54 protein-coding genes, 2 tRNA genes and 1 riboswitch (1 of these 57 only partly in view) are annotated in these 55,545 nt (G+C 60.7%); of the genes, 30 read left to right on the forward strand and 26 right to left on the reverse strand.

The window, feature by feature from the left end; translation table 11 throughout:
• The 3 genes in view from def to truA are tightly spaced (at most 56 nt apart) and all read left to right on the forward strand, a layout consistent with a single transcriptional unit that may run on beyond the window.
• Positions 1 to 158 carry the final stretch of a peptide deformylase gene (gene def / locus NCHU2750_RS00275; RefSeq protein WP_119942771.1) on the forward strand. Its footprint begins 358 nt before the window's first position, so 158 of the gene's 516 nt are visible here — the last part of the coding sequence; the start codon falls outside the window, past its left edge; it ends in the stop codon at positions 156 to 158.
• Between the two features lie 56 nt (positions 159 to 214).
• Positions 215 to 1,192 carry a methionyl-tRNA formyltransferase gene (gene fmt / locus NCHU2750_RS00280; RefSeq protein ID WP_119938617.1) on the forward strand — a complete coding sequence of 326 codons (978 nt, stop codon included), beginning with the start codon at positions 215 to 217 and terminating at the stop codon, positions 1,190 to 1,192.
• The gene (gene truA, locus NCHU2750_RS00285) at positions 1,192 to 1,968 is read left to right on the forward strand and encodes a tRNA pseudouridine(38-40) synthase TruA (protein ID WP_119938618.1); all 777 of its coding nucleotides are present in this window, start codon (positions 1,192 to 1,194) and stop codon (positions 1,966 to 1,968) included. The genes fmt and truA overlap by 1 nt, the downstream gene beginning before the upstream one ends.
• Here truA and NCHU2750_RS00290 read toward each other — a convergent pair.
• From NCHU2750_RS00290 to dapD, 3 genes are read right to left on the reverse strand one after another with little or no spacing between them, the layout of a single operon-like run.
• The gene (locus tag NCHU2750_RS00290) at positions 1,944 to 2,540 is read right to left on the reverse strand and encodes a hypothetical protein (RefSeq protein ID WP_119938619.1); all 597 of its coding nucleotides are present in this window, start codon (positions 2,538 to 2,540) and stop codon (positions 1,944 to 1,946) included. The two genes, truA and NCHU2750_RS00290, sit on opposite strands and share 25 nt — an antisense overlap.
• Positions 2,524 to 3,720, reverse strand: coding sequence for a succinyl-diaminopimelate desuccinylase (gene dapE, locus NCHU2750_RS00295; protein WP_119938620.1), 1,197 nt, complete (start codon positions 3,718 to 3,720; stop codon positions 2,524 to 2,526). Before dapE ends, NCHU2750_RS00290 begins: the two co-directional genes overlap by 17 nt.
• A 15-nt stretch (positions 3,721 to 3,735) precedes the next feature.
• Complete coding sequence (gene dapD, locus NCHU2750_RS00300; protein WP_119938621.1) at positions 3,736 to 4,596, reverse strand: 2,3,4,5-tetrahydropyridine-2,6-dicarboxylate N-succinyltransferase; 861 nt, start codon at positions 4,594 to 4,596, stop codon at positions 3,736 to 3,738.
• Between the two features lie 139 nt (positions 4,597 to 4,735).
• Here dapD and NCHU2750_RS00305 point away from each other — a divergent pair, with 139 nt between their 5' ends.
• Positions 4,736 to 5,596 carry an LOG family protein gene (locus NCHU2750_RS00305; protein ID WP_119938622.1) on the forward strand — a complete coding sequence of 287 codons (861 nt, stop codon included), beginning with the start codon at positions 4,736 to 4,738 and terminating at the stop codon, positions 5,594 to 5,596.
• A 91-nt stretch (positions 5,597 to 5,687) separates the two neighbouring features.
• Here the strand turns inward: NCHU2750_RS00305 and NCHU2750_RS00310 are convergent, their stop codons facing one another.
• Positions 5,688 to 6,323, reverse strand: coding sequence for a hypothetical protein (locus NCHU2750_RS00310; protein ID WP_119938623.1), 636 nt, complete (start codon positions 6,321 to 6,323; stop codon positions 5,688 to 5,690).
• A gap of 133 nt (positions 6,324 to 6,456) precedes the next feature.
• On the reverse strand, positions 6,457 to 7,170 hold the full coding sequence (locus NCHU2750_RS00315; protein WP_119938624.1) for a pyrimidine 5'-nucleotidase: 714 nt from the start codon (positions 7,168 to 7,170) through the stop codon (positions 6,457 to 6,459).
• A gap of 107 nt (positions 7,171 to 7,277) precedes the next feature.
• On the opposite strand from NCHU2750_RS00315, the gene NCHU2750_RS00320 reads away from it, so the two are divergent.
• Positions 7,278 to 8,180, forward strand: coding sequence for an EamA family transporter (locus NCHU2750_RS00320; RefSeq protein WP_119938625.1), 903 nt, complete (start codon positions 7,278 to 7,280; stop codon positions 8,178 to 8,180).
• A gap of 59 nt (positions 8,181 to 8,239) precedes the next feature.
• On the opposite strand, the gene argB is transcribed toward NCHU2750_RS00320, so the two are convergent.
• On the reverse strand, positions 8,240 to 9,127 hold the full coding sequence (argB, locus tag NCHU2750_RS00325; RefSeq protein ID WP_119938626.1) for an acetylglutamate kinase: 888 nt from the start codon (positions 9,125 to 9,127) through the stop codon (positions 8,240 to 8,242).
• A gap of 133 nt (positions 9,128 to 9,260) precedes the next feature.
• Between argB and NCHU2750_RS00330 the strand changes: the two genes are divergently transcribed.
• From NCHU2750_RS00330 to NCHU2750_RS00340, 3 genes are all read left to right on the forward strand, one after another.
• Entirely contained in the window at positions 9,261 to 9,803 is a 543-nt protein-coding gene (locus tag NCHU2750_RS00330; protein ID WP_119938627.1) for a sigma-70 family RNA polymerase sigma factor, read from the forward strand.
• Positions 9,800 to 10,531, forward strand: a complete 732-nt coding sequence (locus tag NCHU2750_RS00335; protein WP_119938628.1) for an anti-sigma factor — start codon at positions 9,800 to 9,802, stop codon at positions 10,529 to 10,531. The genes NCHU2750_RS00330 and NCHU2750_RS00335 overlap by 4 nt, the downstream gene beginning before the upstream one ends.
• 182 nt (positions 10,532 to 10,713) lie before the next feature.
• Entirely contained in the window at positions 10,714 to 11,271 is a 558-nt protein-coding gene (locus tag NCHU2750_RS00340) for a fasciclin domain-containing protein (protein WP_119938629.1), read from the forward strand.
• Between the two features lie 96 nt (positions 11,272 to 11,367).
• On the opposite strand, the gene yihA is transcribed toward NCHU2750_RS00340, so the two are convergent.
• The 4 genes from yihA to rpmH all read right to left on the reverse strand — a co-directional run bounded on the left by yihA (position 11,368) and on the right by rpmH (position 14,521).
• The gene (yihA, locus tag NCHU2750_RS00345) at positions 11,368 to 12,027 is read right to left on the reverse strand and encodes a ribosome biogenesis GTP-binding protein YihA/YsxC (protein ID WP_119938630.1); all 660 of its coding nucleotides are present in this window, start codon (positions 12,025 to 12,027) and stop codon (positions 11,368 to 11,370) included.
• Between the two features lie 149 nt (positions 12,028 to 12,176).
• Positions 12,177 to 13,970: a membrane protein insertase YidC gene (yidC, locus tag NCHU2750_RS00350; RefSeq protein ID WP_119938631.1), complete on the reverse strand. Its 1,794-nt coding sequence runs from the start codon at positions 13,968 to 13,970 to the stop codon at positions 12,177 to 12,179.
• Positions 13,970 to 14,362 carry a ribonuclease P protein component gene (gene rnpA, locus NCHU2750_RS00355; protein WP_119938632.1) on the reverse strand — a complete coding sequence of 131 codons (393 nt, stop codon included), beginning with the start codon at positions 14,360 to 14,362 and terminating at the stop codon, positions 13,970 to 13,972. Before rnpA ends, yidC begins: the two co-directional genes overlap by 1 nt.
• Before the next feature lie 24 nt (positions 14,363 to 14,386).
• Complete coding sequence (gene rpmH, locus NCHU2750_RS00360; protein ID WP_117195397.1) at positions 14,387 to 14,521, reverse strand: 50S ribosomal protein L34; 135 nt, start codon at positions 14,519 to 14,521, stop codon at positions 14,387 to 14,389.
• A gap of 476 nt (positions 14,522 to 14,997) precedes the next feature.
• Here rpmH and NCHU2750_RS00365 point away from each other — a divergent pair, with 476 nt between their 5' ends.
• The 4 genes from NCHU2750_RS00365 to NCHU2750_RS00380 all read left to right on the forward strand — a co-directional run bounded on the left by NCHU2750_RS00365 (position 14,998) and on the right by NCHU2750_RS00380 (position 20,439).
• A complete protein-coding gene (locus tag NCHU2750_RS00365) occupies positions 14,998 to 17,034 on the forward strand; it encodes a methyl-accepting chemotaxis protein (RefSeq protein WP_119938633.1) in 2,037 nt (678 codons plus the stop codon).
• Between the two features lie 413 nt (positions 17,035 to 17,447).
• On the forward strand, positions 17,448 to 18,947 hold the full coding sequence (locus tag NCHU2750_RS00370; protein ID WP_119938634.1) for a sensor histidine kinase: 1,500 nt from the start codon (positions 17,448 to 17,450) through the stop codon (positions 18,945 to 18,947).
• Between the two features lie 132 nt (positions 18,948 to 19,079).
• Positions 19,080 to 19,156 (forward strand) — tRNA-Arg (locus NCHU2750_RS00375).
• A 245-nt stretch (positions 19,157 to 19,401) separates the two neighbouring features.
• Complete coding sequence (locus NCHU2750_RS00380; protein ID WP_119938635.1) at positions 19,402 to 20,439, forward strand: 4-hydroxyproline epimerase; 1,038 nt, start codon at positions 19,402 to 19,404, stop codon at positions 20,437 to 20,439.
• 36 nt (positions 20,440 to 20,475) lie between these two features.
• On the opposite strand, the gene NCHU2750_RS00385 is transcribed toward NCHU2750_RS00380, so the two are convergent.
• Positions 20,476 to 21,399: a tetratricopeptide repeat protein gene (locus tag NCHU2750_RS00385; RefSeq protein ID WP_119938636.1), complete on the reverse strand. Its 924-nt coding sequence runs from the start codon at positions 21,397 to 21,399 to the stop codon at positions 20,476 to 20,478.
• A gap of 253 nt (positions 21,400 to 21,652) precedes the next feature.
• Here NCHU2750_RS00385 and pyrC point away from each other — a divergent pair, with 253 nt between their 5' ends.
• From pyrC to NCHU2750_RS00405, 4 genes are all read left to right on the forward strand, one after another.
• Positions 21,653 to 22,693 (forward strand): dihydroorotase, encoded by a 1,041-nt coding sequence (gene pyrC / locus NCHU2750_RS00390; protein WP_119938637.1) that lies wholly within the window; start codon positions 21,653 to 21,655, stop codon positions 22,691 to 22,693.
• A gap of 125 nt (positions 22,694 to 22,818) precedes the next feature.
• A complete protein-coding gene (locus tag NCHU2750_RS00395) occupies positions 22,819 to 24,006 on the forward strand; it encodes a GGDEF domain-containing protein (RefSeq protein ID WP_119938638.1) in 1,188 nt (395 codons plus the stop codon).
• A 161-nt stretch (positions 24,007 to 24,167) separates the two neighbouring features.
• Complete coding sequence (locus tag NCHU2750_RS00400) at positions 24,168 to 24,863, forward strand: orotate phosphoribosyltransferase (protein ID WP_119938639.1); 696 nt, start codon at positions 24,168 to 24,170, stop codon at positions 24,861 to 24,863.
• A gap of 57 nt (positions 24,864 to 24,920) precedes the next feature.
• Positions 24,921 to 25,847 (forward strand): carbohydrate kinase family protein, encoded by a 927-nt coding sequence (locus NCHU2750_RS00405; protein WP_119938640.1) that lies wholly within the window; start codon positions 24,921 to 24,923, stop codon positions 25,845 to 25,847.
• Between the two features lie 79 nt (positions 25,848 to 25,926).
• Here NCHU2750_RS00405 and pgi read toward each other — a convergent pair whose 3' ends face one another.
• The 3 genes from pgi to NCHU2750_RS00420 form a co-directional block, all read right to left on the reverse strand.
• A complete protein-coding gene (gene pgi / locus NCHU2750_RS00410; RefSeq protein ID WP_119938641.1) occupies positions 25,927 to 27,552 on the reverse strand; it encodes a glucose-6-phosphate isomerase in 1,626 nt (541 codons plus the stop codon).
• Positions 27,553 to 27,659: 107 nt separating this feature from the next.
• Positions 27,660 to 28,907, reverse strand: a complete 1,248-nt coding sequence (locus tag NCHU2750_RS00415; RefSeq protein ID WP_119938642.1) for an alpha/beta hydrolase — start codon at positions 28,905 to 28,907, stop codon at positions 27,660 to 27,662.
• 139 nt (positions 28,908 to 29,046) lie between these two features.
• Positions 29,047 to 30,750 carry a long-chain-fatty-acid--CoA ligase gene (locus NCHU2750_RS00420; RefSeq protein WP_119942773.1) on the reverse strand — a complete coding sequence of 568 codons (1,704 nt, stop codon included), beginning with the start codon at positions 30,748 to 30,750 and terminating at the stop codon, positions 29,047 to 29,049.
• A 226-nt stretch (positions 30,751 to 30,976) separates the two neighbouring features.
• Between NCHU2750_RS00420 and NCHU2750_RS00425 the strand changes: the two genes are divergently transcribed.
• Together NCHU2750_RS00425 and NCHU2750_RS00430 are read left to right on the forward strand one after the other, a co-directional pair.
• Positions 30,977 to 31,369 carry a PRC-barrel domain-containing protein gene (locus NCHU2750_RS00425; RefSeq protein ID WP_119938643.1) on the forward strand — a complete coding sequence of 131 codons (393 nt, stop codon included), beginning with the start codon at positions 30,977 to 30,979 and terminating at the stop codon, positions 31,367 to 31,369.
• A gap of 111 nt (positions 31,370 to 31,480) precedes the next feature.
• Positions 31,481 to 32,590: a hypothetical protein gene (locus NCHU2750_RS00430; protein ID WP_119938644.1), complete on the forward strand. Its 1,110-nt coding sequence runs from the start codon at positions 31,481 to 31,483 to the stop codon at positions 32,588 to 32,590.
• Positions 32,591 to 32,596: 6 nt separating this feature from the next.
• On the opposite strand, the gene nadE is transcribed toward NCHU2750_RS00430, so the two are convergent.
• The 4 genes from nadE to NCHU2750_RS00450 all read right to left on the reverse strand — a co-directional run bounded on the left by nadE (position 32,597) and on the right by NCHU2750_RS00450 (position 36,578).
• Positions 32,597 to 33,595: an NAD(+) synthase gene (nadE, locus tag NCHU2750_RS00435; RefSeq protein ID WP_119938645.1), complete on the reverse strand. Its 999-nt coding sequence runs from the start codon at positions 33,593 to 33,595 to the stop codon at positions 32,597 to 32,599.
• Positions 33,592 to 35,160 (reverse strand): class I adenylate-forming enzyme family protein, encoded by a 1,569-nt coding sequence (locus NCHU2750_RS00440; protein ID WP_119938646.1) that lies wholly within the window; start codon positions 35,158 to 35,160, stop codon positions 33,592 to 33,594. The genes nadE and NCHU2750_RS00440 overlap by 4 nt, the downstream gene beginning before the upstream one ends.
• Positions 35,161 to 35,179: 19 nt before the next feature.
• Positions 35,180 to 35,437, reverse strand: a complete 258-nt coding sequence (locus NCHU2750_RS00445; protein WP_119938647.1) for an acyl carrier protein — start codon at positions 35,435 to 35,437, stop codon at positions 35,180 to 35,182.
• A gap of 187 nt (positions 35,438 to 35,624) precedes the next feature.
• A complete protein-coding gene (locus NCHU2750_RS00450; RefSeq protein ID WP_119938648.1) occupies positions 35,625 to 36,578 on the reverse strand; it encodes a D-2-hydroxyacid dehydrogenase in 954 nt (317 codons plus the stop codon).
• A 138-nt stretch (positions 36,579 to 36,716) separates the two neighbouring features.
• On the opposite strand from NCHU2750_RS00450, the gene NCHU2750_RS00455 reads away from it, so the two are divergent.
• On the forward strand, positions 36,717 to 37,829 hold the full coding sequence (locus NCHU2750_RS00455) for an NAD(P)/FAD-dependent oxidoreductase (protein WP_119938649.1): 1,113 nt from the start codon (positions 36,717 to 36,719) through the stop codon (positions 37,827 to 37,829).
• A gap of 128 nt (positions 37,830 to 37,957) precedes the next feature.
• Here NCHU2750_RS00455 and NCHU2750_RS00460 read toward each other — a convergent pair.
• A tRNA-Thr gene (locus NCHU2750_RS00460) sits at positions 37,958 to 38,033 on the reverse strand.
• Between the two features lie 115 nt (positions 38,034 to 38,148).
• Positions 38,149 to 39,105: an NAD(P)H-dependent flavin oxidoreductase gene (locus NCHU2750_RS00465; RefSeq protein WP_119938650.1), complete on the reverse strand. Its 957-nt coding sequence runs from the start codon at positions 39,103 to 39,105 to the stop codon at positions 38,149 to 38,151.
• Between the two features lie 289 nt (positions 39,106 to 39,394).
• Between NCHU2750_RS00465 and NCHU2750_RS00470 the strand changes: the two genes are divergently transcribed.
• Positions 39,395 to 40,657: a hypothetical protein gene (locus NCHU2750_RS00470; protein ID WP_162939430.1), complete on the forward strand. Its 1,263-nt coding sequence runs from the start codon at positions 39,395 to 39,397 to the stop codon at positions 40,655 to 40,657.
• Between the two features lie 93 nt (positions 40,658 to 40,750).
• Here the strand turns inward: NCHU2750_RS00470 and ppk2 are convergent, their stop codons facing one another.
• A complete protein-coding gene (ppk2, locus tag NCHU2750_RS00475) occupies positions 40,751 to 41,629 on the reverse strand; it encodes a polyphosphate kinase 2 (protein ID WP_119938652.1) in 879 nt (292 codons plus the stop codon).
• A 192-nt stretch (positions 41,630 to 41,821) separates the two neighbouring features.
• Between ppk2 and phoR the strand changes: the two genes are divergently transcribed.
• The 7 genes from phoR to phoB all read left to right on the forward strand — a co-directional run bounded on the left by phoR (position 41,822) and on the right by phoB (position 48,637).
• Entirely contained in the window at positions 41,822 to 43,081 is a 1,260-nt protein-coding gene (gene phoR, locus NCHU2750_RS00480; RefSeq protein WP_119938653.1) for a phosphate regulon sensor histidine kinase PhoR, read from the forward strand.
• A 329-nt stretch (positions 43,082 to 43,410) separates the two neighbouring features.
• Positions 43,411 to 44,421: a phosphate ABC transporter substrate-binding protein PstS gene (gene pstS, locus NCHU2750_RS00485; protein ID WP_162939697.1), complete on the forward strand. Its 1,011-nt coding sequence runs from the start codon at positions 43,411 to 43,413 to the stop codon at positions 44,419 to 44,421.
• Between the two features lie 72 nt (positions 44,422 to 44,493).
• On the forward strand, positions 44,494 to 45,471 hold the full coding sequence (pstC, locus tag NCHU2750_RS00490) for a phosphate ABC transporter permease subunit PstC (protein WP_119942775.1): 978 nt from the start codon (positions 44,494 to 44,496) through the stop codon (positions 45,469 to 45,471).
• 4 nt (positions 45,472 to 45,475) lie between these two features.
• A complete protein-coding gene (gene pstA / locus NCHU2750_RS00495) occupies positions 45,476 to 46,315 on the forward strand; it encodes a phosphate ABC transporter permease PstA (RefSeq protein ID WP_119938655.1) in 840 nt (279 codons plus the stop codon).
• A gap of 8 nt (positions 46,316 to 46,323) precedes the next feature.
• A complete protein-coding gene (gene pstB, locus NCHU2750_RS00500) occupies positions 46,324 to 47,118 on the forward strand; it encodes a phosphate ABC transporter ATP-binding protein PstB (protein WP_502703810.1) in 795 nt (264 codons plus the stop codon).
• Between the two features lie 78 nt (positions 47,119 to 47,196).
• Positions 47,197 to 47,910 (forward strand): phosphate signaling complex protein PhoU, encoded by a 714-nt coding sequence (gene phoU, locus NCHU2750_RS00505; protein ID WP_119938657.1) that lies wholly within the window; start codon positions 47,197 to 47,199, stop codon positions 47,908 to 47,910.
• Positions 47,911 to 47,953: 43 nt separating this feature from the next.
• Complete coding sequence (gene phoB, locus NCHU2750_RS00510) at positions 47,954 to 48,637, forward strand: phosphate regulon transcriptional regulator PhoB (protein ID WP_119938658.1); 684 nt, start codon at positions 47,954 to 47,956, stop codon at positions 48,635 to 48,637.
• 81 nt (positions 48,638 to 48,718) lie between these two features.
• Here the strand turns inward: phoB and NCHU2750_RS00515 are convergent, their stop codons facing one another.
• From NCHU2750_RS00515 to NCHU2750_RS30270, 3 genes are all read right to left on the reverse strand, one after another.
• Entirely contained in the window at positions 48,719 to 49,153 is a 435-nt protein-coding gene (locus NCHU2750_RS00515) for a PACE efflux transporter (RefSeq protein ID WP_119942777.1), read from the reverse strand.
• 207 nt (positions 49,154 to 49,360) lie between these two features.
• Positions 49,361 to 49,894, reverse strand: a complete 534-nt coding sequence (locus NCHU2750_RS00520) for a GcrA family cell cycle regulator (RefSeq protein ID WP_119938659.1) — start codon at positions 49,892 to 49,894, stop codon at positions 49,361 to 49,363.
• 233 nt (positions 49,895 to 50,127) lie between these two features.
• Entirely contained in the window at positions 50,128 to 50,271 is a 144-nt protein-coding gene (locus NCHU2750_RS30270) for a hypothetical protein (protein WP_162939431.1), read from the reverse strand.
• Positions 50,272 to 50,300: 29 nt separating this feature from the next.
• Between NCHU2750_RS30270 and NCHU2750_RS00525 the strand changes: the two genes are divergently transcribed.
• The 3 genes from NCHU2750_RS00525 to NCHU2750_RS00535 all read left to right on the forward strand — a co-directional run bounded on the left by NCHU2750_RS00525 (position 50,301) and on the right by NCHU2750_RS00535 (position 53,642).
• The gene (locus NCHU2750_RS00525) at positions 50,301 to 51,497 is read left to right on the forward strand and encodes an aspartate aminotransferase family protein (RefSeq protein WP_119938660.1); all 1,197 of its coding nucleotides are present in this window, start codon (positions 50,301 to 50,303) and stop codon (positions 51,495 to 51,497) included.
• Between the two features lie 51 nt (positions 51,498 to 51,548).
• Positions 51,549 to 52,466 carry an ornithine carbamoyltransferase gene (argF, locus tag NCHU2750_RS00530; RefSeq protein WP_119938661.1) on the forward strand — a complete coding sequence of 306 codons (918 nt, stop codon included), beginning with the start codon at positions 51,549 to 51,551 and terminating at the stop codon, positions 52,464 to 52,466.
• A gap of 189 nt (positions 52,467 to 52,655) precedes the next feature.
• A complete protein-coding gene (locus NCHU2750_RS00535) occupies positions 52,656 to 53,642 on the forward strand; it encodes an Hsp33 family molecular chaperone (protein ID WP_119938662.1) in 987 nt (328 codons plus the stop codon).
• A 16-nt stretch (positions 53,643 to 53,658) separates the two neighbouring features.
• On the opposite strand, the gene apaG is transcribed toward NCHU2750_RS00535, so the two are convergent.
• Entirely contained in the window at positions 53,659 to 54,051 is a 393-nt protein-coding gene (gene apaG / locus NCHU2750_RS00540; RefSeq protein ID WP_119938663.1) for a Co2+/Mg2+ efflux facilitator ApaG/CorD, read from the reverse strand.
• 166 nt (positions 54,052 to 54,217) lie between these two features.
• Positions 54,218 to 55,396 carry an O-succinylhomoserine sulfhydrylase gene (locus tag NCHU2750_RS00545; protein ID WP_119938664.1) on the reverse strand — a complete coding sequence of 393 codons (1,179 nt, stop codon included), beginning with the start codon at positions 55,394 to 55,396 and terminating at the stop codon, positions 54,218 to 54,220.
• Positions 55,397 to 55,443: 47 nt separating this feature from the next.
• A riboswitch (SAM riboswitch) is annotated at positions 55,444 to 55,521 on the reverse strand.
• Positions 55,522 to 55,545 lie beyond the last annotated feature (24 nt).

The following is a 55,545-nucleotide window of genomic DNA, read 5'->3' on the forward strand; positions in this document are numbered from 1 at the left end:
AGGAACATATTGCGGAGGCCGATGGCCTTCTCGCCACCTGCCTGCAGCACGAGATCGACCACCTGAACGGCGTCCTCTTCATCGACCATATCTCGCGTCTGAAGCGGGAGATGGTGATCAAGAAGTTCACCAAGGCCGCCAAGGGCAAGGCTATCTGAGGCCTGCTGCGGCTCAAGAAACGAAAGGCGCGTCTTTGAGAGGCGCGAAAGGCACCATGTCTCTTCGCATCATCTTCATGGGCACGCCGGATTTCTCCGTGCCGACGCTGCAGGGCCTGAAAGAGGCCGGTCATGAGATCGTCGCGGTCTATAGCCAGCCGCCGCGTCCGGCCGGCCGCCGCGGGCTCGATCTCACCAAGTCGCCGGTGCATCAGGCAGCGGAAGTTCTCGGCATTCCGGTCCTCACGCCGTTGAACTTCAAGGCGGAAGAGGATCGCGAGGCTTTTCGTGCGTTCAAGGCCGATGTTGCGGTCGTCGTGGCCTATGGTCTGCTCTTGCCGGTGGCGATCCTCGAGGGCACGCGGCTTGGCTGCTATAACGGCCACGCCTCGCTTCTGCCGCGCTGGCGCGGCGCGGCTCCCATCCAGCGGGCAATCATGGCGGGCGACCAAAAGACCGGCATGATCGTGATGAAGATGGAAAAGGGTCTCGATACCGGCCCGATGGCACTCACCAGCGAAGTCAAGATCGGCGCTCAGATGACAGCCGGCGAACTGCACGACAAGCTCATGATGGTTGGCGCCCGCGCCATGGTCGAGGCGATGGCCAGGCTCGAGGCCAGCGACCTGCCGCTGACGCCGCAGCCGGAGGAGGGCGTGCTCTACGCTGCCAAGATCGACAAGGCGGAGACGCGTATCGATTTCTCAAAGACCGCTTCCGAGGTTCACAATCACATTCGCGGCCTCTCGCCCTTCCCCGGCGCCTGGTTCGAGGCCGAAATCAACGGCAAGCCGGAGCGCATCAAGGTGCTGAATTCGGAAGTGAGCGAGGGTGAGGGCAGGCCCGGCGAAGTTATCGAGCATGCGGTCATCGCGGTTCTTTCGGGGCGCCTGCTTGTCGCGTGCTCAGAGGGCGCCGTGAGCTTGACCAGATTGCAGAAGGCTGGTGGAAAGCCGATGGATGCAGACGTCTTCCTGCGTGGTACGCCGATCGCTGCCGGCGCGATCCTGGTGGCTCCCGTGGGTACCGCCTGATGCCGCGCTTTCGCATGATCGTCGAATATGACGGCACCTCCTATGTCGGCTGGCAGATGCAGGAAAACGGCCACTCGGTCCAGGCCGCCCTGCAGAACGGCATCCTGTCGCTGACCGGCGAGACGGTCTCCATCCGCGGGGCTGGCCGGACGGATTCGGGCGTGCACGCCTTCGGTCAGGTCATCCATGCGGACCTGTCGCGGGCCTGGGCGCCCTTCAAGCTGCGCAACGCCCTGAACGCCCATCTGATGATGGCAGGCGAAAAGGTGTCTGTCATCGACGTGGCCGAGGTGGACGAGAGCTTCGATGCGCGCTTTTCGGCGGTCAAGCGGCATTATCTCTACCGCATCATCAATCGCCCGTCGCCGCTGGCGGTAGAGGCGGGCAGGGCGTGGTGGGTGCCCAAGGATCTCGACCACGAGGCCATGCATGCCGCCGCCCAGATGCTGGTCGGGCATCACGACTTCACCACCTTCCGCTCGGCCCATTGCCAGGCGGCAAGCCCGGTCCGCACGCTCGACCGGCTGGATGTGACCCGCAACGGCAACCTGATCGAAATCCGCGCCAGCGCCCAGAGCTTTCTGCACAATCAGATCCGTTCATTCGCCGGCACGCTGAAGCTTGCCGGCGATGGCAAAATGACGCCGGAGGACGTGCGCCGGGCGCTCGAAGCCCGCGATCGCAAGGAATGCGGACCCGTGGCACCGCCCGAGGGCCTGTACTTCCTGAAGGTCGATTATCCCGGCGATGCTCAAAAGGGCGAAACGCCGAGATAGGATTGCAGCAGGTCGGAAATGATCAGGCTCGGCACCAGCAGCACCACCAGCATGGCGGCGATCACCAGCGGCTGCGGACCGCAGATCTGCCGCACGACCCGTGAAATGGCGAAGATCGTGGTGGCGAGAAGCGCAAGCTGCAGGACGGCGATCAGCCCCGCCACGCGCGGTGCGATGAACAGCATCAGCGTCAGCGCCGCATAGGCGTAGGAGACCGGTACCGAGAGCCAGTTGGTGGCGGCGACGATCGGCGGGAACTTCCGCTCCGTCCTTAGGAACAGGCAAAGCGCGCCCAGAAGCACGAGCGGCAGGACCCAGTTCAGTGCCTCGATCATGAACAGGCGCAGGAAGAAGGGAAGGCCCGCCGTGGCACCCTGTGGCCCGGCCTGCAGGAAAGCGTATCTCACCCCGTTCCAGTAGATGAACATCGCCGGCAGACACCAGACGAAGGCCCAGAAGGACCGCATCATGCCGCGATCGGTCAGGTCGAGATGCTTCAGGCCATGCCTGTCGCCTTTGAAGACCATCCAGAGGCCGGTGATATAGTGTCTGACTTCAGGAAAGGATGGCATCGCCGAACCAGCGGGAGAGGAATGTTCCGTAAATCTGGGTCAGCGTTTCGAGATCGGCAAGTGCCACGCGTTCATCGACCATATGCATGGTCTGGCCGACAAGCCCGAACTCGACCACCGGGCAATAGTCCTTGATGAATCGCGCATCCGAGGTTCCGCCGGTGGTGGAAAGCTGCGGCTGGCGCCCGGTCACCGCCTCGACGGCCGCCGAAAGCGATCCGATCAGCGCGTTGTTGCGGGTCAGGAATACATGGCTCGGGCGTTCGGCCCAGATGATCTCGTAGCGGATCGGATCGCGGCCCGGGCGAAGCACGGCGTCACCCGCCGCGGCATCGAGCCTGCGAATGATCTCGGCCTTCACCGTATCGGCGGTCCAGGTGTCGTTGAAGCGGATGTTGAAGGCGAATGTCGCCTTGGCCGGCACGACATTGGTTGCCGGGTTGCCCACATCGACCGTCGTCACTTCAAGGTTGGAAGCCGGAAATTCCGGTGTACCGCCGTCGAAGGGCGGATCCATCAGCGCCGAGGCGAGCGGCAGAAGCCCGCGTACGGCGTTGTCGGCGAGATGCGGATAGGCGGCATGGCCCTGCACGCCGAATACCGTCACCCGCCCGGAAACCGAACCGCGGCGGCCGATCTTGATCATGTCGCCGAGAACGTCCGGATTGGTCGGTTCGCCGACGAGACAGGCGTCCCAGCGCTCGCCCCTTTCGGCCGCCCATTTCAACAGCTTTTCCGTGCCGTTGATGGCCGGGCCTTCCTCGTCGCCGGTGATCAGGAAAGAGATCGAGCCATCGGGTGCGCCATGCTTTTCGATATGGCGGGCGACGGCTGCCACGAAACAGGCAATGCCGCCCTTCATGTCGACGGCACCGCGTCCGAACATCTCTCCGCCGTCAATTTCGGCGGAAAATGGCGGGTGGCTCCAGGAGGCCTCGTCGCCGACCGGCACCACGTCCGTATGGCCGGCAAACATCAGGTGCGGCCCGTCGGTGCCGAGCCGCGCATAAAGGTTTTCGATGTCCGGCATGCCGGGTTCTTTTGCCACCATCCGCTCGACCGTAAAGCCGAGCGGCGTGAGCATGGCCTCAAGGGCCGTGAGCGCGCCACCTTCCGCCGGAGTGACGGAAGGGCAACGGATCAGCGTTTGCAGGTTTGCAATCGGATCGACAGCAGACATCGGAGCAGGCCTCGCTCAGTCGCGCAGCAGTTCGTTGATACCCGTCTTCGAACGGGTCTTCTCATCGACCGTCTTGACGATCACGGCGCAATAGAGGTTCGGGGCAGCCAGGCCGTTCGGCATGGTCGCATTGCCGGACGGCATCGAGCCGGCAACGACGACGGAATAGGGCGGTACTTCGCCGTAGCTGACTTCGCCGGTGGCGCGATTGACGATCTTGGTCGACTTGCCGATGTAGACACCCATGCCGAGAACCGAGCCCTCGCGGATGATGCAGCCTTCGACGACTTCCGAACGGGCGCCGATGAAGCAATTGTCCTCGATGATCGTCGGGCCGGCCTGCATCGGCTCCAGCACGCCGCCGATGCCGACGCCGCCGGACAGATGCACATGCTTCCCGATTTGGGCGCAGGAGCCGACCGTTGCCCAGGTGTCGACCATCGTGCCTTCATCGACATAGGCGCCGAGATTGACGAAGGACGGCATCAGCACGACGTTCTTGGCAATATAGGCCGAGCGGCGCACGACGGTGTTCGGCACGGCGCGGAAACCGGCCGAGCGGAACTGGTTGTCGCCCCAGCCCTCGAACTTGGACGGAACCTTGTCCCACCAGGTGGAATTGCCCGGACCGCCCTTGACGACTTCCATGTCGTTGAGGCGGAAGGACAGGAGAACGGCCTTCTTGAGCCACTGGTTGACGGTCCAGGCACCGTCTTCGCCGCGAACCGCCACGCGCGCCTTGCCGCTATCGAGCAGGTTCAGCGATTCCTCCACGGCGTCCCGCACTTCGCCTTTGGTCGAGACATTGATGCTGTCGCGGTTGTCGAAAGCGGTCTCGATGGTCTTTTCGAGGGCGGCGAAGTCAAAGCTGCTCATGGAAGATCCTTAAACGTCACGCGGTATCGTGATGGCTGGAAAGGTGGTCATTTGGTCCCATTTGCTCTAAGCGACCGCCACTCAAGCGTCAATGCGAATTGGCGCCGACCCTGGTCGTGCGCGGGAAGGAACGAGTTTTATGGCAAAAGTGAAGTCGACGGATCAGGTTGCAGACAAGGATGTCTGGGACCCGCTGAAGGATAGCAGGGCAGACAAGCACGCGGCGGCAGCCCAGCCGAGGACGCCGCAGACGGAGTCCCCCTCCTATCGCCTTGCCTTTACCGATGAGGATTTCCTCTGCAGCAAGGAATTGCGGCCGCTCCGGCTGCAGCTCGAACTCCTGAAGGCTGAGATGGTTCTAGCCGAGAAAGGCATCGCCTCGACCGTCGTGCTGTTCGGTGGTGCCCGTATTCCGGCTCCCGGCCAGAAGCCCTGGGCCGCCCGCAACGAGATCCAGCACAACAACCTCCAGGCGGCCTCTGTTTATTACGAGGAAGCGCGTAAATTTGCCGCGCTGTGCTCTGCCCATTCGGCCAAATTCGACTATAAGGAATTCGTCGTCGTCACCGGCGGCGGTCCGGGCGTGATGGAAGCGGGAAACCGTGGAGCGTCTGAAGCAGGTGCGCCGACGATCGGCCTCAACATCATGCTGCCGCATGAACAGGCACCAAACCCCTATGTCACGCCGGAACTGGCGTTCAACTTCCACTATTTCGCCATCCGCAAGATGCATTTCATGATGCGGGCAAGGGCGGTTGCGGTATTTCCGGGCGGGTTCGGCACGCTGGACGAGATGTTCGAGGCGCTGACGCTGATCCAGACCGGACGTATGAAGCGCATACCGCTCATCCTGTTTGCCGAGAAATTCTGGCGCAGCATCATCAATTTCGAAGCACTGGCGGAATTCGGCACGATCGCGCCCGAAGACATCGAACTCATAAACTTCGTCGAGACTGCGGACCAGGCCTGGAAAGTGGTCCGCGACTTCTACGCAAAATAGGCCCTGCAAATGATAAGAGCCCGCCCCTCGATGGAGAGGCGGGCCCTTGTACGACGGTTGCCGGCTAGTTCCGTAATTGGGGGGCAAGGAACTAGAGGGGGCGGTCCGGCAGGTCGTCGATGGAAATTACGCCGTCCTTGTTGGTGTCCATCATCGCAAACAGCTTGTCGCCGGCTGCGGTGGCTTCGGCCTTGGTGATCTTGTTGTCGTGGTTTTCGTCGATCATGCGGAACAAGCGGTCGCCACCCATGCCCGGACCACGATGCTGCCAGCGGGCGTGACGGAAATCGCCGTGCGGACCGCCCTTGCCATCAGGACCCTTGTGGTCGGCGCGCGGGCCGTCCGGATGATCCTTGTCGTCGGCCTTTTCAGGACGCGGATGGGCCTTCCGGAACGCTTCCATCTGGGCGATCTTGTAGTCGAGCAACTCGCCGCGGGTAATGGCGCCGTCCTTGTTCGCATCGATTGCCGTGAAGAGAGTATCTTCGTAGGCGGTCATTTCCTCCTTGGAGATCTTACCGTCCTTGTTGGTGTCGGCATTCTTGAGGAGGCGGATGAAGAGCATGTCCTTCATCATGCCATGGCCCATCGGGTGGCCCATGGGCCGCATGTGGTGAGGTCCAGCATGGCCGTGAGCGGGCCGTTCCGGTGCGGCGAAGGCCGGGATCGCGGCTCCTGCGACCAGCACGGCTCCGAGGGTCGCCAAAACGATCTTCTTTGCGGTCATCGATGGGTTCCTTTCCCTTTATTCCGATGACCTCAAGTTAGGGCCGCCAAGCCCTGGCGACCACTTAAACTGTCGTAATGTGCATGAACTCTTTGTAATGCACGGTAGTAATTGGCGCAGCGATTTCCCGCCGTCAGCCGGCCGGCAGGCCCTTGAGGAAACCTGCGAGATCGTCGGTCACATAGTCGATGTGATCGTCTTCCTCGGACAGCACTTCCCAGCGCTCCATCAGCACTTCGTCGAGATTGCGGGGAACGAGCAGCACGGTGCGCATCCCAAGCGCCTTGGGAACTGTCAGATTGCGCGGCAGGTCTTCGAACATCGCCGCCTTCGTCGTGTCGACCCGGTGAAGGCTGGCGAACTTGTCATAGGTTGCACCGGCTGGCTTCGGCACATAGCCGGCCGCGACGATGTCGAAAATGTCGTCGAAATTGTCGAGAATGCCGAGCGCGCGGGCGGCGGCTTCCGCATGCGGCACGCTGCCATTGGTGAAGATGAACTTGCGGCCGGGCAGGGCATTGATCGCCGCCCCAAGCTCGGGGTTCGGCATCAGCGCCGAATAGTCGATCGCATGCGCCCGTTCGAGGAAACCGTCTGGGTCGATGCCGTAATGCAGCATCAGTCCCTGAAGCGTGGTGCCATGCTCATGGTAATAGCGCTTCTGCAATGCGCGCGCCTCGTCCCGCTCCAGCTGCAGCAATTCCTGCACATAGGCAGTCATGTTGACATCTATCTGGGCGAAGAGATTAACGTGGTGGGGATAGAGCGTGTTGTCGAGATCGAAGACCCAGTCACGGATATGGGCGAAATCGGCAGCGTCGGGAGCGGTCTTGGGTTTGTTTTCCATGTTTCGCTTATGCACTGATGCGCTCTTAAAGAAAACGCCAAAAGGCGACCGGTTTTGCCCTTCGGCGACCTTGGCGATCTGTCTGCCGGCATGATACCGGCGAAAGCATGGAACTCTGGATCCCCATCACCATTGCCGCCGCCTTCTTGCAGAACCTGCGGTCGGCATTGCAGAAGCATCTTCAGGGCAAGCTCGGCACGCGCGGTGCGAGCTTCGTCCGCTTCGGCTACGGTTTTCCCGTGGCGATCCTCTATGTCGTCCTGCTCCATCTGATCGCCGGATATTCCTTTCCGCATCTCAATCTGGATTTCGCCATATGGGCGATCGTCGGAGGTCTGGCGCAGATCTTCGCCACCATCATGCTGGTGCATCTCTTCTCGCTCAGAAACTTCGCAGTCGGCACTGCCTATTCGAAGACCGAGCCGGTCCAGGCCGCCATCTTCGGCTTTATCCTTCTCGGCGAGAAACTCACCGCGGGCGCCGTCGGCGCGATCATCGTCGGGGTCATCGGCGTGATGATCATCTCGATGGCGCGCATGCCGCTCTCGTGGAAAAACATGCTGGCCGCACTGGCAAGCAGGACGGCGCTGATCGGCATCGCATCGGGCGCCGTCTTCGGCATTTCCGCCGTCGCCTATCGCAGCGCCTCGCTGGCACTCGACGGGCCGAATTCGATCATGCAGGCGGCAATGACGCTTGCCTGCGTCACCACCTTCCAGACGCTTTTCATGCTCGTCTGGATGCTGTGGAAGGACAAGGGCGAGATCGTCACGGTCATCAGGACCTGGCGTTCCTCGTCTCTGGTCGGTCTTGCCAGTGTCTGCGGCTCCGCCTGCTGGTTTACCGCCATGACCCTGCAGCAGGTGGCCTATGTTCGCGCGCTCGGCCAGATCGAGCTCGTCTTCACCTTCACGGCTTCCTATTTTCTCTTCCACGAACGGGTCAACCGTATGGAAATCCTCGGTTGCCTGTTCATCGTCGCCGGCATTGTCGGCCTGCTCTTCCGCTGACATCAAAAAAAGGCGCCTCGCGGCGCCTTATTTCGGTTCGGGAATATCTGGCGAGCGGCTCAGGGCACGATCAGCGTGCCGGCACCGCGCTCGGTAAAGATTTCGAGCAGCACCGAATGGGCCGTCTTGCCGTTCAGGATGACGACGCCCTGTACGCCGGCGCGGATCGCATCGATGCAGGTCTCGACCTTCGGGATCATGCCGCCGGAAATCGTGCCGTCCTTGATCAGAGCCTGAGCCTCGGCAACGGTCAGTTCCTTGATCAGGTTCTTGTTCTTGTCGAGTACGCCCGGAACGTCGGTGAGGAACAGCAGGCGGGTCGCATGCAGCGCACCGGCGATGGCACCGGCAAACGTGTCGGCATTGATGTTGTAGGTGGCGCCGTCACGACCCGGTGCGACCGGCGCGATGACCGGGATCATTTCCGACTTGGCGAGAAGATCGAGCAGCGTGCGGTCGACTTCGACCACTTCGCCGACAAAACCGAGATCGAGCACGCGCTCTATGTTGCTGTCCGGATCGACGACGGTCTTCTTTGCCTTTTCGGCGAAGACCATGTTGCCGTCCTTGCCGCAAAGGCCGATCGCCCATTCGCCGGTCTGGTTGATCAGCGCAACGATTTCCTTGTTGATCGAACCGGCAAGCACCATCTCGACGATCTCGACGGTCTTGGCATCGGTGACACGAAGGCCGCCTTCGAACTTCGATTCGATGCCCATCTTGTTGAGCATCGCGCCGATCTGCGGGCCGCCGCCATGCACGACGATCGGGTTGACGCCGGACTGCTTCAGAAGCGCGATATCGGCGGCAAAGGCCTTGCCGAGCTCGGTGTCACCCATCGCGTGGCCACCGTATTTGACCACGATCGTCTTGTTCTCATAGCGCTGCATATAGGGCAGAGCCTGGGCGAGGAGCTTGGCCTGGAGTTCGCTGTCGGACGTCGTCATGAAAATCCCTCACATCAAAGGTGGGGCGCTTTTAGCGCATCTTTTTGACAGATGAAACAATCTGGTGGCAAGTTTCGATCGTAGCAGGTGAAGAGTGGGCGCCTGCGGCCCGCCATCGGCTCGGGAGGTTGATTTGGCATCGGAAAATGACATCGCCGCCCTCGTCGGTCGCGTGGCATTGCGCGACAGGGCAGCTTTTGCCGAACTTTATTCGCATGTCGCACCGAAACTTTTTTCCGTCTGCCTTCGTATCCTCAAGGATCGTGGCGAGGCCGAAGATGCGCTGCAGGAAGTCTTCGTCAAAATCTGGCAGAGAGCCGGGCGTTTTGCCGCGGCAGGCCATAGTGTGATGGCATGGCTCGTGACGATCGCGAGAAACCATTCTATTGATGTGTTGAGGGCTCGTCGCCCGGCGGGCGAGAGCCCGGATGACGATTGGCAGATCGCCGATCCGGCTCCGGGCCCCGAACAGGCGGCGATGACGAAATGGGAAGGCAAGCGCATTGACAGGTGCATGGCGGAGTTGGATCCTGATCGTGCCGGAGCGGTGCGCAGCGCCTATGTTGAAGGTCTGACCTATCAGGAACTGGCCGACCTTCACGGCGTGCCGATCAATACGATGCGTACATGGCTGCGCCGCAGCCTGATGAAACTGAGAGAGTGTCTCGATCGATGAGCAAGCCGGAACAAAGCGAAGGAGATCGCTCACGCGACCAGCTTCTGGCCGGAGAGTATGTTTTAGGCGTCCTGCCGCACGCCGAAAGACGCAATGTCGAAGCGCGCATGCGGGAGGATCGGCAGTTTGCCGCCATGGTCGCCAACTGGCAGGAAAATCTCTCTTCCTTCGATGGCGACTACGGCGAAGAAATGCCGCCGTCCAAGGCGTTTTCCCGCATCGAGGCGCGATTGTTTTCTGCCAAGGCGGCTCGGCAGCCGGTGCGCCTGCCGGGCAGAATGTGGAACTCTCTTGCCCTGTGGCGCGGCCTGACACTTGCATCCCTGGCACTGCTGGCGGTCTACGCGTCGTTCCAGTCAGGCTGGATTGGCGAATTGCCGTCCTCGCAGACACTGGTGGCACAGTTGAGCGGTGACGCAGCCAACCCGGTCGGCATGATGGCGCGCTACGACAGCGGCAATGGCCAGCTCCAATTGTTGCCGGTGGCCGCGCGGGCCGCCGATGCGCATTCGCTGCAGCTCTGGCTGGTGCCGGACAATGGTGGTGCGCCGGTATCGCTCGGCGTCCTGCCTCAGACGGGTGAAAGCTCTGTCCGTATCCCCGTCGGCTTGCGCCCGCGCCTGAAGAATGGCGTCACCTTGGCCGTCAGTGTCGAGCCTGTCGGTGGGTCTCCGACCGGGCAACCCACGGGGCCGGTGGTCGCCTCCGGCAAGGCGCAGGGTATCTGACTTAGAAATAAGGTATCGGAATCAGCGGCTTGAAAATTTCAGGCCGCTTTTTTCATGGCCTCTGAAACTCTTTTCGCCGGCCTTTCGTCTCTTGCTGTGTCTCCGCTGAAGTCGGGACGGCAAGCCTTGGAAGGCGCGCATCCGCGCCGGGGCGACAGATCCTTCGGGAGGAAGAGGAAGTCATGTTCAGGTCCACATTCCGCACATTCGCGATTGCAACCGCAATCTCCGCACTCGCTGTCGGCGCCGAGGCTGCCAACCCCAAGGTCGGCGGCGCTGCAATGTACGAGAACAAGAATATCGTCGAGAACGCGATGAACTCCAAGGACCACACCACGCTGGTCGCCGCCGTCAAGGCCGCCGGCCTGGTCGGGACGCTCGAAGGCAAGGGGCCGTTCACCGTTTTCGCCCCGACCAACGAAGCCTTCGCAGCCCTGCCGAAAGGCACGGTCGACAACCTGCTGAAACCGGAAAACAAGGCGCAACTGGTCAAGGTCCTGACCTGCCATGTCGTCGCGGCCGACGCCATGTCGAAGACGATCGAGAAGATGATCAAGGACGACAAGGGTACGCATGACGTCAAGACCGTCGGCGGCTGCATCCTGAAGGCCAAGGAAAGCATGGGCAAGATCACCCTGACCGACGAAACCGGTGGCGTCGCACATGTGACGATCGCCGACGTCAAGCAGTCGAACGGCGTCATTCATGTCATCGACAAGGTTCTTCTTCCCAAGATGTAAGCGCCGTTCGCCCGAACCTGCAGCTTGCATCGCGATCCGGCCGTTCTTCCTGAGGGCGGCCGGATTTCTGTTCTCCCGATAAGCGCAGGGATTGCCCTAGATCTTCGGTGTCACCGCTTCGACGATTGCCTCGCGCAGCTCGTCCACGCCCTTGCCCTTTTCCGATGAGGTGGAAAGCACTTCCGGGTAGGCGGCGGGGCGTTTGCGGATCTTTTCCAGCGTCTCGGCAATCAGCTTGGGAACCGCCGGTTCCTTGATCTTGTCGGTCTTGGTCAGCACGATCTGGTAGGAGACGGCCGACTTGTCGAGCAGATCCAGTACTTCGTCATCGTTCTTCTTCAGGCCGTGGCGGCTGTCGATCAGCACATAGACGCGCTTCAGCGTGGCGCGACCGCGCAGATAGTCGAAGACGAGCTTCGTCCAGGCATCGACATGTTCCTTCGGCGCCTGCGCATAGCCATAGCCCGGCATGTCGACCAGCGCCATCGGCGGCAGGTCACCGGCTTCACCGGAATAGCCGTCCGGCACGAAATAGTTGAGTTCCTGCGTGCGGCCCGGCGTGTTGGATGTCCGCGCCAGTCCCTTCTGGCCGACCAGCGCATTGATCAGCGATGATTTGCCGACATTCGAGCGGCCGGCAAAGGCCACCTCGAACGGGCCTTCCGGCGGCAGGAATTTCATCGACGGCACGCCGCGGATGAAGATCCAGGGACGGCCGAAAAGCGGGCGCTCGCCGTTTGTCGTGTCGTCTGCCATCGGTTGTCTCGTCCTTCTTGTGGTGAGCGGCTGGATTCCGGGTTTTGGCCGGCAATGTCAAGGCTTCTGCCTAGATCGGGCTGCAATCAAGGAATGCTTTGTCTCGCAACCAAAAGAAAACCCCGGACGATGCCGGGGTTTTCGAGGCTTTATTTCGTTGGCGCCGGCTTTCGCTTGAACAGCGTCTTCAGATTGTCGAACAGCTCGATCTTGGCGCCATGGCGCTTCATGATCACCGCCTGCTGGGTCACCGACAGAGTGTTGTTCCAGGCCCAATAGATCACGAGACCCGAGGGGAACGAGGCCAGCATATAGGTGAAGACGAGCGGCATCCAGGTGAACAGCATTGCCTGGGTCGGATCCGGCGGCGTCGGGTTCATGCGCATCTGCAGGAACATCGTGATGCCCATCACGATCGGCCATACGCCGATCATCAGGAAATGCGGTACGTCATACGGCAGTGCGCCGAAGAGGTTGAACAGCGAGGTCGGGTCCGGCGCCGAGAGGTCCTGGATCCAGCCGAAGAACGGCGCGTGGCGCATCTCGATCGTGGTGTAGATCACCTTGTAGAGCGAGAAGAAGATCGGGATCTGCAACACGACCGGCCAGCAACCGGCGATCGGGTTGATCTTCTCTTCCTTGTAGAGTGCCATCGTTGCCTGCTGTAGCGCCATGCGGTCGTCGCCGTGCTTGGCCTTCAGCTCTTCCATTTTCGGCTGCATGCGCTTCATGTTGGCCATCGAAGCATACTGCTTGCTGGCCAGCGGGAAGAACAGCAGCTTCACCACCACGGTCGTCAGTAGGATGGCGACGCCGAAGTTTCCGACATGACGGAAGAAGAAGTCCATCAGCATGAACATCGGCTTGGTGATGAAGTAGAACCAGCCCCAGTCGATGACGAGATCGAAATGCGGAACGCCCTGATCGCGATACTGATCGATCAGCGGCACTTCCTTGGCGCCGGCGAAGACCATGTTCTTCAGTTCGGTCGTCTGGCCTGGCTGAATGGTGACGGCATCACCCTTGTAGTCGGCCTGGTAGCGCGGCTGGCCATCGGTAAAGTGCGTGAAGCGGCTGTCGTAAGCCATCGACTGAGGCGGGATGATCGTCGCGGCCCAGTACTTGTCGGTAATCCCGAGCCAGCCACCCGTCGCCTTCGCGTTCGTGACGGCTTCCTTCTCGACATTGGCGTAGGTGTGCTCGCTCAGGCTGCCGTCGGCGCCGATATAGCCGAGGAAGCCCTCATGGATGACCCACACGGACGGCGTCGAAGGCTTGTTGTTGCGCGTCACGCGACCATAGGCGGACAGCGTAACCGGTGCGCTGCCCGGATTCTGGATCTTGTCGTCGACGGTCAGCATGTAATGCTCATCGACCGAAATCGTGCGGGTAAAGACCACGCCATTGTCGTTGGTATAGCTGAGCGTGACCGGAGTGGTGGCGGTCAGCTTGTCGCCGCTGGCGACCGTCCACTTGGTGGTCGGGCCGGGGGTGGCACCGCTGTTGTCGCTGCCGACATAGCCCAGTTCGCTGTAATATCCTTCCGCCGTATCGGCGGGCGAAAACAGCGTGATGATCGGGCTCGAGTTGTCGACGGTCTCATGATAGTCGCGAAGCTTCAGGTCGTCGAAGCGTGCGCCTGTGAGGTTGATCGAACCGGAAATCGCCGGCGTGTCGATCTGCACGCGCTCGGATTTCGCCAGTGCCTGTTCTCTGGTGGCCGTAGCCTGGGCAGGGCCGGCATTGGGAAGGTTGCCCGTCGTCGCTGTTGCACTCCCGGCAGTCGTGGTCTTGGCGGCGTTCTGCGCAGCCTGCTGTGCCTGCTGAGCTTCTTCGGCCTTCCGCTGGGCTTCCATGCGCGGATTCATATAGAGGAACTGCCAGGCAATGACGATCACCACCGAAAGTGCGATCGCGATGAAGTAATTTCTCTTGTTTTCCATCATGCTTTCCTGGACGGGACCCCTGCGGCCGGCTTTGGTTTCTGCCTGCCTTCTACGCGCGCGACAAGCTGTTCTGTCAGTTCTGAAAAGGGAATGCTCAGAACATCTCTGCGCGCGACAATCACATAGTCGTGTCCGCTTTGCATTGCAAACCCGGCGCCGGTGCGCACGGCCTCACGGAGGCGACGGCGCATTCTGTTGCGCTCGACGGCATTGCCATGCTTCTTGGTAACGGTGAAGCCGACACGTGGCGGCTCGCCGGATTGTTTCCGGTCGAGAACTTCGAGGAGAAAGGTTCTGCCGCGCCGGGCCTCGCCCCCGCGAACAGCAAGAAACTGCGGCCGGCTTTTCAGCCGCCCGACAGTGCTTTTCGTATCATCAGACGTCGTCACTGCCCGGTCCGGGCAAGTCGGCCGTTAGGCCGACAGACGAGCGCGGCCGCGTGCGCGACGGGCAGAAAGAACCTTACGGCCACCCTTGGTAGCCATGCGGGCACGAAAACCGTGACGACGCTTGCGAACAAGCTTGGACGGTTGGTAGGTACGCTTCATTTATTTAATACCGCGGTGTGCGGCCCTTCTTGGGTATTGCTTCTCAAGGAAGCAAAAGCGTTTCGGAAAATGCGCAATGGGCGGAATTGCCGTGGCAGCCCGCCGTTTGAGCGCGCGGGCATATAGGTCAGGTTGGGACTGAAAGTCAATTGCCACCGGCGGAAAGCCGCAGAGGCCTCGAGACAAGGGTCATAATATAAGGAAAATAAAATTCAATTATTAATAATTAAGTTATTTGAATGATCCGCTATGGTTGCGAATTTCTGGTCGAATTTTGCAAATGTCATCTCCACGGAGCCTCAGGACGAAAACTTCTTCCTGAGATTGTATTCCGCCGCGTATTGATTTTCCTCTTGGTGGCTGTTTTCGCGGTTTTGGTTGCACTCAGGGCTTATTAACAACTCGATGCTATTTCTGGCCCATCAGGAGTAGCGGGAAGGCCCCGATATTCTCTGCGGCTTATTGGAGGGGTAGTCGTGAGAGTTGCAGCAAAGATCAATCTTCTTGTCGGGCTGATGAGCCTGGTCGCGTGTATTATTGCCGGCCTGTCCATCTTTGCCGTGACTGAATATCACAACAAGCAGCAGGCCTATGCCGATATTGCCGACCGGGTCTACAAGGGCGAGCGCCTCAATCGCCTGGTGACGGCTGTTGTCATGGATGCGCGCGGTATTTATGCCGCGGACACGATCGAAGCGACCAAGCCCTATGGTGACAATGTCATCAAGAGCCTCGGGAACATGGAAAAGCTGATTGCCGATTGGGCGGCGGTCGTTCCCCCGGCGCAAAAGTCGGAGTTCGACAAGCTGGTTGCGGGGTTCAAGGATTTCAAGGCCATCCGCAGCGAGACGGTGCGCATTGGTGCGCAACAGGGACCGGAAGCCGCAAATACCCAAGGGAATAATAGCGTCAATCGGGCCAACCGCACGGCCTATCAGGCGGACATCGACAAGGTGGTGGCATCCGATCTCGCTGATCTCGCTACACTAAGTGCGCAAATGAGTGCCTTCGGTAACCTGATCTTCTATTCCGTGTTGATCGTTGCGATTGTCGGTGTTGGCGGTGGCCTCGCTTTCGGTCTTTATCTCGGCCGCCAGGTCAGTCAGCCGATTTTGCGCCTCACCTCCGCCATGGGGCGCCTGGCCGAAGGCGATTATGACGCAGCCGTGCCCTTCTCCGGCCGCAAGGATGAGATCGGCGACATGGCCGCTGCGGTCGAGGTGTTCAAGACCAATGGCCTTGAAGTCGCCCGCATGACAAGCGCCGAAGCGGGCATGAAGGCCAAGAATGATGATCTTCAGGCGCGCATGGCAAGTGTTGTCTCCGCCGCGGCTGAAGGCGACTTTACGCGGCGCATCGACAAGCAGTGGGGCGTCGAAAGCCTCGACCGTGTCGGCCGGAATATCGACCAGTTGATCGCAAGCGTGGACGCGGGTGTATCCGAGACCCGCCGTGTCGTTCGAAGCCTGTCGGACGGCGATCTGACGGACAGCATGCGGGGCGAGTTCAAGGGCGCATTCGCGGAACTGCAGCATAACGTCAACGCCACGATGGAGACGCTGCAATCCACCATCGGCAAGGTGCTCGATGCATCAGGCGCCATGAACAACGGATCGGCAGAGATCAGCAGTGCCTCCAACGATCTTTCACGGCGCACCGAGCAGCAGGCTGCAGCGCTCGAACAGACCTCTGCGGCGCTCGATGAGATAACCTCTGTCGTCAAGACGTCGACCGAGCGCGCCAACGAGGCTACCATCATGGTCGGCGAAGCCAAGGAAAGTGCCGCACAGTCCGGCGCGGTGGTCCGCAACGCGGTTGCCGCCATGGGGCGGATCGAGCAGGCCTCGGGCGAGATCGCCCAGATCACCAATGTCATCGACGAGATTGCCTTCCAGACCAATCTCCTGGCGCTGAATGCAGGCGTCGAGGCAGCACGCGCCGGTGAGGCCGGCAAGGGCTTTGCCGTCGTCGCCCAGGAAGTCCGCGAGCTTGCCCAGCGCTCGGCAAGCGCCGCAAAAGATATCAAGGCTTTGATCGCCAAATCGGGAGAAGAGGTTGCCGGCGGCGTGAAGCTTGTGCAGCAGACGGGCGAGGCTCTGTCGGAGATAGAAGTTCGCGTCGCCCGCATCAACGATCACATCCAGTCGATCGCCGTTGCATCGCGCGAACAGTCGACCGGTCTTGCCGAGGTCAATACGGCGGTAAACCAGATGGATCAGGTCACCCAGCAGAATGCTGCCATGGTCGAGGAAAGCTCGGCTGCGACCAGCAAGCTCTCTTCCGAGGCGGATGCCCTCTATCGGCTGGTGTCGCAGTTCAAGATTGCGGCGGGCTCGAATGCCGCACCGAGGATGGGTACGCCGGCGCGTCCTGCTCTTGCTCAGGCCGTCGCCGGCCATACGCCCCGTAAATCACCCGTCAGGGCAATGACCGGTGCACTGTCTCGAGCTTTTGGAGGAGGGGCTGCGGTTGCCACGACGGCCAGCGTTGCAACCGATTGGGAAGAATTCTGAGCGAAAAAACAAACATTACCGAAATTTAAGGCGGGGGTCATCGTGTCCCCGCTTTTGTATTTTCCGATGCCGTCGGATCGTTGCCTCAGGTATGAGTGAGACATGGAGAACGGATGAAATATTGACCGGGCCCTTCGGGCGATCCGTCATATTTGTCTTGCGTTTTCATAATCTTGTGCGCCGCAGCAATCCAGCGGTCTAGCGTCTCGAATGCGCTGGATGGTATGGCCGGCGAGTCCTCGTCTGACGCTGGAGGCACAAGCACCCGCTATCCGGTCCAGCGTGTTTCGTCACCTGGCACGCACCAACGGAACCGTGAGCGACGCCCCCGGGGCTGTTCAAATTTTGGTGACGCGGTAAAATGGTCGCATCTGCAGGCAGTCGAGACACCTTGCCTGGAATTGGAGATCCATATGGACAGCGGGGTTCACACCTCGGACCGTAAGGAAGCATCGCCGGAAGGCGCCGGGCCAGGCCCGATGCCGACTGTTTTGCGTGGTCTTTCTGGGCGGTTGCTGTGGCTGACGATCATTTTCGTAATGCTCGCCGAAATTCTGATCTTCATGCCGTCCATGGCCGGCATGCGGATGAACTGGCTGCGTGATCGCCTTGATACCGCTGCGGCGGCCGGCATCGTGATCGACGGTCTGCAGCCGGCAGAACTTCCCCGTGCGGTGCAGAACGATACTCTCCTTGCCACCGGCACCAAGGTCCTGGCGTTGCGTAAGGATGGCACGTCGCGCCTCTTGGCCGCAACGGAAGTGCCGCCGGAGATCGATGCGCAATACGATCTCGCCCACACATCCTTCCTAGGCTCGATGCGCGACGCACTCGATACGCTGGCCTTCGGCGGCGACCGCGTCATGCGCGTCTTCGGCCCGATCGGCGACAGCGACATGATCATTGAACTGGTCATGACCGACAAGGCGTTGCGCACCGACATGCTGAAATACGCCAAGAAGATGTTCTTCATCTCACTGCTGATTTCGCTGATCACGTCGGTGCTGATCTTCCTTGCGATCAACCGGATGATGATTTCTCCGATCCGGCGGCTGACCCACAGCATGCAGCTCTTCTCCGAGCAGCCCGAGGATCCGTACCGCGTCTTTGCCGGTGATCGATCGCGTGGCGAACTCGCGGTGGCAGGACGCCACCTGACAGCCATGCAGGTGCAGCTTCAGCGAACCCTCCGACAGCAGAAGAACCTGGCCGACCTCGGTCTCGCCGTATCGAAGATCAACCACGACATGCGCAACATTCTGGCATCGGCCCAGCTGATGTCGGACCGCCTGACGGATGTCGAGGATCCCATGGTCAGAAGCTTCGCGCCGAAGCTCCTGCGTACCATCGACCGGGCTGTGGGCTATACCAACGAGGTCCTCGCCTATGGGCAGGCTTCCGAGGGGGCGCCGCGCCGCCGCCGGGTCAACCTGTCCGACCTCTGCCAGGAGGTCCGTGACATGCTGGCGATAGATCCCGATTCGCGCATCGAGTTTGTCGAGCAGATCTCTTCCGATCTGGAGATAGATTGTGACAGCGAACAGATATTCCGCGTCATTCACAACATCTCGCGTAACGCCGTCCAGGCGCTGTTGACGCATGACATGGCTGATCCGAAGGCGCAACGCCGCGTGACGATCTCGGCGCATCGCCTGGGAAGTGTCGTAGGTATCACGATCGACGACACCGGACCCGGCATGCCGCGCAAGGCGAGGGAGAACCTCTTCTCGGCATTTCGCGGTTCTGCCCGCTCGGGCGGTACCGGCCTTGGCCTGGTCATCGCCCGCGAACTGGTGCTTGCCCATGGCGGCACGATCGCGCTGGTCGAAAAGCCCGGTCCGGGCACGCAGTTCCGCATCGAAATTCCAGACCGGCCGGTATCGCTTGATGACTATCGCGCCCGCGCGCTATGAATTTACTTTAATAAACAAAGGCTTGTTAAATTCGTGACGGCAAAATGACATTATTCTCCGCAAAACCGCTTGCAATCTTCTGCGGCAGCCTTTAGAGGATCGCCACGCCAGCGGAACACACCGCTGACAGACGCACCCGTAGCTCAGCTGGATAGAGCACCAGACTACGAATCTGGGGGTCAGGAGTTCGAATCTCTTCGGGTGCGCCATTCTTTCTTCCTTCTCATTCCGGATGAAATTAGATTGGCGCCGTAGGCCCAGTCTGAATTTTCCCCGCTGATTTCGCGGCGTGAAGCCTGAATGGCGAATCGAACGCATATCCTTCTGTTGAACTGAAACATGTTGCTCCGCCGACGGCCAGGGGATACGCATTGCGCTATCCGTAACCGCATGGTCAGACACGTCGGTCGATTGCTTCAGGCGGCCGCGAGAGGATCTTTTGGAGTAAGCATTAATGAGATGGAAGCGTACGATCCAGTTGCTGGATGTTCACGCGGAGGGTGAGATTGGCCGTGTCGCTATCGGCGGTGTCCCCAAGATTCCCGGCAACACTGTCGCCGACCAGCTGGCCTGGCTGAATTCCGATCCGAAGGGCCAGGAACTGCGCCGCTTTCTCTGCCTTGAGCCGCGGGGCACGCCGATCGGCTCTGTCAACCTACTTCTTCCTCCCAAGCACCCCGATGCCGATGCGGCCTTTGTCATTCTCCAGCCGGATCAGGCGCATGCGAGTTCGGGATCGAACTCCATCTGCGCAACCACCGCTCTTCTTGAGGCGGGTATCGTCGAGATGAAGGAGCCGGAGACGATCGTCACGCTGGAAACAGCGGCCGGCCTCGTCCGCGCCGTTGCCACCTGCCGCGACGGGCGTTGCGAGAAGGTCAAGCTCACCATGGTGCCGTCTTTCGTCCATGAACTGGACGTGAAGCTGCAGACGCCCGAATGGGGCGAGATCACCCTCGACATCGCCTATGGCGGTATCTTCTACGGGCTTGTCGATGTTTCCCAGATCGGGCTGACCATTGAAAAGAAGAATGCAGCGGCACTCGTGCAGGCCGGCATGATCCTCAAGGATCTGGTCAATCGCCAGATCCCGGTCGTTCATCCGGAAATCCCGGCAATCTCCGGCGTTGCCTATATCATGTTCCGCGATACGGAGGCTGACGGCACCGTGCGCACCTGCACGACCATGTGGCCGGGCAGGGCAGATCGCTCTCCCTGCGGTACCGGAAATTCCTCCAACTTGGCCACGCTCCATGCGCGAGGCAAGGTAAAGGTCGGCGACACCTTCCTGTCGCGCTCAATCATCGGGACACAGTTTGAAGTCGGTTTGGCTGGAGAGACTGTCGTCGCCGGCAAGCCCGCGATCATCCCGACGATTGCCGGCCGCGGTTTCACCTTCGGGCTTCACCAGGTGGCGCTCGACCCGTTCGATCCGCTGGCCGACGGCTTTGCCATGACCGATGTCTGGGGTCCTTCGGCGGGCGACATCTGAGAACGGCTTTGCCATAAATCGCGACAGCGGGACCTATTAGATCTCGCTGTCGGCCTTGGCCGGTGTTTCGACATCACCCTGCTTCAGAACCAGCGAGCTCACACCTTCCACGTCCTCCTGCGAGGGTGCCGGAACGATGCCGAGTTCCTGGAGCTGTATGTACTTGCTGGCGCCGAACATGTCGCCCTTTTCTGCCGCCTGGCGATAGAGGTCGGCAGCCTTTTGCATGTTCGCCGTAATGCCCTCGCCGGTCTCGTACATGATGGCAAGGTTGATCATTGCATCGACATTGCCGCGTTGGGCTGCCAGATCGTACCATGCGATGGCCGTCTGGTCGTCGGCGGGCACAAGCTTGCCCTCATCATAGATCGAGCCGATGTTGAACGCGGCCGTGTCGTCGCCTGCGGCCGCAGCCTTCTCGAACCAGTCGAGCGCCGTCTTCACATTGGCCGTTGTTCCGAGGCCATCGCGATAAGCGACGCCGAGATTGTAGGCTGCCAATACGTTGCCGTTGTCGGCTGCCTTCTGATAGTAGCTGATCTCCGCCTTGTCGTCGCCGAGGCGCCCCATCAGCATGCCGTAATTGACCATCGCTGCCGCATAACCGTCCTTCGCCGCGACGTTATAGGCGTTCATCGCCTTGTCGGGCTCGTCGGCGCGGTTGAACGCGCGGCCGAGCTGATAGGCAAAGCGGGGGTTCCCGGTGGCATCGAAAGCCGTGCGGCAGGATTCAACGGCTTCACTACCGATATCGGCGATATTGACCGGCGCGAATGCTCCGTTGCGCTGCTGGTCGTAGGGGCTGCCGGCCAGACGATCGCAATCATTCTGCTGCGCGGATGCCAGGATGAGGGTGTTGCGCTCAGCGGCGTCGGGTGAAACGGTCAGCGCCATAAGCGCGACTGCGGCGCCGGTGGTAATCGCAAAACCCTTGTTGACTTTCAGGGCCCGGGATTTCATTCTTTGCTCCGACTTCGAATCAAATTCTGATTGCTTAACGAACGCGGCACAGCGTCGCTTGTTCCGTCATCTCATCGATGAAGTGCCTTTCGGCGCATCTGCAACCAGCACGATCTCGTGAACGATAATCCGGCCCGGTTCTCCTTGATTGGACGTTCCGATCCCGTCCCGTGACTGAAACGGGGACTGACCGAGATTGTCTTCCCTCCCGCTTTGATGCTAAGCGAGGAAAAAATCTCAACGGAACAGCCTGATGAAAACGCTCACTATTCGCCGCCCGGACGATTGGCACCTGCATCTGCGTGATGGTGAGGTCCTCAAGGGCGTCATCGCCGATACGAGCGCTCATTTCGCCCGCGCGATCATCATGCCGAACCTTGTGCCGCCGGTCGTCACCACATCTGACGCTGCAGCATACCGTGAGCGCATCATGGCAGCCCTGCCAAGCGGGCATAGGTTCGAACCGCTGATGACGCTCTATCTGACGGAGCATACGAACCCCGATGATGTCGAGGCGGGCAAGAAGAGCGGCCTGATCCACGCCGTGAAGCTTTATCCCGCCGGCGCCACCACCAATTCCCATGGTGGCGTGCGTAACCTGGAAAAGGTCATGCCGGTTCTGGAACGCATGGCGAAGATCGGCCTTCCCCTTTGCGTTCACGGAGAAGTCACAACGCCCGAAGTCGATATTTTCGACCGCGAGGCCGTCTTCATCGAAACCGTTCTGGAACCGCTGCGCAAGCGCCTGCCCGAACTGAAGGTAACGATGGAGCATGTCACCACATCCGATGGCGTTAACTACATCAAGTCGTCCAAGGCCAATCTTGCCGGCTCCATCACCACCCATCATCTGATCATCAACCGCAACGACATTCTCGTCGGCGGCATCAAGCCTCATTATTACTGCCTGCCGGTGGCCAAACGCGAAAGCCATCGCCTTGCCCTGCGCGCGGCCGCCACTTCCGGCGATAGCCGCTTCTTCCTTGGAACCGATTCCGCCCCGCATCTCGATCCGCTAAAGGAATGCGCCTGTGGCTGCGCCGGGATCTACACCTCGGTCAATACGATGAGCTGCCTCGCGCATGTGTTCGAGGATGAGGGCGCGTTGAACAAGCTGGAAGCCTTCGCGTCATTGAATGGCCCCGCATGGTACGGCCTCGCGGCCAACGAGCAGACCATGACGCTGACGAAACAGGAAACTCAGGTCAGCTTCCCGAGCAAGCGGGATACGGCTGCGGGCCTGATCACGGTCTTTGATCCGGGCTTTCCGCTATTCTGGAATGTTACGGGTTAAAATTTGAAGTTGCCTGAAAAGGCCCTGCAATTATTCTGATTGTACGTGCGGCGGTAACTCTTTGGAGAGAATCCGGCTTTAGCTTCCGCTCGGATATTGAATAAATCTTCGAAGAGAAATTCAGCATGATGCTCGATTATCAGTCTCTTCTGCTTGCGCTCGGTGTATCGGCCGCATGTCTGATGATTACGTTGCTCGGCACATGGTTTTCTCGCCGCACGGATTCCTTTCTTCTGACACTTGTTGTTTCCCTGTGCCTGGTCGTGTCGGGTATAGTCGCCTATAGTTCCTATACGGAGAGCTCCGGCATCGTCCCAGCCGCTCTTGCCTACGGCCTTCTGATGTGCGGTTTCTCGACGATCTATGCCGCGGCGGTGCAGTTCCGCACTGCCGCGCGCCCCTGGCGTCTGGCCGCAAACGTTTCCTTGGTCAGCATGGCGTTGGGCTTGCCATTGTTCCTGACGGGACTGGATGGGCTTGGCATCATCATGATGAATGTCCTGACCGCACTTCTCTTGATCGGTACCGGCCTTCAATACTGGGCCGCGCGGCGGGAGGCTCCCGGACCTCTTGGCGGCATGGTCATCCTCTACATCGTCAGCGGAATTTCCTTTGCGCTATGTGCCGCCGTCCTGATTTACGATGGCAGCCTCAGTATCGGTCATGCGCCGCAGAACTGGGCTGAAAATCTGAACGTAGGCATCTGCATTGCCGGCATGACGGGTATCGGTGCCCTGTCGCTCGCTCTTCACCAATGGCGTATGGCAGCTCTTCATCGCCATGAGGCAATGACCGATTCACTGACCGGCCTGCTGAACCGCCGCGCCCTGTTCGATCGCTATGGCGGCCGCAGCTTCAATGTCTCGACCGCCGTGATCGTCTTCGATCTTGATCGATTCAAGGCGATCAACGATCGCTACGGGCACTCTGCCGGCGACGAAGTCCTGCGGATTTTTGCACAGGATCTGCTGGCTGAACTGATCCCCTCTGCCAGTGTCGCAAGGCTTGGTGGCGAGGAGTTTGCCCTGGTCGTCGGCGAGGTCATGCCCGGCCGTGCCGAGCGGATTGCCAACGATATCCGCAGACGCTTTGCTGCGCGCGACATTGTTGTCGGCGGTCATGTGCTGCGCTGCACCGTCAGCGCCGGCGCCGCCGTCGGCCTGCCCGAGGGCCAGCCGTTCGAAACCGTTCTCAATCTCGCTGACGCGGCGCTCTACGAAGCCAAGAATGCCGGTCGCGACCGCGTCGAGCTTGCTCCTTACCTCCGGTCCATTCCCATCGCGCCGGTCGCCGATAGCCGCACCTCCGCGTGATCCTGCTTAAAACTTTTGGCGTTCGCGCTGTTTCTCTGGCTAACCCCTCACCATGCTGCTATTGCGGCGCGTGGTTCTGAGCAATGTCCGGCAAGAGTGCGAACGCGGTTTCGTGTACGGACTTGCATCGAAAAGCGGAAAGTCAGGCAAGGAGCGGGCGCATGATCCAGACCACATTTATCAACCGGAATGTAATGGCCGAACTGATGGCCAAGATGCTTTGGGAAATCGGGGCCGTGCACTTCAGTGCGGACAAGCCCTACACGCTTTCCTCCGGCATGATGAGCCCGGTCTATATCGATTGCCGCAAGCTGCTTTCCTTCCCGCGCGTTCGCTCGACCATCATGGATTTCGCCGCAGCGACGGCTTTGCGCGAAGCCGGTTTCGAGAAATTCGACTGTATCGCGGGTGGTGAAACCGCCGGCATCCCGTTTGCCGCGCTTCTGTCCGAACGCCTCGGCCTGCCGATGATCTATGTCCGCAAGAAGCCCAAGGGTCATGGCCGCGCCTCGCAGATCGAGGGGCATCTGCCGGAAGGCGCCCGCGTCCTCGTCATCGAGGATCTGGTGACGGTCGGCGGCGGCATGTTCACCTTCATCGATGCGATCCGTGCCGCCGGTGGCGTTGTCGATCATGGCATGTCGCTGTTCTTCTACGACATGTATCCGCAGGTTGCCGAGCGCTTTGCCAATGGCAAGGTTCAGTTCCACCACATCGCCACCTGGCGCAATGTGCTGGCCGTTGCCCGTCAGCAGAAGCTCTTCGACGAAAAGACGCTGTCGGAAGTCGAATCCTTCCTCGACGCGCCGCTGGCATGGTCGGGTCGCCACGGCGGCGTAACTGAGCTTTCGCTCTAGTATTGATATAAAAGCTCAGGTATCGATGGGTGAAACAATGATTTCGGGAGGAAATCGATGATCCTGTGCTGCGGCGAAGCCCTGATTGACATGCTTCCGCGTGAGACGACGCTGGGCGAGCGGGGCTTTTCGCCCTATGCCGGTGGCGCCGTCTTCAATACTGCGATTGCGTTGGGGCGCCTTGGCGTCCCGGCAGCTTTCTTCACCGGCCTGTCCGACGACATGATGGGCGACATCCTGCGCGATACTCTGCGCCAGAGCCATGTCGACTTTTCCTATTGCGCCACGCTTTCGCGACCCACGACGATTGCCTTCGTCAAGCTCGTCGACGGCCACGCTTCCTACGCCTTCTACGACGAAAACACCGCTGGCCGGATGATCACCGAAGCCGATCTGCCGGCGCTCGGCGACGATTGCGAGGCGCTGCATTTCGGTGCGATCAGCCTCATCCCGGAACCTTGTGGCTCGACCTACGAGGCGTTGATGGTCCGGGAGCATGAAAAGCGAGTCATCTCGCTCGATCCGAATATCCGTCCCGGCTTCATCAAGGACAAGGCGTCCCATCTCGCCCGTATCCGCCGCATGGCGGCGATGTCGGATATCGTGAAGTTCTCGGATGAGGATCTGGCCTGGTTCGGCCTTGAAGGCGACGAGGAGACGCTCGCCCGCCACTGGCTGCATCACGGTGCAAAACTCGTCGTGGTCACCCGCGGTGCAGAAGGCGCCGTTGGCTACACCGCAAGCCACAAGGTCACGGTGCCGAGCCAAAAGGTGACGGTGGTCGACACAGTCGGCGCCGGTGACACGTTCGATGCCGGCATTCTGGCCTCTCTCAAGATGCAGAACCTGCTCACCAAGGCGCAGGTTGCAAGCCTCACCGAAGGCCAGATCGCCAAGGCGCTGTCGCTCGGCGCCAAGGCCGCTGCCGTCACGGTCTCGCGAGCAGGGGCAAACCCACCTTTCGCGCACGAGATCGGATTGTAACCACTACATCCTATCCGAACAAAAAAGCCCTCCGGAAAGGCGATTCCGGAGGGCTTTCTATTGGTTGCGATTGTCTTGCTTACTTCTTCAACCCGGCCAGGGTCTTCACCAACCCTTGCGTCGATGAGTCATGGCCGGCAGCACTTTCCTTGCCTTCGACGACAGGAAGCAGGCCGGTTGCCAGTTCCTTGCCAAGCTCCACGCCCCACTGGTCGAAGGAGTTGATGCGGAACAGGACGCCCTCGACGAAGACGCGGTGTTCGTAAAGCGCCACGAGACGACCGAAGGCGAACGGCGTCAGCTTGTCATGCACGAATGTGATCGACGGCCGATTGCCGGTAAACACGCGATGCGGCGCGATGAAATCGGCCTTCTTGTCGTCCATGCCCTTGGAGGTCAGCTGGGCTTTCGCTTCCTCGAAGGTACGTCCCTTCATCAGCGCTTCCGACTGCGCCAGGCAATTGGCGATCAGGAGGTCATGCTGGTGGCGCAGCTCCGGCTCGAAACCGTTTGCCGCAATCATGAACTCGGCCGGTATGATGCTCGTGCCCTGGTGGATCAGCTGATAGAAGGCGTGTTGGCCGTTGGTGCCGGGCTCACCCCAGACGACCGGACCGGAATTGCCCTCGACCGGTGTGCCGTCGATCGTGACACCCTTGCCGTTCGATTCCATGTCGAGCTGCTGCAGATAGGCCGGGAAGCGCAGGAGGCGCTGGTCATAGGGCAGGATTGCGCGTGTCGGGTATCCCAGCACGTTGCGATGGTAGAAGCCGATCAGGCCGAGCAGCATCGGCAGGTTTTCGCGCACCGGTGCGGACCGGAAATGGTTGTCCATCGCATGGGCGCCGTCGAGGAAGTGACCGAAGTTTTCCGGTCCGACGGCGATCATAAGCGGCAGGCCGATCGCCGACCAGATCGAGTAGCGTCCGCCGACCCAATCCCAGAAGCCGAACACCCGTTGAGCATCGATACCGAAGGCGGCCACCTTGTCGAGCGCGGTGGAGACGGCGCAGAAATGATGCTGCACGGCCGCATCGCCCAGCTTGTCGGCAATGAATTTGCGCGCCGAAGCGGCATTGGTCATCGTCTCGATCGTCGTGAACGTCTTCGATGCGATGATGAACAGCGTCGTTTCGGCATCGAGCAGCTTCAGCGTATCGGCGATATGGGCGCCGTCGACGTTGGAGACGAAATGGGCTCGCGGGCCGTCATGGAAGGGGGCGAGTGCCAGCGTCGTCATCACCGGGCCGAGATCGGAGCCGCCGATCCCGATGTTGACGACATCGGTAATCTTCTTGCCGGTGGCGCCCTTTAGCGCACCGGAGCGGATGCCATCGGCAAACTTGCCCATGGCGGCAAGCACGGCGTTGACATCCGGCATCACGTCATGGCCGTCGACCAGAACCGGGGTGTTGGAGCGGTTGCGCAGCGCCGTGTGCAGCACCGCGCGATCCTCGGTGAAATTGATGGCGACACCGGAGAACATCTCCTCGCGCTTCTTCGCCACACCGCCTGCCTCTGCAAGCTTTTCAAACAGCGCGAGGATCTCCTCGTTCACCGCAGTCTTCGAATAATCCATAGTAAGGTCGTCGAAGCGGGCGCTGAATTTTTCGAAGCGGCCTGCATCCTTGGCGAAGGCGGCACGAATGTCCGTCGCCTTGGTAGCGTCTGCGGTTGCCTTGAGCTGTTGGACGATGGTCTGCATGATTTCCTCGCATTCTGCAGAATGATGTACGGGAACCTATTCGCTTTCTTGTCCAAATCAAGCGCTGGTGGTGCGTCTTTTGCGTGACCCGCCAGCCAATTGTCTGCCTACTGTCCGACCGCCGTCTCTACTGTGTTACCCACCGCCTGGCCAAAACGGCTGACCTGCTCGTCGTAATTACGCCGCGTCGTCGGGTCGAACACCGCGATCGGCGCGCTGACGGCAACGCTTGCAGCACCGCCGACGGTCTGTGCCGTGCCGAGCGCGACTGCCCCCAGCCGCTCACCGAGCCCGACATCGCTGTCGGTCACCGTCTGGCCGTCGATCAGGCGATTGCCGATCAGTTTTACCACTTCGGGACTTTCGGCGAACTTGCCATGGTTCAGGCTGTCGCCACCGCGAAGCTTGGTGAGGTCGAGCACGACGATACCCGCCTTCTCGAATTCGGTGCGATAGGGTTCGACGGTCGGGTCGACCTGGCCCAGCCGATCGATATTGCCGGAGATCCGGCGCGACAGGCCGAGCGCCCGGTCGTCCTGAGAGACGAACAGGGTGAAATGCGGATGCTTGGGGCCGAGCTCGGCAAACTGCCGGCTGAACACGTCGACATCGAGATCGGGTGAGGCAAGGATAACATTGGTGATCTTCGGCGCTACACGGCCGTCGCGGATTGCCATCTGGCGCAAGGCCTCGACCGTCAGCCACGATCCCATCGAATGAGCCATGACCGTGACTTCGCCAACCGTCGGATCGGTGGCGAGGCGCCTGAGCATGCTCTCCAGCGCGTCACGGGAATAGTTGGTGCTTTCCTTGTCGTAATTATAGGCGAAGATGCTGCCGCGCGACGGCCAGGTGAACAGGACAGGGGTCGCATCCGTCTTGGAATCGTGGACGATCTGGGCGAACCGGTAGACGGCATCTTCGTAGCGGTTGTTGAAGCCGTGCACGAACACCATCACCCGCCGGCTCTTGGTCAGATGGCCGTGCAGCCAACTCCTCGCGTCATCCATCTTCATCGGCGTGACCGACAGCGTGGCAAATTCCTTGCTCGGATCTGCAGGAAGCTTGCGGGGCCATTCCACCTGGCCCACCTTGCGGTTCTTGTCCGGCGGTATGGAAACCGAGATCTCCGTGACTGCAGGTTCGCTCCCGCGCTCTCCCGAAAACAGGACACCGGGAACGGTGCTGGGCCGCCGGGTGGTCGCCACCAGAACGTCGACCTTGGTGGCTCCGGCGGGCTCGGCCGCGGTGCTGGGGATGAGCACGCCCTGAGGTCGTCCCGCACAGCCCGAAAGGGCGGCGAGAATGGTGGCGACGGCGATCAGGCGAAACGAAAATCCGGCACGGTCTTGCAAGCGAACTCCAACAGCATTCCCCGGCTCCGTCAGAAGCGCTAACCAAGCTTTGTCTTACCGTCTACCGTTAATCGGAATATTACAGTTGCTCGCAAACCGATGTTTCGCTGCCTGTCGCCTCCGGGCAACGGTTGCACCTCTACCGCAATTCCCGCCGCAGGATCTTGCCCACATTCGACTTTGGTAACTGGTCGCGGAATTCGATGAAGCGCGGCCGCTTGTAATTGGTCAGGTTGGCGGCGCAATGGGCCTTCACGTCCGCTTCGGTCAGCGCCGGGTCCTTCTTCACCACGAACAGCTTCACCGCCTCGCCGGAATGCTGGTCGGGTATGCCGATTGCCGCGCATTCCAGGACACCTGGATGCATCGCTGCCACTTCCTCGACCTCGTTCGGATAGACGTTGAAGCCGGAGACGAGGATCATGTCCTTCTTGCGGTCGACGATCTTGGTATAGCCGCGGGCATCCATATAGCCCATGTCGCCGGTGCGGAAGAAGGCATCCGGCGTCATCACCTTGGCAGTCTCGTCCGGGCGGTTCCAGTAGCCTGCCATCACCTGCGGCCCGCGAATGCAGATCTCGCCGACATTGCCGAGTTCCACCTCGTGGCCATCGTCGTCGCGGATCGAAATCTCGGTCGAGGAGACAGGCAGGCCGATCATGCCGGAAAATTCCGTCGTATCCAGTCGATTGGCCGTGGCGACCGGCGATGTCTCCGACAGCCCGTAACCCTCGGTGATCGGAGATCCGGTCATGGCGAGCCACCGCTCCGCCACCGGCCGCTGTACCGACATGCCGCCGCCGAACACGAGGATCAGCGAGGAATGGTCGAGTTTCTGGAAGTCGGCATTGTTCATCAGTGCGTTGAACAGCGTGTTGAGGCCAGGAAAGACATGCACCGGATATCTCTGCAATTCCTTGACGAAGGCAGGGATATCCCGCGGGTTGGCGATCAACAGGTTATGACTGCCTGTCGCCACCCCCATCAGCGAATTCACCGTCAGCGCGAAGATGTGATAGAGCGGCAGCGCGCAGAGAAACTGCAATTGATGCGGTCGCGGCTTGGTCAGGAACGCGGTCTCGAGCCATGTCCCCATCTGCTCCCTGTTGGCCAGCAGATTGGCATGGGTAAGGATCGCGCCCTTCGAGACGCCCGTCGTGCCGCCCGTATATTGCAGGAAGGCAATGTCGTGAGGGCCGACATCAAACGGTTGCGGCGCCGTCGCTGCCGCCTGCGCTCCCTGCGCAAGCGCCTGCTTGAAACTTAGATGCCCCGGCAGCGACCATTGGGGCACCAGCTTCTTGACCTTGCGGACGACCAGATTGACGATATGCCCCTTGGCGCCGAGCATGTCGCCCATCGTCGCCACGACCACGTGTCTGACCTCGGTGGCCGGCAGCACCTTCTCGGCGTTCGCCGCGAAATTTTCCAAAATGAAAAGCGCCTTGGCGCCCGAATCCTTCAGCTGGTATTCGAGTTCGCGCGGCGTATAGAGCGGATTGACATTGACCACCACGAGCCCGGCGCGAAGGATACCATAGACGATAACCGGGTTCTGCAGCACGTTCGGCAGCATCACCGCAACACGGTCACCCTTTTGCAATCCGCGGCTGAGCAGCCAGGCGGTGATCTTGCTACTCTCGGCTTCCAGCTGACGGAAGGTCAGCGTCTTGCCCATGCTGGTAAACGCCGGGCGGTCGGCATAACGCGAGCAGCTTTCCTCGAACAGGTCTCCGAGAGAACGATGCGCCAGCGGGGGTATCTCCTCCGGCACGCCGGGCGGATAGGATGCGAGCCAAATCTTGTGCGGATTGGTCGGGGCTCTTGCCGCCTGTTCGTTCATGAGAGCATCCTCCATGCTCGTTGGCATTGTTTCAAGGCGGCGGAAAAGTCCTCCACTTCCCCGCAACCTATATTAGGTCATTCGCAGGCGATCGGAAAGACCACCCCATTCTCGGACAGCTATCTGACTTTAACGTAAGCGTCAATTGTCGCATGTCGTGGGAACGATCGCTGCCCTCGATAGTTCTATCATCGTGACAGGCAAAACGACCCCAAGGAGGTATGTCATGCTGCATCATGAACCCCGTCCGGGACAGGATCCCTATGTGAAGGATACCCCGTCGCTGATCGCCAGCGACAAGGTGGAAGGCACGGCGGTCTATGGCGCCGATGGCAAGAGGATCGGCTCGATCGAACGCATTCTTCTTGAAAAGCGCGGTGGTCGCGTCGGTTATGCCGTGTTGAGCTTCGGCGGCTTCCTCGGCATCGGCGATGATTATTACCCGCTGCCATGGGAAAAGCTGCGCTATGACGAACAGCTCGACGGTTACCGCATCGACCTGACCAAGGACCAGATCACCGGCGCGCCCCGATATCACGACCTCGAAGACGAGAGCTGGTATCGCGCCAAGGACCGAACGATCTATGATTATTACGGCGTGCCGCCTTACTGGATGTAAGCCAGCCCCAGTTATTCCCGAGAGAGGCTCCGCAAGGGGCCTCTTTTCGTTTGTTTAAGTCTCTTCTGGCAGGGTCCCGCCACGGCGATGCGAGCCGACGGGATGAGCGATATGGTCGAAAAAGCGGGCGGCGTACGTGATCTGGAACGGGAAGATCTTCCCGCCGTCGCAGCCCTGTTTCAGAAGACCTTTCGCCGGTCCGAGCCGGCTCGCCCGTCGATGGTCAGCTACCTAAGCGAAACCCTGTTCGACCATCCGTGGTATGACGAAGAGATCCGCTCCAAGGTCTTCGTCAATCCGGACGGCAATATCGGAGGTTTCATCGGCGTTTTTCCCTCCCGCCTTGAACTGGAGGGGCGCCTCCTGCGTGCAGCTTTCGCCGGTTCGATGATGGTGGATCGCCACGAGCAGAACCCGCTTGCCGGTGCGCGCCTGTTGCGCGCCTTCCTTTCCGGCCCCCAGGATATTTCGCTGACCGAAACGGCCAATGCGGTGGCGCTTGGCATGTGGCAGAAACTCGCGCTTCCGCTCGATATCGCCTACAGCCTCAACTGGCTGCGCGTATTGCGCCCGGCCGGCACGGCGATACAGATCGCCGAACGCGGCATGAAGGCGGCGCGTTTCCTTCGTCCCGTCGCCTCGCTCACTGACGGTATCATCGAGCGTGCCGGCCTCAAGGGCTTTCGCGTGCCGCCGATGCAGGGGATAGGCCGCACGAATTTCTGGGATGCCTCCCGCGAAGAATTTTCCAACGCCATGCTGAAACTCGCCGAGCGGTTTCCGCTGCGCCCGCAATGGGATCGAGCCTCGCTGCAATGGTTCATGGATCAGGCCGAGGCCAAGCGCCAGTTCGGCAAGCCCTCGTGGCGCATTGCCGAAAATCGCAGCGGCGATCTGGTCGGATGCTATGTCTATTATGGTCGTCCCGGCGGTATCGGCTGGCTGCTACAGGCGCTTTGCGCCCCGAACGTGGCGGGCGAATTGGTGGACGACCTGTTTGCCCAGGCCGATGCAGCCGGCTGTGTGGCGGTCCGCGGTGCCGGCCATCCCTGGCTGACGCCGGAACTGATCAGCCGCAAGACGCTGTTTTACGGCCGGGCCTTCTTCGTCGCCCATGCCAAAGACAAGAGCCTGCTTCAGCCAATCAAGGCGGGAGAAGCCTTGATCAGCGGCCTTGCCGGTGAAAACTGGACAAGGCTGATCGGCGACGATTTCGACTGAGCTCGGTCAGTCGAGCATGGTCACCGGCCGTGCATGCAGATAGTCCGCCACCTTGCGTTTCGAGGCGATATTGCGCCAGACGGCATCCACCTGATCCGGCGTCAGTGAAGCCGCCTCGGCCGTTTCCTCACGCGAAATGCCCCGGTCGAGCGCATAGAGGCAAAGATCCATCCGGTCATAGGGAAGCGAGAAATAATACTCGTCCTGCCCCTGCGGTAGCGACCATGTATCCGTCGTCGGCGGGCGGCGGCGGATTTCTTCCGGCACGCCCAGAGCTTCGGCCAGCTGATAGACCTGTGTCTTGTAGAGATGCGCGATCGGCTTGAAATCGGCAGCCCCGTCGCCGTTCTTGACGAAGAAGCCCTGATCGTATTCCAGCCGGTTCGGCGTGCCGGCCACGGCAAAGTTCAGCCGGTCGGCATGGTAATATTCGATCTGCTTGCGGGTCCGCTGTTTCATGTTCGCCGCTGCGATCATGCCGAGATAGACGTCGAGCGGCATCCGGTGCCGGCTCTGCTCGCCTTGCGGGTTGGCAACCACCAGCCAGGAAATATTGTAGCCACGCCCGGTCAATGCATCCTCCAGCACTACCTTGCAGCCCCAGCCATCGGAAAATTCCGGCACGATCTGGCGGATGAAGCCGTCGCGGCGGGCATAGCAGCCCTGGGCGGCGAGCGATGGCCCGATATCTTCCAGCACCGTGTCGATGCCGACGGCTTCCGCCAGCGCCGTGCCGAGCCGCAGACTGTCCGGGTCGCTGTCATGCTCGGGCATGAACACGCCGGTTACCTTGCCCTTGCCGAGCGCGCGCGCACAGAGCGCCGCCGTCACGCTGGAATCGATGCCGCCGGAAAGCCCGAGCACGACACCCCGCTTGCGCAGGTCCTTGAGCACGGTGAGACGCAGCCAGTCGCAGATGCGCTCGATCTCGGCTTCCGCATCAAGCACGAGGCTTTCGGCAGAAAAGGCGGCAGTCCCTTTCGAAAGGGCAGGGCTGTTGGTCATGCGACATTGTCCTCGATTTCGGGGCCAAATGGAGAAGAAGGGATTGCTTCGGCGCTAAGCCTTATCTTGCCGGTACTCGTCTTCGGCAGCGCATCGCGGAATTCGACGCTTTTCGGTACCATGTAATCTTCGAGATGAGCCGTGCAGTGGCGCAATATCTCTTTCTCGGACAGCGTGACACCCGGCTCCAGCGCCACATAAGCACGGATCAATTTCCCGAAGACCGGATCGTCGATGCCCGCCACCGCCGCCTCGCGAATGCCGGCAAGCGCATAAAGCACCCGCTCGACTTCCTGCGGGCTCACTTTTTCGCCGCGCGTCTTGATGATGTCGTCGCGCCGGCTGACGAAATAGAGAAACCCCTCGTCATCGGCCTTGAACAGGTCGCCCGTATGAAGCCGTCTGCCATCGGTCGCCATCGCCACCTTGGTTGTCGAGGCAAGCGCGTCGCCCCAATAGCCGGTCATCACATGCGGCCCTTCGACGATGAGTTCGCCGATCGCACCGGCTGGCGCTTCGTGGCCATCCTCGCCGATCACGAAAGCCCGCGTACCCGGAATGGCCCTGCCGACCGATAAGGGACGACGGTCGACATCCTCCGCCGGCAGATAGGTGGCGCGAATGCATTCCGTCTGGCCATACATCAGCAAAAGCTTTGCATCCGGCAGGAGCATGCGCAATCGCCCGCTGGTCGCAGGCGGCATGGCGGCAGCCGCACTGGTGATGTAGCGCAATGCAGGCAGGAAACCCGGCTCAAGGTCCTGCATGCCGGCAATCAGCGCGGCCATTGGTGGCACCAGCGGAAAGCCGGTCGCCTTCGCCTCGTGCAGCCGCTGCAGGGTTTTGCGCGGAAAGGCAAAGCTCTTCTCCAGCACCAAGGTGCCGCCCACCATCACCATGGTCAGGATCTGGGTGATCCCGTAGCCGAAGGAGATCGGCAGCACGCTCAGGACAATGTCGTCGGATGAATTCTGCAGATATTCGACAATCGAGCCGCAGGCAAAGAGCAGGCTGGCATGGCTGTGCATCACGCCCTTCGGCGCCCCGGTGGAGCCCGATGTATGGATGAGCATTGCCAGCGCCTCGGGGCCGGCCGGCGGCCTCGCCGGCATGCCTCCGTCTTCAGCAATCATGGCGTCATAGGCCAGCCATTTGCCGGCCGCCTGCGCGGGTGCCGAACCAATCGAAATCGGCAGGGGTGCTGAAGCAGCACCCGCCAGGGCCGCATCCACCACCGGCGCAAGGCGTGCCTGCGCAACAATCGCAAATGGTTCGGTCGCGTCGATGATGCCGCGCAGCTTGTCCGGCTTCATCGTGGCCGAGAGCGGGCAGGGCACGGCCCCCGCCTTCCAGCTGGCAAAGAAGGCAACGACGGCCTCTGCACAATTATCGGAAAGGATCAGCAGCCGATCGCCCGCGCCAAGACCCCTCGCCACCAGTGCTGCGGCCAGGCGATCGGACAGGCCGTCGAGATCCGCATAGCTCAGCCAGGTCTCCCCGGCGATCAGCGCGATCTTCGATCCTTGACGGCCGGCGCTTTGACGAAGGTGATCCTCGATACGCATGGGCGCCGCCTCGCGCAGCTCAGGCTGCCGCCGGCAGCTTGGTCGCCAGATAGCGGGTCATGTTGTTGATGCTGTCGAGATTGTCGGGGATGATCTCGTCATCGGCGATCGAAATCCCGAATGTCTGTTCCAGAAAGGCGATCACCTCCAGAACACCGGTGGAATCGATCACACCGCTATCGAGCAGCGACTGGTCGTCGTCGAGTTCGGCGTCAGCGCGAAACAGAAAGTTTTCCGCAATGAATTCCCGCACGGGAGCGTTGAAACGGTCGATCATGAGCCAAGGCCTTCCCCAAAGAGCGGCCGGTCATGCGAATTCAACTCATGAGAGTTCTGGACGCGGGGCCACGATTATCCATGTAATGAAACTGCCCGAAAGAGCTGAATCTTTCGCTAAATCTTGTTTTCCACTTCGGATTATTCCCGAATATACGCAAACGGAAGAAAGGACATTGCCGCAGTCCTCATAGAACATTCGACGGCGTGCCCTTCTCGAAATTCTCGATATGCCCGATCACCTGCGACCACAGGCCCTGCATCGCCTCGTCGCTTGCCCAGGCCACATGCGGCGTCAGGATCACGTTCGGTCGGCTGATGATTGAAAGCAGCGGATTGTCGGCCGCCGGCGGTTCTTTGGTCAGCACGTCGAAGCCTGCACCTGCAATCAGCCCCTCGTTTATGGCCGTGACCAGATCCGCCTCGTTCACCAGCCCGCCGCGTGCCGTATTGATGATCAGCGGATGCTTCTTCATCTTGCGGAATTCCGCAATCCCGATCAGGTCGCGCGTCTCGGGCTTCAGCGGCATGTGCAGCGTGATGATATCTGCTGTCTCGAGCACGGTTTCGAACGGCGTATAGCCCTCGGCCACCTCACTTGCCCCCTTGCGGCCGGCAAACAGCACCGTCATGCCGAGCGCCTCGGCAATCCGCGCGACAGACTTGCCCAATGTGCCGCCACCGAGAATGCCGATCGTCGAGCCGGCAAGATCGCGGATCGGATGGTTGAAGAAGCAAAATTGGTTGGCCCGCTGCCATTCGCCGCCGATCACGTCCTCGCGAAAACCTATGATCGAGCGGCGCAGGGCAAAGATCAGCGCAAATGTGTGTTCCGGCACGGTGTTGACCGCATAGCCGCGGACATTCGACACGACGATGCCGCGCGCCTTGGCCGATGCGAGATCGATGACGTCGTAACCCGTCGCCGCCACCGTGATCATCTTCAGCTTCGCAGCGCCGGCAATCGAAGCGTCCCTGACCGGCGCCTTGTTGGTGATGACGATATCGGCATCGTGAATACGCTCGGCCACGTCGATTTCCGCCGTCTTGCCATACTCGACCCATTCATGGGGAAAGTCCGGCCGGGTAATCGTCACAGCCGGACCGATCGTATCGCGATCGAGAAAAACAATCTTCGTCATTTCAACCTCCCCAAAATTAGTTCCGGCTTGCTTTCGCTGCACGCCTGCCTGAGGAATACAGTCCTACATCATTCGGATCGTGGCGAAAGCCAAAGAACGCGCCGGAGAGTTCGCCAAACGGAGCGCAAGGGGAGTTGCATGGGGGAAATTCTCGAGCTCGACTGTGTCGTGATCGGTGGCGGTGTGGTCGGCCTGGCGATTGCCCGCCGGTTGGCGATCGCCGGCAGGGAGGTTGTCGTTCTCGAAAGCGAGCCGCTGACCGGCAGCATCACCTCCTCGCGCAACAGCGAGGTGATCCATGCCGGCCTCTATTACGCTGCCGGAAGCCGCAAGGCCGAGCTTTGCGTCAAGGGCAGGCAGGCGCTCTATGCCTATTGCCGCGAACGCCATGTGCCCCATCGCCAATGCGGCAAGCTGGTCGTCGCCTCCAATGAGGACGAAGTCACCTATCTTGAAAAACTGTTGAAACAGGCCGCCGCCAACGGCGTCGATGACTGCTACCTGATCGATGCAGCAGCGCTCCACGCCCTTGAACCCGAGATCCACGGCCACGCCGCGCTAGTCTCACCTTCCACCGGCATCATCGACAGCCACGGTCTGATGGATGCCTATATCACCGATATCGAGGCCCATGGCGGCTCGGTCGTCGTCAATTCCCCGGTCCTGTCCGGCGAATTGACGAAAGAAGGGGCGCTTCTTTCGGTCGGCGGTGCCGATCCTTTCGAGGCGACGGCGCGGCTGGTGGTCAATTCCGCCGGGCTCGAAGCTTGGGCGGTCTCGCAGAACATGCGCGGGCTCGATCCGGCGACCATTCCCACCCGCGCCTATGCCAAGGGCAATTATTTCACCCTTGCCGGCAAGGCGCCGGCCAGCCGGTTGATCTATCCGGTGCCGGAGCCGGGCGGTCTCGGCACCCACCTGACGCTCGATCTCGGCGGTCAGGCCCGCTTCGGCCCGGATGTCGAATGGGTCGATGCACCGAATTACGATGTCGATCCCGCCCGTTCGGAAAAATTCTATGCCGCAATCCGCAAGTACTGGCCGCATCTGAAGGACGGTGCCCTGCAGCCCGCCTATGCCGGTGTGCGGCCGAAAACGGTCGGGCGGGAAGGCGGCGGTGGCGGCGATTTCGTCATCCAGGGGCCGCAGGCGACGGGCCATCCCGCTTATGTGGCTCTCTACGGCATCGAGTCTCCAGGCCTGACCTCGTCCATGGCAATTGCCGACGAAGTCTGGCAACTGACCGCATAATAGGTCATCAGCGGCTAGACGCCGTGCGAACATGCCCCGGTCTTGCGATGATGATCGGCATTTATCTGCACGAGTCGGCATCAGAAATGCATCACGCGCATTGTTTTATATATTGTGGGAAAGGAAAATGGTGCCGCTTACGTGACTCGAACACGTGACCCCATCATTACGAATGATGTGCTCTACCGACTGAGCTAAAGCGGCATCAGCGAACCGGTCGGCTCGCTACGGTGAGGCGCTGATACAGGCATCGGATCAGAATTTCAAGCCGGGATTTTCTTTCCGCTTTGGTTTTCCCGCTCAACGCATCGGTCCACGTTCAAAGGGCGAGCCTCTGGCGCGCCATGCGGTATTCACTTTCTAATCGGTCGACGAGCGCCGTAACCGGCTCGATGGCCTTGACTGCTCCCACCCCCTGGCCGGCGCCCCAGATCTCCTTCCAGGCCTTCGCCCCGGTCGTCGCCTTGTCGAAATCCATCTTCGACGGGTCGGCGATGGGCAGCGCGTCCGGATCAAGGCCCATCGCTGTGATCGAGCCTCTCAGATAGTTGCCGCGGATGCCGGTAAAATAGTTGGAATAGACGATGTCGGCGGCATTGGAGGCGACGATCATCTCCTTGTAGCCGTCGGATGCGCGTGCCTCCGTGGTCGCGATGAAGGGGGAACCGATATAGGCCATGTCTGCCCCCATCGCCTGTGCCGCCAGAATGCCTCCACCGGTGGCGATTGCGCCGGCAAGCAGGAGCGGCCCGTCGAACCATTGACGGATTTCCTGTACCAGCGCGAAGGGGGAGAGCGTGCCCGCATGCCCGCCGGCGCCGGCCGCCACCGCAATCAGGCCGTCGGCACCCTTGCGGATCGCCGAATTGGCATGCCGGTTGTTGATCACGTCATGCAGCACGATGCCGCCATAGGAATGGATCGCGGCATTCACTTCCGGCACGGCGCCGAGCGACGAGATCACGATCGGCACCTTGTATTTCACGCACATCATCAGGTCGTGTTCCAGCCGCTTGTTCGACATGTGGACGATCTGGTTGACGGCGAAAGGTGCTGAGGGACGGTCCGGATGCGCGGCGTCATGGGCGGAAAGCTCTTCGGTGATCTGCGCCAGCCATTCGTCCAGTTGGCTCTCCGGCCGGGCATTCAGGGCTGGAAAAGACCCGATGATTCCAGCCTTGCATTGCGCCAGCGTCAATTCCGGATGCGAGATGATGAAGAGCGGCGACGCCACGACCGGCAGGCGCAGCCTGTCCTTAAGGACCGCTGGAAGCATGTAGGAAACCTCCCGAATTACCTTTACGTAAGATGGTGTATCAGATGAATTTGCCGGGGGGAAGTCATCGGTCTTTCGCCGAAAAGAACCGCCTGTCATGGATTTGCCACCATGTTCCGGCCGTTTGGCGCCTGCGAAAGCGGTGCAGCAACGCATATTGGAAGCCATCGATAGGGGACGAGGCCTGACGCCTTCTTGCAGTTCGGCGGCGGAGACGTTACCGAGAAGTTAAGACGCGGGGTGCTCGATAGGTGCGCGCCGAAAGTGAAATGAACCGGAAGGACCGGCAGTGAGCGGCCTGGAAACAGCCATACGTAATGCGTTGGATCGTGCCGAACGAGGTGATGGTCAAGTTCGCGCCCGTATCTATCAGTCGGCGCGACAGGCGCTGGATGCCGGCCTGCGCAAGCAGGGCGTGACCGACAATCTCGTCATCCTGCAGCAGCGCAAGCGCCTGGAAGAGAAGATCCGTGAGATCGAGGACGAGGAAATCGATCGCATGGCGCGCGTGGCGGAACCGGCGCGAAGCGAGCAACAGATCGATCCTTTCCTGCTCGATCCGGTGATGCGCAGCGATAGCCCAGCAGCCTCCGGCAGAAGCGAGCAGCCACCGGAAATAGAAATGCCGGCCGCCGCGCCGCGCGCGGCCGTTTCTCCTTCCTCTGCCGGGTCATCTGCGATCGGTGGTGTCACCCGTTCCACCTCCGTGGAGGCTGATCGTGGTGCAGGTCCATCCGTCATGCCGGACGAAGTGCCCGCTGCCTATCGGGATGCGCCGGTCTCGACACCGCTTCCCGAAGTCCCGCAAGCCGACATGCCGTCCGGCAAGGCCGGTCGCAAGGCGGAGAAGAAGAAAAAGGCCAAGGCTGCCGCCGAAGCGCCGGCAAGGCGCAGCAGAAGAGGCCGCCGCAAGCGCAGCCTTCTCTCCCGTCTGATCACCTGGATCATCACCCTGGCGGTTGTCGCCGTCGGTTGCTACATCTTCTATCAGTCCGGCATGGTCCAGTCGGTCATCGATGACGCAACGCGCAGCGCAAGCCGCCTCGCCGGCGTGCAGGCTTCGGGACAGGGGCCATCGGCGCTGTCGTCCCGCGGCGGATTTACGGACGAGTGGGCCGATATTTTCGAGCCGAAGGACACGTCAGCCTTCAAGGCCGAAGCCCAGGCGCAGGCTGAGATCGGCACGGGTTCCGAAGGTCCGGCGCTCAAGATCACCTCGTCAAGCCCGAACGAGGCCGGCGACGTGGCGATTACTGTGCCAGTCGACGTACTGCGCCAGCTTGCCGGCAAGAGCGCGACATTTGCCATCACCATTCAGTCGGCCGGCAACCAACTTTCGCAGTTTGCTGTAAGCTGCGATTTCGGCAGCCTGGGTTCCTGCTCGCGGCATAGGTTTACCGCCACGCAGGAAAGGCAGGACGCCTTGCTCAAGGTGGATTTCAGCGGCACGGCTGCACCGAACGCGCCCGGCCGCCTGCTGATCAACACCGGCATGGGCGGCACCGGCAATTCGGTCTTCATCTATTCGATCCGGGCATTGCCCGGCGAATAAGATCAGCCCTGCCGCACCTGTGCCTCAATTAGAATTGGAACGGGGACCTTGTGGCGCATCGTGACATGCGCCACATGCCGTTCTTGCCGTCGATTACTTGGCGAACTTGTGGCCGAAGCCGAGGATCTTGTCGTCGATCTCGCCGATAGCCTCCTTGTCCTTGCCCTCATAGTCGAGCGACAGAAGGATGTGGCGGATCGCGTTGAGCCGCGAGCGGCGCTTGTCATTGGCAAGCAGGACTGCCCAGGGCGCGTCCTTAGTATGGGTTTCCTCCAGCATCCGGTTGCGCTTCTCCGTGTACTGGTCCCATTTCGTCAGGGCGGCGATGTCCATCGGGGAGAGCTTCCAGATCTTCAGCGGGTCGTGGCGCCGGTCGTGGAAGCGCTTCAGCTGCATTTCCTGGCCGATATCGAGCCAGAACTTGAAGAAATGGATACCGTCTTCGACGAGCAGCTTTTCGAACTTCGGCGTCACTTTCATGAAGCTGTCATATTGGGCCGGCGTGCAGAACCCCATCACCGGCTCCACGACCGCGCGGTTATACCAGGACCGGTCATAGAGAACGATTTCGCCCTTGGTCGGAAAATGATCTGCATAGCGCTGATAATACCACTGGCCTGCCTCTGTCTCGGTCGGCTTGGTCAGCGCCACCACGCGTGCGGTACGCGGGTTGAGATAGGACCGGATGGAAAAGATCGTTCCGCCCTTGCCGGCGGCATCCCGCCCTTCGAACAGCGCCATCAGTCGCTTGCCCGTCGCCTGCAGCCAGAACTGCATCTTGACGAGCTCGATCTGCAGCTTCTCCAGCTGTTTCTCGTATTTGTCGCGGTTCAGCTTGTCTTCATAGGGATAGCCGCCCGAAGCCAGCGCATTGTCCTCCACCCAGTCCGGCAGGGTCGGATTGTCGATGTCGAACTGGCGCTTCTTACCCCCGATCTTCAGATCGACCGTCCTGCTTTCGCCTGTTGACATGCATGCTCTCCTCTTGGCCTGTGATCTCTGCAACGATATCGCAATCGGCGTCGCCGCCACGCTATCCGAAGGTGGCACTGCGGGATAGGTTTTCCAGAGGGCTTGATGCACAAGTGTCATGGAAAGCTTATATCACCACATGTTTATCGGGAGGGCACCGGCGTTTTCGGCCGGGCCTCAGTTGAGGGTCTCATGGCGTCGAGTGCAGAGCAGGCAGGTCGGGGTGTCGTCGCGGCAGTGGCGCGTGAATGGCTTCTTCTTTTACTGCTGACGCTCGTTGCAATCCTCGCCGCCGTTGCCGGAATTCTCTGGTTTGCGGTCCTGCCGGCATGGCTGGTGCTGGTGGTTGCCGTATTGTCCAGACGTCCGGTGGTGGAAACCGTCGAAATACAAAGGCAGTCTATCGACGATGACACGCCTGCCGATCCGCTGCCGCCCATTGCTGCCACGCTGTCGGCTCTCGACATGCCTGTCCTCGTTCTCGACGCCGAGGCGGTGGTTCTCTGGGAAAACAAGGCGGCGGAAAAGGCGCTCGGCCTTTTGCCCATAGGCTCGCATCTGTCCGCCCGGCTTCGTTCGCCGGGGATCCTCGATATGGTCAACGAGACGATCGCTACCGGCGAGCCCAACCAGATCGAATATTCCGAGCGGCTTCCTTCCGAGCGCGTCTTCCTCCTGCGCGTGTCTCTGATCGTGCCGGCCTCGGATGACGAGGCGCGCGCCGGCGAGCTTTTCCTGTTGTCCTTCCGCGATATTTCCGAACTGCGCCGCCTCGATCGTATGCGGTCGGATTTCGTCGCCAATGCCAGCCATGAGCTGCGCACGCCGCTGGCCTCGCTGCGCGGCTTCATTGAGACGTTGCAGGGCCCGGCAAAGTCCGATCTGGCCGCCCATGAGCGCTTTCTGGCGATCATGTTCGATCAGGCGACCCGCATGAGCCGTCTGGTCGATGACCTTCTCTCCCTGTCCCGCCTTGAGTTGAAGTCGCATATCGCACCTGACCAGACCATCGACCTGAGGCCCGTCATCGGCCATGTCCGCGACGCCTTGTTGCCGCTTGCTGAGGATCTGGGCGTCGAGATCCGGCTCCATATGCCGGATGAAAAGGTGGAGGTTCTGGGTGATCGCGACGAACTGGTCGAGGTTTTTGAGAACCTCATCGAGAACGCCTGCAAATATGGCCAGGAAGGCAAGGTGGTGGACGTCTTCCTGCGCAATGCCCCGTCGCAGCCGGTCGAAGTCAGTGTTGTCGACCGTGGTCCGGGCATTCCCGCCGAGCATGTGCCGCGGCTCACTGAGCGCTTTTATCGCGTCAGCGTCGCCGACAGTCGGTCCAAGAAGGGGACCGGATTAGGCCTTGCCATCGTCAAGCATATCCTCACCCGCCACCGCGCCCGCCTGGTGGTGAAGTCCGAGATCGGCGAGGGGACGGATTTTACCGTCAGATTTTGACATAAAAAGCCAGTATTGCAATGCTGTGCAATGGGTTTGTCTATAAGTATCAGATAGATAATCTGTCACAAATGTTTCATCGAAGTGACATAAAAGGGTGTGGCTAGAGCAGCTAGAGAGATGCTTGCGAGCGCCGGTTTCCTGGTCTCGTGTGGCGACGAAACGCAGGGCAGGCCGACAGGGAATTCATGGTTTCCACGGCGCTCCGGGTTAGGGCCGCGTGATCGAACTATTGTCCTTGCCCTTGTTTGAAGGGCGCTTTTGTCGGCGCGGTGCGTCGATGCCGAATATCCGAAGAGGAGCTCCTCATGAATAACTTCTTCCGCCCAATGGCACTTGCGGCTGTTGTCGCTGTAGCCGGTGGCTTTGTTTCCACCGCAGCAAATGCTGCCGACATCACCGGTGCAGGCTCGACCTTCATCTACCCGGTTCTCGCCAAGTGGGCGGACGCCTACAAGAAGGAAACCGGCAACGGCCTGAACTATCAGTCGATCGGTTCCGGCGGCGGCATCAAGCAGATCAAGGCAAAGACGGTCACCTTCGGTGCCACCGACGCTCCGCTCAAGGGCGAAGACCTCACCTCGACCGGCCTTGCACAGTTCCCGATGATCATGGGGGGTATCGTTCCCGTTGTGAATATCGAAGGCGTAAAGCCGGGCGAAATGGTTCTCGACGGCAAGACCCTTGCTGACATCTTCCAGGGCACGATCACCAAGTGGGACGATGCTGCCATCAAGAAGCTGAACCCGAACGTCAAGCTGCCGTCGCAGGCTATCGCTGTCGTTCACCGTTCTGACGGTTCGGGCACCACCTTCAACTTCTCCACCTATCTGGCCGACGTTTCGGCTGACTGGAAGGATAAGGTTGGCGTCAACACGGCTCTCGAATGGCCGGTCGGTATCGGCGCCAAGGGCAACGAAGGCGTTGCTGCCAACGTCGGTCAGACGGCAGGTTCGATCGGTTACGTCGAATACGCCTATGCCAAGCAGAACAAGCTGATCTTCACCGACATGATCAACAAGGACGGCAAGAAGGTCGAGCCGACCTCCAAGACCTTCGCTGCTGCTGCTGCCAACGCCGACTGGAACTCCCAGCCGGGCTACGGCGTCATTCTCGCCAACCAGCCGGGTGCCGACTCCTGGCCGATGACCGCATCGACCTGGGTTGTTCTCTACAAGACCCCGGACGACAAGGCTGCTACCGCCGAAGCTCTGAAGTTCTTCGCCTGGTCCTACGAAAAGGGCACCAAGCTTGCTGACGAACTCGACTACATCCCGATGCCGGAAAAGGTCGTCAAGAGCGTTGAAGCCATGTGGGCAAAAGACGTCGCTGCAAAGTAATGTGACTGGATGGGGGCGCGTTCGTCGCGCCCCCTTTCCCTCCTCAACCGGCCAAACTTCAAGGACTGGAGCATGACTTTGGCAATCGCGGAGCGCGTCGATAGCAGACGCGAAAAAGTGGTTCGGCATTTCGCCCTGACCGATACCATCTTCCATTGGGCCTGCCGCCTGGCTGCCATCATCGTCCTTGTGATCCTCGGCGGCGTCTTCGTGTCGCTGGTCACCGGTTCCTGGACGGCGCTTACGACCTTCGGTCCCGCTTTCCTGACGACAGAGCGCTGGAGCCCCGTGGCCGAGACCTTCGGTGCGCTTGCGCCGATCTACGGCACGCTCGTCACCGCCGCCATCGCCATCGTCATCGCCGTTCCGGTCGGCATCGGCATCGCCGTCTTCCTGACCGAACTCTGCCCGCGCCCGCTGCGTCGCCCAATCGCCATTGCCGTCGAGCTTCTCGCCGGTATTCCGTCGATCATCTACGGTATCTGGGGCCTGTTCGTCTTTGCACCCTTCCTGCAGGCGACCGTCCAGCCCTTCCTCATCAATCTCTTCGCCGATGTGCCTGTCCTCTCCGACATTTTTGCCGGACCGCCCTATGGTATCGGTGTTTTGACCTCGTCGCTGATCCTGGCCATCATGATCCTGCCGTTCATCGCCTCGATCACCAGGGACGTGTTCGATACGGTTCCGGGCGTTCTGAAGGAATCTGCCTACGGCATCGGCTGCACCACCTGGGAAGTCATCCGCCGCATCGTCATCCCGCATACGCGGGTCGGCATCATGGGCGGCGTCATGCTGGCTCTCGGCCGCGCACTCGGTGAAACCATGGCCGTCACCTTCGTGATCGGCAACTCGCACCGCCTGAGCGCATCGATCATCGCGCCCGGTACGACGATTTCGGCAACGATCGCTAACGAATTCACCGAGGCTGACGGCGATCTCTACGTATCGTCGCTGATGTCGCTCGGCCTCATCCTCTTCTTCATCACCTTCCTCATTCTGGCAGCCGCCCGCTACATGCTGCTGCGGATGGGTCGCCAGGCAGGAGCTTGATCTCATGAGCACGATCTATGCACGCCGAAAGGCCACCAACGGATTGATGATGGGTCTCTGCGTCGCCGCTGCCGCAATCGGCCTCGCCTGGCTGGCACTCATCCTCGGGGCGCTGCTCTACAAGGGGCTGGCTGGCGTCAATCTCGCCGTCTTCACCGAAATGACCCCGCCTCCGGGTTCCGCCGGCGGTCTGCTCAATGCCATCTATGGCAGCGTGATCGTCTCGATCATCGCCATGATCATCGGCACGCCGATCGGCATCCTTGCCGGCACCTACATGGCTGAATACGGACGCTTCAGCAAGCTGACCATGATCGTGCGCTTCATCAACGATATCCTTCTCTCGGCGCCGTCGATCATCATTGGCCTGTTCGTCTACGAATTGCTGGTCCGTCCGATGGGGCATTTCTCGGGCATTGCCGGCTCCGTGGCGCTCGCGATCCTGGTTGTCCCGGTTGTCGTCCGCACCACCGAAGACATGCTGAACCTCGTGCCCAACGCCCTGCGCGAAGCCGGGACCGCGATCGGTGCGCCGCGCTGGATCGTCATCCGCTCGGTCGGTTATCGCGCTGCGATGTCGGGCATCGTGACGGGTGTGCTCCTGGCCATCGCCCGCATTTCGGGCGAGACGGCACCGCTTCTCTTCACGGCTCTGAACAATCAGTTCTGGAGCAGCAATCTCAATGCGCCGATCGCCAGCCTGCCGGTTACTATCTTCCAGTTCGCGCTGAGCCCCTATGCCGAATGGCAGCAGCTTGCCTGGACCGGTGCCCTCATCATCACCCTCACGGTTCTGTCGCTGAGCATCATCGCCCGCAGCCTCACCGGACGTAAAGAAGGATAATGACCGAAATGGTTTCCTTGGAAAAAGTTGCTCCGCAGAATGTCTCCGACCGCGCCAAGATCGAGATCAAGAATCTCAACTTCTACTACGGTGAATCGAAGGCCCTGAAGGACATCTCGATGGTCCTGCCCGAGCGCAGCGTCACCGCCTTCATCGGTCCGTCGGGCTGTGGCAAGTCGACCCTGCTGCGTGTGTTGAACCGCATCTACGAACTTTACCCGAAGCAGCGCGCCGACGGCGAAGTTCTGGTCGACGGCAAGAACATTCTCGACCGCAACCAGGACCTCAACCTGCTGCGCACCAAGGTTGGTATGGTGTTCCAGAAGCCGACGCCGTTCCCCATGTCGATCTACGAGAACATCGCCTTCGGCGTCCGTCTCTATGAACAGGTCTCCAAGGCAGAGATGGACGAGCGCGTCGAGGCGGCACTGCGCCGTGCGGCCCTGTGGAATGAAGTCAAGGACAAGCTGAATGCCAGCGGCACAAGCCTTTCCGGTGGTCAGCAGCAGCGCCTCTGCATCGCCCGTACCGTTGCCGTCAAGCCGGAGATCATCCTGCTCGACGAGCCGGCATCGGCTCTCGACCCGCTCTCGACCGCAAAGATCGAGGAACTGATCGACGAACTGCGCGCCGAATACACGATCGTCATCGTCACCCACAACATGCAGCAGGCTGCCCGCGTCTCGCGCCAGACCGCCTTCATGTATCTCGGCGAGCTGATCGAATTCGACGAGACGGCGAAGATCTTCACCTCTCCGCGTGAGAAGCGCACCCAGGATTACGTCACCGGCCGCTTCGGCTGATCGGTTTCGTTTCAGGCCCAAAACCCTGCGACCCAGTCGCACGATTTTCGTGAATATTGTTTCCGGAAGGACCCGAAGATGGCTTCGACCCACACGCTATCGGCTTTCGATGAAGAACTGCAATACCTGACCCGCCGCATCTCCGAAATGGGCGGCCTGGCCGAGCAGATGTGCGGCGATGCCGTGCGTGCCCTGGTCAATTCGGACTCTTCGCTGGCGCAGAAGGTAATCTCCGACGACGTGATCCTCGACCACGGCGAACGCGAGATCCAGGACAAGGCGATCAGCACCATTGCCCGCCGCCAGCCGGTTGCGGCAGACCTGCGCGAAATCGTCGGCACACTGCGCATCGCAGCCGATCTGGAGCGCGTCGGCGATCTCGGCAAGAACACCGCCAAGCGCGTCATCGCGGTGCAGGGCACCGGCGTACCGCGCAAGCTCGCCCGCGGCATCGAGCATCTGTCCGATCTGGCGCTCGTCCAGCTCAAGGAAGTGCTGGACGTCTATGCCAGCCGTTCGGCGGAGAAGGCCGAAGCCATCCGCCTGCGCGACGAAGAGATCGACGCAATGTACACGTCGCTGTTCCGCGAGCTTCTGACCTACATGATGGAAGATCCGCGCAACATCACCACCTGCACGCATCTGCTGTTCTGCGCCAAGAACATCGAGCGCATCGGGGACCACGCGACCAATATCGCAGAAACCATCTACTACATTACGACTGGTGCCCAGCCGGAAGGCGAACGTCCGAAGGACGATACGTCGAACACGGTCGGTGCTCTCGCCAACTGAGCCCTTTGGGCTCGGTGGGCTGATGTGACGGAGCGAATTGAGCATGCAGCCAAGAATTGCTGTCGTGGAAGACGAGGAAGCGCTGAGCGTCCTCCTCCGCTATAATCTCGAAGCCGAGGGCTACGAGGTCGAGACGATCTTGAGAGGGGATGAAGCCGAGATCAGGCTGCAGGAACGTGCGCCTGACCTTCTTATCCTCGACTGGATGCTTCCCGGCGTGTCGGGTATCGAGCTTTGCCGGCGTCTACGCATGCGGCCCGAAACCGAGCGCCTTCCCGTCATCATGCTGACGGCACGCGGCGAGGAGAGCGAACGTGTTCGCGGATTGGCCACCGGTGCCGACGATTACGTCGTCAAGCCATTCTCGACGCCGGAGCTGATGGCTCGCGTCAAGGCGATGCTGCGCCGCGCCAAGCCCGAAGTTCTCTCCAGCGTCTTGCGCTGCGGAGACATTGAGCTCGATCGCGAAACGCACCGCGTTCATCGCAAGAGCCGTGAAGTCCGTCTCGGGCCGACGGAATTCCGCCTTCTGGAATTCCTGATGACTTCGCCCGGCCGCGTCTTTTCCCGCTCGCAGCTTCTCGATGGCGTCTGGGGCCATGACATCTACGTCGACGAACGCACCGTCGACGTCCATGTCGGCCGCCTGCGCAAGGCGCTCAACTTTTCCAACATGCAGGATGTCATCCGCACCGTTCGCGGCGCGGGCTATTCGATGGAGTCTTGATCGGACGTCGATCGCAACGTGTGAAATCCCGGCCCGAGCGTGATCACTCACCTCGGGCTGTTTTCGTTTCTGTCGTAACCTTCAGGCTCTGGCCTGCTCTCGCCATTCGGGCAGGGGGAATAGCCTGTCATAGGCCAGATTGAAGAAGAAGGCATAGACCAGGTAAAACAGCGCGAAAGATATATCCATCACCAGTGCCTGGAGGAGGCCGACGCCGAGATACCAGGCGATGAACGGCATCAGCACGATCAGCAGGCCAAGCTCGAACAGCACCGAATGCGCGACCCGCAGCCACACGCTTTTCTGCGTGCCGCCGCGAAATTTCTGCATCAACTGGTCGAAGCCGAGATTGTAGAGATAGTTCCAGCCCGTCGCCACCGTGGCCGAGACGATGCCGACGACACCAATATGGCTGACCGGCAGGCCGAACACGAATGCCGCCAGCGGCGTGAAGATCGCAAGTCCGATGATTTCGAAACTGATGGCGTGGCGAATATGATCGCTTGTGCTGCGCATGTCTGCAAACCCCATGGGCTCTGCCGGGTCGTCCCGGCGATTGATACCCGTTCTGGGGGAGGCCGTCCTCACGGCACATCAGATAGTGGTTTGAAAGCCTGTCCGCAAGTTTTCTCTGGCGCCGCGGTGTCGCAGGTCGCTCGCCCGATTGCGGCAAACAAAAAAGCGGGCTTCGAGCCCGCTTTTTCCAGAAGATCCAGCCTTGGATCAGGAGCGTGTTGCAGCCTTGCGGCGGTCGTGGACCGGCTGATAGGCGAGCTTTGCATGATAGTTGCAATAGGGCGAGGAGTCCGGGGACTCGCAGCCGCAGAAGTGGAATTCGTCGGTCAGCGGATCGCCGACCGGCCACTTGCAGGTGCGTTCGGTCAGTTCGGTCAGGGCAAGCTTGCGGGAGATCGGAACGACGACGTTGGAAGCCGGGCGATAGACCAGTTCCTGCGATGCCTCGAACTCGACCTCTTCCTTGAGTGCCGTAGCACCGACCGGGCGAGCAATCGTGCGGGTGGGCGCGCGACCAGCAAAGCTCGGAGCCCGGGGAGCGGCAGCTGCAGGGCGCTTGGGAGCGCGGTTGGTCGGAACGGTGCCGCCGGCCTTTGCGCGACCCGGCAGGTTGAGGCGGTGGACCTTGCCGATGACGGCATTGCGGCTGACGCCACCAAGCTGCGCCGCGATCTGGCTGGCGCTCAGGCCTTCGGCCCATAGCCTCTTGAGTTTCTCGACGCGCTCGTCCGTCCAGTTCATGCCCGTTCTCCGCCTTTGAACGTTGGTGGCATGCAGAATCCCTCACCATTGCCGCGGAAGACATTCCGCAACACGCACTACATCTATGCTTTTGGTGACTAGTTCCGCCGCATGCAGTCTAGTAATTGATCATTAACCTAGAGGTCGGCGGACTCCGTGACAAGAGTCCCCGGAATCGCCGCGAATCGTTTTCCGGGTTTTCCCCAACTTGCTTTCTGAGAGAGTCATTTTTGTCACAGCTTCGGCCGACCGAAATTTCGGCTGAAATGGCACTCAAATTGCCGTGTTTTCATGACTTTTGTTGACTTTCCCCAGGTGAATGGTGATAGTGCCGCCGCCGCCCCGTGGGCGGCATTTTGATTTTCTGGAATGTCCATTGCTGGACGCCTTAGGAGTGATTGTCGCCATGGCTGAATCTGCGCTTTTCGACACGTTTGCCCGGGCCCCCCTGCGCTTCGAGCGCGGCGAGGGTGTATGGCTGGTGACGGAAAGCGGCGAGCGATATCTCGATTTCGGCGCCGGCGTTGCGGTCACCTCCTGCGGCCATGCCAACCCTCACCTCGTCGCCGCGCTGAAGTCGCAGGCCGAGAAGGTCTGGCATCTGTCGAACCTCTACGAAATCCCCGAGCAGGAGCGTCTTGCCCGCAGGCTGACGGAAGCCACCTTCGCCGACAAGGTCTTCTTCACCAATTCGGGCGCCGAAGCGCTGGAATGCGCCATCAAGACGGCCCGTCGCTATCATTTCTCCAAGGGCCATCCGGAAAAGTTCCACATCATCACCTTCGAAGGTGCCTTCCACGGCCGGACCATCGCGACGATCGCCGCCGGCGGCCAGGAAAAATACATGGAAGGTTTCGGCCCGAAGGCCGAAGGCTTCGATCAGGTGCCTTTCGGCGACCTCGATGCGCTGAATGCGGCGATCAACGAGAACACCGGCGCCCTGCTGATCGAGCCGATCCAGGGCGAAGGCGGTGTTCGCCCGGTTCCGAAGGAATTCATGCGGGAACTGCGCCGTATCTGCGACGAAAAGGGCCTGCTGCTCATTCTCGACGAGGTACAGACCGGCGTCGGCCGTACCGGCAAGCTGTTTGCCCACGAATGGGCAGGCGTTACACCCGATATCATGGCGATCGCCAAGGGCATCGGCGGCGGCTTCCCGTTCGGCGCCTGCCTTGCCACGGCCGAAGCCGCATCCGGCATGAAGCCCGGCATTCATGGCACCACCTATGGCGGCAATCCGCTGGCCATGGCCTGCGGCAATGCGGTCCTCGATATCGTGCTGGCCGACGGCTTCCTCGAAAACGTCCGTGATGTCGCACTTGTCTTCCGTCAGGGCCTTGCCGCTCTGAAAGACCGCTTCCCGACGGTGATCGAGGATATCCGCGGCGAGGGCCTGCTTCTCGGCGTCAAGGCCAAGATACCGGCCGGCGATCTCGTGACCGGCCTGCGCAACGAACATCTGCTGGCCGTGCCGGCCGGCGACAACGTCGTGCGTCTTCTGCCGCCGCTCGTCGTCACCGCCGAAGAGGCACGCGAGGGCTTGGCCCGCATAGAGCGGGCCGCGGAAGCGCTTTCCGCAGAACAGCTGAAAAAATCCGCTTAAGGATCAAGGGAGAGGGCGCCTTTTCTGGTTCCCTCGTTCAGGGAACCAGTCATGGCATCACCAAAGCATTTTCTCGATCTCTCCGCCGTCTCCTCGGCCGATCTGCGCACCATCCTCGATGACGCGAAGACCCGCAAGCAGGCGACCAAGGCCGGCACGGCAGACAAGCCGCTCGCCGGCAAGATGCTGGCGATGATCTTCGAAAAGCCGTCCACTCGTACCCGCGTCTCCTTCGATGTCGGCATGCGCCAGCTCGGCGGCGAGACGCTATTTCTCTCCGGCACCGAAATGCAGCTTGGCCGCGCCGAGACGATCGGCGACACGGCCAAGGTTCTGTCGCGCTACGTCGATGCGATCATGATCCGCACGACAGACCATGCTCGGCTGATGGAAATGGCCGAACATGCGACCGTTCCGGTCATCAACGCGCTGACCGACCTTACCCATCCCTGCCAGATCATGGCCGATCTGATGACCTATGAGGAACATCGCGGCCCGGTTGCCGGCAAGACGATCGCCTGGACCGGCGACGGCAACAACGTGCTCCATTCGCTGGTCGAAGGGGCGGCGCGCTTCGGCTATCGCATGAACATGGCGGTGCCGATGGGCTCGGAGCCCGACGACAAGATCCTCAACTGGGCGCGCAACAACGGCGGCAACATCATGCTCTGCCACGATGCCGAACGGGCCGTGAATGGTGCAGACGTCGTCGTTACCGATACCTGGGTATCGATGAACCAGGAACACAAGGCACGCGGCCACAACATCTTCCAGCCCTATCAGGTCAACGATGCCCTGATGAAGCACGCCAAGGATGATGCGCTGTTCATGCACTGCCTGCCGGCCCATCGCGGCGAGGAAGTGACGGACGCGGTGATCGACGGTCCCCAGTCGGTCGTCTTCGACGAGGCGGAAAACCGCCTGCACGCGCAGAAGTCGATCCTCGCCTGGTGCTTCGGCGCCGTCTGAGCCCGTTTCACTGGATCTTGAACTGGACGGAAGGCCACACCATCTGTCGGTTTTCCAACGCGCTGGACGCCTGCCTCGGGCGGCCTCCGGCGCTTCAACACCCATTGCCGATACCTTTCCGGCGGCCAGCGGTTCCGCTTGGCGCCCCGTTTGTGTAAAGGTCGTGCTATCGGCGCGAAGGAGTAAATGATGGCGGAAGCAACTGTCGAGCTGAACGATCTCCGTTTTGCGGGAGATGACAGGGTCGTGCCTTTCCAGGTGGAAGGGCTCGACGTGCGTGGCCGTGCGGTGCAGATGGGGCCGATGCTGAATGCCATCCTCGCCCGCCATGCCTATCCGGCACCGGTGGCGCGCTTGCTGGCCGAGGCGATCGTGCTGACGGCCCTGCTCGGAACCTCCCTCAAGTTCGATGGCAAGTTCACGATCCAGACTAAGGGCAACGGCCCTGTCGATCTTCTGGTCGCCGATTTTTCGACGCCGGATGCACTGCGCGCCTACGCCCGTTACGACGAGGATGCGCTCGCTGCCGCGATCAAGGACGGCAAGGTCTCCCCGCCCGAACTGCTTGGCGAGGGCGTGCTTGCCTTCACCATCGATCAGGGCAAGGGCATGCAGCCCTATCAGGGCATCGTGCCGCTCGACGGTTCCTCGCTCGAAGAGATCGCCGGCGTCTATTTCCGCCAGTCGGAACAGATCCCGACGCGGGTGCGCCTTGGTGTGGCCGAGCTCTACGACCGCGATGCCGACGGCAAGCCGCGCCATAACTGGCGGGCCGGTGGCCTCATCGCCCAGTTTCTGCCGCAGGCACCGGAGCGCATGCGCCATCCCGATCTCCACGGCGGCGATGGCGACGAGCGCGAGACCGATGTGGCCGACGATGCCTGGAACGAGGCGCGCTCGCTGGTTGAGACGATCGATACGGACGAGCTTACCGATCCGCAGGTCGCGATCGAGCGGCTGCTCTTCCGGCTTTTCCATGAGCGGGGCGTGAGGGTCTATGAGCCTCACTCCGTAGTCGACCGTTGCAGCTGCTCGCGCGACAAGATCAAGGGCGTTCTGGCAGGCTTTACGGCAGAAGAGATCGAGGCGAGCCAGGAAGATGACGCGATCTCCGTCACCTGCGAATTCTGCTCGACGACCTATCGGTATGAAGTGGCTGAGTTTGCTGCGGCCTGAGCGGGGCTTTTCGGGCTCAGTTCAGCACGCGGGTCTGCCCGGGTGAATCCAGCGAGAAGGCGGGGATGTCGACTTTGAACACCTCGCCTTCCTCGGTCTGCATGTCATAATGGCCGAACATCATGCCCGACGGCGTGTCGAGCGGGCAGCCGGAAGAGTATTCGTAGCTATCGCCCGGCTGCAGACGCGGTTGTTCGCCGACGACGCCGAGACCATCGACTTCGTCCACCAGTCCATTCTGGTCCGTGATGTGCCAATAGCGATGCACAAGCTTGACCGTATGGATCGAATGGTTCTCGATCACGATACGATAGCCCCAGACATAGCGGCTTTCTTCCGGGCTGGACTGTTCTTCGAGATAGTAGGGCTCGACAGCCACTTCTATATCTCTCGTCCGGGCGCGATACATCGACAAATACCTCAACTCTAGTGAATCGGATATCGTACAGGCCGGCACGAAGGTCAAGAAAACTCGCGGTTTACGCGAGAAACTGTGATGACTTCTTGAGATTAGGGATAACTGATATGGTGAATCCGCCTGAGGCGAATTCACCATATCCGGTTTGTCGGGGCCCTTAGATCGAGGCGAGCGCCCTGGCGAAATCGTCCAGAAGGTCCTGATTGTCCTCGATGCCGGCGGAGAAGCGCACGGTTCCCGGCGAGATGCCGAGTTCGGCGCGGGCCTCGTCCGTCAGGTTCTTGTGCGTCGTCGTTGCGGGATGGGTGATCAGGCTGCGCGTATCGCCGAGATTGTTGGAAATGGTCACCACTTCCAGCGCGTTCTGCAGCTTGAAGGCCGCTTCCTTACCGCCCTTCAATTCGAAGCAGACCAGCGTCGATCCGCCCGACATCTGCTTGGCAATGATATCGGCCTGCGGATGGTCCTTGCGGCCCGGATAGATCACCTTCGCGACCTTGCTGCTGTCAGCGAGGAAGTCAGCTATCTTCGAGGCGTTTTCCGTTTGCTGCTTGACGCGCAGCGGCAGGGTTTCCAGGCCCTTGATCAGCGTCCAGGCGGTGAACGGCGACATGGCCGGGCCGGTATGGCGATAATAGTCCTGCAGGTGCTCGGTAACCCATTCCTTGTCGGAGAGTATGACGCCGGCAAGGCTGCGTCCCTGGCCGTCGATATGCTTGGTGGCCGAATAGACGACGATATGTGCACCGAGTTCCAGCGGTTTCTGGAAGAGCGGCGTGGCGAACACGTTGTCGACCACGACCTTGGCGCCGATCTGGTTGGCAAGCTTGGCAACGCCGGCAATGTCGACGATCTCGAGTGTCGGGTTGGTCGGGCTTTCGAGGAAGAATACCTTGGTGTTCTTCTGGATCGCCTTTTCCCAATTGGCGAGATCACGCCCGTCGACCAGCGTGCATTCGATACCGTAGCGGGGAGCGAGCGTCTCGACCACCCAGCGGCAGGAACCGAACAGCGCGCGGGCTGCGACGATATGATCGCCGGCTTTCAGCTGGCAGAGCAGGGCTGCCGAAACGGCGGCCATGCCGGATGCCGTGGCGCGGGCTTCTTCTGCACCTTCGAGCGCGCACATGCGCTTTTCGAACATGTCATTGGTCGGGCTGCCGTAGCGGGCATAGATATAGCCCTCGGTCTCGCCCTTGAAGCGGGCTTCAGCCGCTTCCGAATTGTCGTATGCAAAGCCCTGCGTCAGATAAATCGCTTCCGACATCTCGCCATATTGCGAGCGCAGCGTGCCGCCGTGAACGAGTGTGGTCGCCGGGCGAAATTTGTTTGTCATGTCAGTCCTCATTCCAAAACAAAAAAAACCGGCCGCGAAAGCAGACCGGTTTTAAAAACCCGGTCTTTTTAGCCACTTGTTTAACGTGGCTGCAAGCCGACCGGCAAATCACCACGGGATAAAGCTGCCTTACGCCTCGCATCTGCTTG

Source organism: Neorhizobium sp. NCHU2750, from assembly GCF_003597675.1.
Classification (GTDB): domain Bacteria; phylum Pseudomonadota; class Alphaproteobacteria; order Rhizobiales; family Rhizobiaceae; genus Neorhizobium.

Coding starts and splice junctions, on each gene's coding strand:
- fmt (WP_119938617.1), top strand. CDS start 215: ATGTCTCTTCGCATCATCTTCATGGGCACGCCGGATTTCTCCGTGCCG.
- truA (WP_119938618.1), top strand. CDS start 1,192: ATGCCGCGCTTTCGCATGATCGTCGAATATGACGGCACCTCCTATGTC.
- NCHU2750_RS00290 (WP_119938619.1), bottom strand. CDS start 2,540: ATGCCATCCTTTCCTGAAGTCAGACACTATATCACCGGCCTCTGGATG.
- dapE (WP_119938620.1), bottom strand. CDS start 3,720: ATGTCTGCTGTCGATCCGATTGCAAACCTGCAAACGCTGATCCGTTGC.
- dapD (WP_119938621.1), bottom strand. CDS start 4,596: ATGAGCAGCTTTGACTTCGCCGCCCTCGAAAAGACCATCGAGACCGCT.
- NCHU2750_RS00305 (WP_119938622.1), top strand. CDS start 4,736: ATGGCAAAAGTGAAGTCGACGGATCAGGTTGCAGACAAGGATGTCTGG.
- NCHU2750_RS00310 (WP_119938623.1), bottom strand. CDS start 6,323: ATGACCGCAAAGAAGATCGTTTTGGCGACCCTCGGAGCCGTGCTGGTC.
- NCHU2750_RS00315 (WP_119938624.1), bottom strand. CDS start 7,170: ATGGAAAACAAACCCAAGACCGCTCCCGACGCTGCCGATTTCGCCCAT.
- NCHU2750_RS00320 (WP_119938625.1), top strand. CDS start 7,278: ATGGAACTCTGGATCCCCATCACCATTGCCGCCGCCTTCTTGCAGAAC.
- argB (WP_119938626.1), bottom strand. CDS start 9,127: ATGACGACGTCCGACAGCGAACTCCAGGCCAAGCTCCTCGCCCAGGCT.
- NCHU2750_RS00335 (WP_119938628.1), top strand. CDS start 9,800: ATGAGCAAGCCGGAACAAAGCGAAGGAGATCGCTCACGCGACCAGCTT.
- NCHU2750_RS00340 (WP_119938629.1), top strand. CDS start 10,714: ATGTTCAGGTCCACATTCCGCACATTCGCGATTGCAACCGCAATCTCC.
- yihA (WP_119938630.1), bottom strand. CDS start 12,027: ATGGCAGACGACACGACAAACGGCGAGCGCCCGCTTTTCGGCCGTCCC.
- yidC (WP_119938631.1), bottom strand. CDS start 13,970: ATGGAAAACAAGAGAAATTACTTCATCGCGATCGCACTTTCGGTGGTG.
- rpmH (WP_117195397.1), bottom strand. CDS start 14,521: ATGAAGCGTACCTACCAACCGTCCAAGCTTGTTCGCAAGCGTCGTCAC.
- NCHU2750_RS00370 (WP_119938634.1), top strand. CDS start 17,448: ATGGACAGCGGGGTTCACACCTCGGACCGTAAGGAAGCATCGCCGGAA.
- NCHU2750_RS00380 (WP_119938635.1), top strand. CDS start 19,402: ATGAGATGGAAGCGTACGATCCAGTTGCTGGATGTTCACGCGGAGGGT.
- NCHU2750_RS00385 (WP_119938636.1), bottom strand. CDS start 21,399: ATGAAATCCCGGGCCCTGAAAGTCAACAAGGGTTTTGCGATTACCACC.
- pyrC (WP_119938637.1), top strand. CDS start 21,653: ATGAAAACGCTCACTATTCGCCGCCCGGACGATTGGCACCTGCATCTG.
- NCHU2750_RS00395 (WP_119938638.1), top strand. CDS start 22,819: ATGATGCTCGATTATCAGTCTCTTCTGCTTGCGCTCGGTGTATCGGCC.
- NCHU2750_RS00400 (WP_119938639.1), top strand. CDS start 24,168: ATGATCCAGACCACATTTATCAACCGGAATGTAATGGCCGAACTGATG.
- NCHU2750_RS00405 (WP_119938640.1), top strand. CDS start 24,921: ATGATCCTGTGCTGCGGCGAAGCCCTGATTGACATGCTTCCGCGTGAG.
- pgi (WP_119938641.1), bottom strand. CDS start 27,552: ATGCAGACCATCGTCCAACAGCTCAAGGCAACCGCAGACGCTACCAAG.
- NCHU2750_RS00420 (WP_119942773.1), bottom strand. CDS start 30,750: ATGAACGAACAGGCGGCAAGAGCCCCGACCAATCCGCACAAGATTTGG.
- NCHU2750_RS00425 (WP_119938643.1), top strand. CDS start 30,977: ATGCTGCATCATGAACCCCGTCCGGGACAGGATCCCTATGTGAAGGAT.
- NCHU2750_RS00430 (WP_119938644.1), top strand. CDS start 31,481: ATGGTCGAAAAAGCGGGCGGCGTACGTGATCTGGAACGGGAAGATCTT.
- nadE (WP_119938645.1), bottom strand. CDS start 33,595: ATGACCAACAGCCCTGCCCTTTCGAAAGGGACTGCCGCCTTTTCTGCC.
- NCHU2750_RS00440 (WP_119938646.1), bottom strand. CDS start 35,160: ATGCGTATCGAGGATCACCTTCGTCAAAGCGCCGGCCGTCAAGGATCG.
- NCHU2750_RS00445 (WP_119938647.1), bottom strand. CDS start 35,437: ATGATCGACCGTTTCAACGCTCCCGTGCGGGAATTCATTGCGGAAAAC.
- NCHU2750_RS00450 (WP_119938648.1), bottom strand. CDS start 36,578: ATGACGAAGATTGTTTTTCTCGATCGCGATACGATCGGTCCGGCTGTG.
- NCHU2750_RS00455 (WP_119938649.1), top strand. CDS start 36,717: ATGGGGGAAATTCTCGAGCTCGACTGTGTCGTGATCGGTGGCGGTGTG.
- NCHU2750_RS00465 (WP_119938650.1), bottom strand. CDS start 39,105: ATGCTTCCAGCGGTCCTTAAGGACAGGCTGCGCCTGCCGGTCGTGGCG.
- ppk2 (WP_119938652.1), bottom strand. CDS start 41,629: ATGTCAACAGGCGAAAGCAGGACGGTCGATCTGAAGATCGGGGGTAAG.
- phoR (WP_119938653.1), top strand. CDS start 41,822: ATGGCGTCGAGTGCAGAGCAGGCAGGTCGGGGTGTCGTCGCGGCAGTG.
- pstS (WP_162939697.1), top strand. CDS start 43,411: ATGGCACTTGCGGCTGTTGTCGCTGTAGCCGGTGGCTTTGTTTCCACC.
- pstC (WP_119942775.1), top strand. CDS start 44,494: ATGACTTTGGCAATCGCGGAGCGCGTCGATAGCAGACGCGAAAAAGTG.
- pstA (WP_119938655.1), top strand. CDS start 45,476: ATGAGCACGATCTATGCACGCCGAAAGGCCACCAACGGATTGATGATG.
- pstB (WP_502703810.1), top strand. CDS start 46,324: ATGGTTTCCTTGGAAAAAGTTGCTCCGCAGAATGTCTCCGACCGCGCC.
- phoU (WP_119938657.1), top strand. CDS start 47,197: ATGGCTTCGACCCACACGCTATCGGCTTTCGATGAAGAACTGCAATAC.
- phoB (WP_119938658.1), top strand. CDS start 47,954: ATGCAGCCAAGAATTGCTGTCGTGGAAGACGAGGAAGCGCTGAGCGTC.
- NCHU2750_RS00515 (WP_119942777.1), bottom strand. CDS start 49,153: ATGCGCAGCACAAGCGATCATATTCGCCACGCCATCAGTTTCGAAATC.
- NCHU2750_RS00520 (WP_119938659.1), bottom strand. CDS start 49,894: ATGAACTGGACGGACGAGCGCGTCGAGAAACTCAAGAGGCTATGGGCC.
- NCHU2750_RS30270 (WP_162939431.1), bottom strand. CDS start 50,271: ATGGACATTCCAGAAAATCAAAATGCCGCCCACGGGGCGGCGGCGGCA.
- NCHU2750_RS00525 (WP_119938660.1), top strand. CDS start 50,301: ATGGCTGAATCTGCGCTTTTCGACACGTTTGCCCGGGCCCCCCTGCGC.
- argF (WP_119938661.1), top strand. CDS start 51,549: ATGGCATCACCAAAGCATTTTCTCGATCTCTCCGCCGTCTCCTCGGCC.
- NCHU2750_RS00535 (WP_119938662.1), top strand. CDS start 52,656: ATGGCGGAAGCAACTGTCGAGCTGAACGATCTCCGTTTTGCGGGAGAT.
- apaG (WP_119938663.1), bottom strand. CDS start 54,051: ATGTATCGCGCCCGGACGAGAGATATAGAAGTGGCTGTCGAGCCCTAC.
- NCHU2750_RS00545 (WP_119938664.1), bottom strand. CDS start 55,396: ATGACAAACAAATTTCGCCCGGCGACCACACTCGTTCACGGCGGCACG.